The organism is Mesorhizobium sp. M0030, assembly GCF_040323695.1.
Lineage (GTDB): Bacteria > Pseudomonadota > Alphaproteobacteria > Rhizobiales > Rhizobiaceae > Mesorhizobium.
On record NZ_JAMYVE010000013.1, the window covers coordinates 164,700 to 215,919 of the forward strand.

Annotated in this window: 42 protein-coding genes (1 of these 42 running past the window's edge); 33 read left to right on the forward strand and 9 right to left on the reverse strand. The window is 62.3% G+C overall.

Going from position 1 to position 51,220, the window contains the following annotated elements; all coding sequences use genetic code 11:
* From ppdK to NKJ80_RS24385, 3 genes are all read left to right on the forward strand, one after another.
* Positions 1-986, forward strand: partial view of a pyruvate, phosphate dikinase gene (ppdK, locus tag NKJ80_RS24375; RefSeq protein WP_023749717.1) — the end only. The gene continues 1,720 nt to the left of window position 1, outside the view; the window shows 986 of its 2,706 coding nt (coding positions 1,721-2,706); its start codon lies beyond the left edge, outside the window; its stop codon occupies positions 984-986.
* A gap of 174 nt (positions 987-1,160) precedes the next feature.
* On the forward strand, positions 1,161-2,261 hold the full coding sequence (locus NKJ80_RS24380; protein WP_023735565.1) for a glycosyltransferase family 9 protein: 1,101 nt from the start codon (positions 1,161-1,163) through the stop codon (positions 2,259-2,261).
* Positions 2,262-2,350: 89 nt separating this feature from the next.
* Positions 2,351-3,127 (forward strand): polysaccharide deacetylase family protein, encoded by a 777-nt coding sequence (locus tag NKJ80_RS24385; RefSeq protein WP_050590348.1) that lies wholly within the window; start codon positions 2,351-2,353, stop codon positions 3,125-3,127.
* A 165-nt stretch (positions 3,128-3,292) separates the two neighbouring features.
* Here the strand turns inward: NKJ80_RS24385 and NKJ80_RS24390 are convergent, their stop codons facing one another.
* Together NKJ80_RS24390 and NKJ80_RS24395 are read right to left on the reverse strand one after the other, a co-directional pair.
* Entirely contained in the window at positions 3,293-3,682 is a 390-nt protein-coding gene (locus NKJ80_RS24390; RefSeq protein WP_023698131.1) for a DUF427 domain-containing protein, read from the reverse strand.
* Between the two features lie 160 nt (positions 3,683-3,842).
* Complete coding sequence (locus NKJ80_RS24395) at positions 3,843-4,202, reverse strand: hypothetical protein (RefSeq protein WP_352498455.1); 360 nt, start codon at positions 4,200-4,202, stop codon at positions 3,843-3,845.
* A gap of 298 nt (positions 4,203-4,500) precedes the next feature.
* On the opposite strand from NKJ80_RS24395, the gene NKJ80_RS24400 reads away from it, so the two are divergent.
* Both NKJ80_RS24400 and NKJ80_RS24405 read left to right on the forward strand, forming a co-directional pair.
* The gene (locus NKJ80_RS24400) at positions 4,501-6,129 is read left to right on the forward strand and encodes a fatty-acid--CoA ligase (protein ID WP_023749714.1); all 1,629 of its coding nucleotides are present in this window, start codon (positions 4,501-4,503) and stop codon (positions 6,127-6,129) included.
* Positions 6,130-6,251: 122 nt separating this feature from the next.
* Positions 6,252-7,034, forward strand: a complete 783-nt coding sequence (locus NKJ80_RS24405; protein WP_023684603.1) for a DUF1499 domain-containing protein — start codon at positions 6,252-6,254, stop codon at positions 7,032-7,034.
* Positions 7,035-7,038: 4 nt separating this feature from the next.
* Here the strand turns inward: NKJ80_RS24405 and NKJ80_RS24410 are convergent, their stop codons facing one another.
* On the reverse strand, positions 7,039-7,947 hold the full coding sequence (locus NKJ80_RS24410; protein ID WP_023752792.1) for an MBL fold metallo-hydrolase: 909 nt from the start codon (positions 7,945-7,947) through the stop codon (positions 7,039-7,041).
* A 117-nt stretch (positions 7,948-8,064) separates the two neighbouring features.
* Here NKJ80_RS24410 and NKJ80_RS24415 point away from each other — a divergent pair, with 117 nt between their 5' ends.
* The 14 genes from NKJ80_RS24415 to NKJ80_RS24480 all read left to right on the forward strand — a co-directional run bounded on the left by NKJ80_RS24415 (position 8,065) and on the right by NKJ80_RS24480 (position 22,267).
* Positions 8,065-8,658 (forward strand): biotin transporter BioY, encoded by a 594-nt coding sequence (locus NKJ80_RS24415; RefSeq protein WP_023684601.1) that lies wholly within the window; start codon positions 8,065-8,067, stop codon positions 8,656-8,658.
* 273 nt (positions 8,659-8,931) lie between these two features.
* A complete protein-coding gene (gene rfbA / locus NKJ80_RS24420; RefSeq protein WP_023698135.1) occupies positions 8,932-9,813 on the forward strand; it encodes a glucose-1-phosphate thymidylyltransferase RfbA in 882 nt (293 codons plus the stop codon).
* A 1-nt stretch (position 9,814) separates the two neighbouring features.
* Entirely contained in the window at positions 9,815-10,369 is a 555-nt protein-coding gene (rfbC, locus tag NKJ80_RS24425; protein WP_023687179.1) for a dTDP-4-dehydrorhamnose 3,5-epimerase, read from the forward strand.
* Between the two features lie 25 nt (positions 10,370-10,394).
* A complete protein-coding gene (gene rfbB / locus NKJ80_RS24430) occupies positions 10,395-11,489 on the forward strand; it encodes a dTDP-glucose 4,6-dehydratase (protein WP_023670704.1) in 1,095 nt (364 codons plus the stop codon).
* Complete coding sequence (gene rfbD, locus NKJ80_RS24435) at positions 11,486-12,415, forward strand: dTDP-4-dehydrorhamnose reductase (protein ID WP_352498443.1); 930 nt, start codon at positions 11,486-11,488, stop codon at positions 12,413-12,415. The genes rfbB and rfbD overlap by 4 nt, the downstream gene beginning before the upstream one ends.
* Positions 12,416-12,539: 124 nt before the next feature.
* A complete protein-coding gene (locus NKJ80_RS24440; RefSeq protein ID WP_352498456.1) occupies positions 12,540-13,274 on the forward strand; it encodes an ABC transporter permease in 735 nt (244 codons plus the stop codon).
* Between the two features lie 36 nt (positions 13,275-13,310).
* Complete coding sequence (locus tag NKJ80_RS24445) at positions 13,311-14,036, forward strand: ABC transporter ATP-binding protein (protein WP_023687183.1); 726 nt, start codon at positions 13,311-13,313, stop codon at positions 14,034-14,036.
* On the forward strand, positions 14,036-15,505 hold the full coding sequence (locus NKJ80_RS24450; protein ID WP_023698140.1) for a rhamnosyltransferase WsaF family glycosyltransferase: 1,470 nt from the start codon (positions 14,036-14,038) through the stop codon (positions 15,503-15,505). The genes NKJ80_RS24445 and NKJ80_RS24450 overlap by 1 nt, the downstream gene beginning before the upstream one ends.
* Positions 15,506-15,636: 131 nt before the next feature.
* Positions 15,637-16,242, forward strand: coding sequence for a sulfotransferase (locus NKJ80_RS24455; RefSeq protein ID WP_023713233.1), 606 nt, complete (start codon positions 15,637-15,639; stop codon positions 16,240-16,242).
* A gap of 83 nt (positions 16,243-16,325) precedes the next feature.
* Entirely contained in the window at positions 16,326-17,105 is a 780-nt protein-coding gene (locus NKJ80_RS24460) for a sulfotransferase family protein (RefSeq protein WP_198025517.1), read from the forward strand.
* Positions 17,105-18,472 carry a sulfatase gene (locus NKJ80_RS24465; protein ID WP_023687187.1) on the forward strand — a complete coding sequence of 456 codons (1,368 nt, stop codon included), beginning with the start codon at positions 17,105-17,107 and terminating at the stop codon, positions 18,470-18,472. The genes NKJ80_RS24460 and NKJ80_RS24465 overlap by 1 nt, the downstream gene beginning before the upstream one ends.
* Positions 18,473-18,650: 178 nt before the next feature.
* Positions 18,651-20,639 (forward strand): nucleoside-diphosphate sugar epimerase/dehydratase, encoded by a 1,989-nt coding sequence (locus NKJ80_RS24470; protein WP_031197112.1) that lies wholly within the window; start codon positions 18,651-18,653, stop codon positions 20,637-20,639.
* A gap of 138 nt (positions 20,640-20,777) precedes the next feature.
* Entirely contained in the window at positions 20,778-21,710 is a 933-nt protein-coding gene (locus NKJ80_RS24475; protein WP_023732070.1) for a glycosyltransferase family 2 protein, read from the forward strand.
* A gap of 17 nt (positions 21,711-21,727) precedes the next feature.
* Entirely contained in the window at positions 21,728-22,267 is a 540-nt protein-coding gene (locus NKJ80_RS24480; RefSeq protein WP_352498444.1) for a sugar transferase, read from the forward strand.
* Here the strand turns inward: NKJ80_RS24480 and NKJ80_RS24485 are convergent.
* Positions 22,255-23,190, reverse strand: coding sequence for an NAD-dependent epimerase/dehydratase family protein (locus NKJ80_RS24485; RefSeq protein WP_352498445.1), 936 nt, complete (start codon positions 23,188-23,190; stop codon positions 22,255-22,257). The two genes, NKJ80_RS24480 and NKJ80_RS24485, sit on opposite strands and share 13 nt — an antisense overlap.
* The gene (locus tag NKJ80_RS24490; protein ID WP_352498446.1) at positions 23,187-24,479 is read right to left on the reverse strand and encodes an O-antigen ligase family protein; all 1,293 of its coding nucleotides are present in this window, start codon (positions 24,477-24,479) and stop codon (positions 23,187-23,189) included. The genes NKJ80_RS24485 and NKJ80_RS24490 overlap by 4 nt, the downstream gene beginning before the upstream one ends.
* Positions 24,480-24,893: 414 nt before the next feature.
* On the opposite strand from NKJ80_RS24490, the gene cysD reads away from it, so the two are divergent.
* Genes cysD through cysQ form a run of 3 tightly spaced genes read left to right on the forward strand, consistent with a single transcriptional unit; the run spans position 24,894 to position 28,538 of the window.
* Positions 24,894-25,799 (forward strand): sulfate adenylyltransferase subunit CysD, encoded by a 906-nt coding sequence (gene cysD / locus NKJ80_RS24495; protein ID WP_352498447.1) that lies wholly within the window; start codon positions 24,894-24,896, stop codon positions 25,797-25,799.
* Between the two features lie 2 nt (positions 25,800-25,801).
* Complete coding sequence (gene cysN / locus NKJ80_RS24500; RefSeq protein WP_023670718.1) at positions 25,802-27,739, forward strand: sulfate adenylyltransferase subunit CysN; 1,938 nt, start codon at positions 25,802-25,804, stop codon at positions 27,737-27,739.
* Between the two features lie 10 nt (positions 27,740-27,749).
* Positions 27,750-28,538 (forward strand): 3'(2'),5'-bisphosphate nucleotidase CysQ, encoded by a 789-nt coding sequence (gene cysQ / locus NKJ80_RS24505; RefSeq protein WP_031196090.1) that lies wholly within the window; start codon positions 27,750-27,752, stop codon positions 28,536-28,538.
* 1 nt (position 28,539) lies between these two features.
* Here the strand turns inward: cysQ and NKJ80_RS24510 are convergent, their stop codons facing one another.
* The 4 genes from NKJ80_RS24510 to NKJ80_RS24525 form a co-directional block, all read right to left on the reverse strand.
* The gene (locus NKJ80_RS24510; RefSeq protein ID WP_023684583.1) at positions 28,540-29,682 is read right to left on the reverse strand and encodes a DegT/DnrJ/EryC1/StrS family aminotransferase; all 1,143 of its coding nucleotides are present in this window, start codon (positions 29,680-29,682) and stop codon (positions 28,540-28,542) included.
* Between the two features lie 298 nt (positions 29,683-29,980).
* The gene (locus tag NKJ80_RS24515; RefSeq protein WP_023684582.1) at positions 29,981-30,904 is read right to left on the reverse strand and encodes a carbohydrate kinase family protein; all 924 of its coding nucleotides are present in this window, start codon (positions 30,902-30,904) and stop codon (positions 29,981-29,983) included.
* Entirely contained in the window at positions 30,901-31,347 is a 447-nt protein-coding gene (locus NKJ80_RS24520; RefSeq protein WP_352498448.1) for an RbsD/FucU family protein, read from the reverse strand. Before NKJ80_RS24520 ends, NKJ80_RS24515 begins: the two co-directional genes overlap by 4 nt.
* Positions 31,348-32,574: an ROK family transcriptional regulator gene (locus tag NKJ80_RS24525; protein WP_023702241.1), complete on the reverse strand. Its 1,227-nt coding sequence runs from the start codon at positions 32,572-32,574 to the stop codon at positions 31,348-31,350.
* Between the two features lie 264 nt (positions 32,575-32,838).
* On the opposite strand from NKJ80_RS24525, the gene NKJ80_RS24530 reads away from it, so the two are divergent.
* From NKJ80_RS24530 to NKJ80_RS24580, 11 genes are all read left to right on the forward strand, one after another.
* Positions 32,839-33,816 (forward strand): sugar ABC transporter substrate-binding protein, encoded by a 978-nt coding sequence (locus tag NKJ80_RS24530; RefSeq protein ID WP_502902224.1) that lies wholly within the window; start codon positions 32,839-32,841, stop codon positions 33,814-33,816.
* A gap of 150 nt (positions 33,817-33,966) precedes the next feature.
* Positions 33,967-35,028 carry an ABC transporter permease gene (locus tag NKJ80_RS24535; RefSeq protein ID WP_023670725.1) on the forward strand — a complete coding sequence of 354 codons (1,062 nt, stop codon included), beginning with the start codon at positions 33,967-33,969 and terminating at the stop codon, positions 35,026-35,028.
* Positions 35,025-35,807: an ATP-binding cassette domain-containing protein gene (locus tag NKJ80_RS24540; RefSeq protein ID WP_023670726.1), complete on the forward strand. Its 783-nt coding sequence runs from the start codon at positions 35,025-35,027 to the stop codon at positions 35,805-35,807. Before NKJ80_RS24535 ends, NKJ80_RS24540 begins: the two co-directional genes overlap by 4 nt.
* Before the next feature lie 140 nt (positions 35,808-35,947).
* Positions 35,948-38,410, forward strand: coding sequence for a glycogen/starch/alpha-glucan phosphorylase (locus NKJ80_RS24545; RefSeq protein ID WP_352498449.1), 2,463 nt, complete (start codon positions 35,948-35,950; stop codon positions 38,408-38,410).
* Positions 38,411-38,481: 71 nt separating this feature from the next.
* A complete protein-coding gene (gene glgB, locus NKJ80_RS24550; RefSeq protein ID WP_023735557.1) occupies positions 38,482-40,695 on the forward strand; it encodes a 1,4-alpha-glucan branching protein GlgB in 2,214 nt (737 codons plus the stop codon).
* A gap of 84 nt (positions 40,696-40,779) precedes the next feature.
* Positions 40,780-42,045: a glucose-1-phosphate adenylyltransferase gene (gene glgC / locus NKJ80_RS24555; RefSeq protein WP_023670729.1), complete on the forward strand. Its 1,266-nt coding sequence runs from the start codon at positions 40,780-40,782 to the stop codon at positions 42,043-42,045.
* 19 nt (positions 42,046-42,064) lie between these two features.
* On the forward strand, positions 42,065-43,510 hold the full coding sequence (gene glgA / locus NKJ80_RS24560) for a glycogen synthase GlgA (protein WP_352498450.1): 1,446 nt from the start codon (positions 42,065-42,067) through the stop codon (positions 43,508-43,510).
* Positions 43,511-43,513: 3 nt separating this feature from the next.
* On the forward strand, positions 43,514-45,142 hold the full coding sequence (locus tag NKJ80_RS24565; protein WP_352498451.1) for an alpha-D-glucose phosphate-specific phosphoglucomutase: 1,629 nt from the start codon (positions 43,514-43,516) through the stop codon (positions 45,140-45,142).
* 157 nt (positions 45,143-45,299) lie between these two features.
* Positions 45,300-47,300: a glycogen debranching protein GlgX gene (glgX, locus tag NKJ80_RS24570; protein WP_352498452.1), complete on the forward strand. Its 2,001-nt coding sequence runs from the start codon at positions 45,300-45,302 to the stop codon at positions 47,298-47,300.
* On the forward strand, positions 47,300-48,949 hold the full coding sequence (gene bglA / locus NKJ80_RS24575; RefSeq protein ID WP_352498453.1) for a beta-galactosidase BglA: 1,650 nt from the start codon (positions 47,300-47,302) through the stop codon (positions 48,947-48,949). The genes glgX and bglA overlap by 1 nt, the downstream gene beginning before the upstream one ends.
* Before the next feature lie 449 nt (positions 48,950-49,398).
* Complete coding sequence (locus tag NKJ80_RS24580) at positions 49,399-50,991, forward strand: peptide ABC transporter substrate-binding protein (protein WP_023670734.1); 1,593 nt, start codon at positions 49,399-49,401, stop codon at positions 50,989-50,991.
* Positions 50,992-51,220: the final 229 nt, after the last annotated feature.

The window sequence follows — 51,220 nt, forward strand, 5'->3', positions numbered from 1 at the left end:
GCACCGAGCACATGTTCTTCGACGGCGAGCGTATCGTCGCCATGCGCGAGATGATCCTGGCCGATACCGAGAAGGACCGCCGCACCGCGCTTGCCAAGCTGTTGCCGATGCAGCGCTCGGATTTCCTCGAACTGTTCGAGATCATGGCCGGCCTGCCGGTGACGATCCGGCTGCTCGATCCGCCGCTGCACGAATTCCTGCCCAAGACGGAAGCGGAGGTGGAGGAGGTCGCCGCCGCCATGAACGTCTCGCCCGACAAGCTCAGGCAGCGCACAGAAGCCCTGCACGAGTTCAACCCGATGCTCGGCCATCGCGGCTGCCGTCTCGCCGTCTCCTATCCCGAGATTGCCGAGATGCAGGCGCGCGCCATTTTCGAGGCAGCCGTCGAGGCCGGCAAGAAGGCCGGCGCGCTGGTCGTTCCCGAGATCATGGTGCCGCTGGTCGGCCTGGTGAAGGAGCTCGACTACGTCAAGGCGCGCATCGATGCGGTCGCCAAGGCTGTCATGGACGAGACCGGCGTCAAGATCGACTATCTCACCGGCACGATGATCGAGCTTCCGCGCGCGGCGATCCGCGCCCACGTCATCGCTGCTACGGCCGAGTTCTTCTCCTTCGGCACCAACGATCTCACCCAGACCACTTTCGGCATCTCGCGCGACGATGCGGCGTCCTTCCTCGAGACCTATCGGCAGAAAGGCATCATCGAGCAGGACCCGTTCGTCTCGCTCGACATCGAGGGCGTCGGCGAACTGGTGCGCATGGCTGCGCAAAAGGGCAGGGCGACACGGCCCGACATCAAGCTCGGCATATGCGGTGAACATGGCGGCGATCCCGCCTCGATCCGCTTCTGCGAAGAGGTCGGCCTCGACTATGTCTCGTGCTCTCCCTACCGCGTGCCGATCGCAAGATTGGCCGCAGCCCAAGCCGCAGTGCAGATTGCCAAAACAGCAGTGCCGCGCCCCAAAAAGAGCGCCGCGGCATCCTGATTTCGACACAGTCCTTTCGGTATCGATGAAGCGGCCACCCCTGGGTGGCCGTTTGGCGCTAAGCTTACGATTTTGTAAGCAAATTCACGCTGATGTGCGCGCCCCAACACGCAATCCCGACATCGTTTCTTCCCAATTTCACGGCCCCCCAACCCGCCCGGTGCCGAGAAAAAGATGTTACAGATTTCGCCCAGACCCTTCCGCTCGATCCTGATTATCCAGACCAAGTTCATCGGCGATATTGTTCTGTCCTCCACGCTCGCCAAGAACCTGCAGCTCGAATATCCCGGTGTCAGGATCGTCTTTCTCTGCGAGGCGCGCCTCGCCAGTTTCGTCACCGCGCACGGCATCGCCGCCGAGGTCGTCAGCTTCCGCCGCGCCGCCATGCGCGGCACCCCGCTGGAGCGTGGGCGCGAGCTCTATTCTATGATCAGCAAGCTGCGCCAATTCCGTTTCGACCTGACCATCGACCTCACCGATTCAAAGACATCGCGGCTCATCGTCAGGTTCCTCAACGCCAGCACCCGCATCGGCTACAATCCTCCGGAAAGGCCGCTGCGCTGGCATGAGCGCCAGCCCGCCAATGTCTTTGCCGAGCCGTTCGGTTTTGGCGAACGTCACTATCTCTACCGCTACCTTTCGCCGCTCGAGCCGCTCGGCGTCGGCCTGCGCGTGCGGGTGCCGTCGATTCGGCCATTGCCGATGGAGACGGCGAGGGCCCAGGCATTGCTGGACAAACACCATTTGCGGCCAAACGGCTTTATCGCGGTGCATGCCGGCGCAAGTTTTCACGGCCGGCGCTGGCCGCATGAACGCTTTGCCGCCGTGATCGACACGATTTCGCGCGAAACCGGACTGGATTTCGTACTCGTCGGCGGCCCTGACGAGCGCAAGCCGGCCGAGCAGATCCTCGCCAGTGCCGCGTCGATCGTCAACCTCGTCGGCGCGCTGTCGCTGGAAACGCTGCTGGCGGTGTTGCAGCAGGCGCGGCTGTTTGTCGGCAATGAGAGCGGCCCCATGCACATGGCAGCAGCGGCCGGAACGCCGGTTGTCGGCCTGTTCGGCCTGACCAGCCCGGCCGTCTGGGGACCGGTCGGCGTGCCCAGCCTCGCCTTGCAGCCATCCATGCCGTGCAATTGCGTGGCGGGCAGCCTGTGCAATCCGCTCGATCCCAGCAAGGCCTGCTGCGTCTGGCGCCTTGAGGTCGAACCGGTCGTCGCGGCCGTGCGCGAAGTCCTCTCACGGACGCATGTGGAACTGGAACACGCCGTCTGACGGTGCGCGGCGGTCACATTGTCGGGATATCAGCTTTCTCACGGCCACTATCCCAATTTCCGCCTTGTTGCGGGTCCTGGGATGCGGCTATGACAGCGCCGATTCTCAGACAAGACAGGCATCCCTTGCAAAAGCTGTTTTGCGCCTTGGCGCTATCTATCCTGGCCGTGTCCTCGGCCCAGGCCGCGCCGCTTGTCGAGCCGACGCTGCATCTGAAGGCTGAGGATGGTGGCAGTGGCAATGTCGGCCGCGTCGCGCTTACGCTCGACGCCTGCGGCGGCCAGACCGATACGAGGATCCTGTCGGCGCTGGTGGAGAACCGGATTCCGGCGACGATCTTCGTCACCGGCATCTGGCTGAAGCGCAACGCCGCCGTCGTCGAGATCATGCGCGCGCATCCGGACCTGTTCGAACTGGAAAACCATGGCGGCCATCACATCCCGGCCGTCGACACGCCGCGCAAGATCTATGGCATCCGCAGCGCCGGCAGCCCGGAAGCGGTGCGGGCCGAAGTCGAATCGGGCGCCGCCGCTCTCGCTGGCACCGGCGAGCCGGCGCCGAAATGGTTTCGCGGCGCGACCGCCGAATACAGTCCGTCGGCCATCGCCATGATCCGCAGGCTCGGCTTCAAGATCGCCGGCTTTTCGATCAACGGCGATGGCGGCTCGTTGCTTGGTGCAAAAGAAACCGCCCGGCGCATCGCCGCCGCCAAGGATGGCGATGTCATCATCGCCCACATCAACCAGCCGACCCACGCCGCCGGCGAGGGCGTCGTGCAAGGTCTGCTCGCGCTGAAGGCCAAGGGGCTGATGTTCGTGCGGCTGGATGACGCCGACGGTGTCGGCAACGACGGGACGACTGATTAGGATTGGGCGGCGGCAGGCAGTTTCATCGCCTTTGGACTAACGTCGCCGACGTTTGAGATTAGCCGAGGCCTCCAAACGTCGTCATCCCAGGATGAAACAGGAGCGAAGCTCCGTCGCGAAGACCCTGGGATGAAGAAGCGAGCAACGGCGGCTTGAGTCGCTTGCTCAGGCCGGTGCTGCTTCGATAGTGACCCTGTTGGGATAAAACGCGCCGTGGTCGCGAATCTCAGCCATTTCGTCGAAGGGCTGCTCATAGCCCCACATCGCGTCCTTGCCGGTCTCACCGGCCGGCAGCACGCTCCAGTAGCTGGCGTCGCCCTTGTAGGGGCAGTGGGTCGACAGGGTGGTTTTGCCGAGCTGGGTGAAGTCGATGTCTTCGAAGGGGATGTAGAATGCCTGGGGGTAGGGCGGTTCGGACAGAAGCTTCGCCCGCGTCGATGAGGCGATCACCGTATCGCCGGCACGCACGACCACGGTACCGCGATAGGGTTCGACGGTGATGACCTTGCCGGGATTGCTCTGAAAGCCGGGGGCGGGGTTGGCGATCTGGTCCATGCGGGGTTCTCCTTCTTCGATTGGGAGCACAGTCCGATTGAGAGCGTGCGGGATTGCTTCCCATATCTCTAAAATGTGTCTGGAGAACCCGTTGCGCAAGCCTTTGCCAGTAGGCCAGAGCTGGCCTTCCGATCACTAAAAACGATCCCGCGTGGAATGCTCAGGCTGCGGACTTGAACACGTCCATGAGGCCGGCATAGGCCGCGGCAATACCGGCTACCGGGTTGGTGCTTCTTGACGTCGTCTCGACCTTCAGTGGGCCGCCGCCTGTCGGCAAGGTGAGCAGCAGGAACTGGCGATTGCCGCCGTCGCCGATCGATGCGGCGGCGACATGCTGGCCTTCGCCTTCGTTCTGGACGCACATTTTGAACAGCAGCGTGCCGCCGACCGCCTCAAGGGCGCCGCCGACCACCTCGACAAATTCGTCTTCGGAGACCTTTTTGGCCTCCGGCACGAGATCGGCCAGACTTGCGGCAAGCGTGTCTTCAAGCTCTTTGTCGTCGAGTTGAATATCGTCCAACTGCACGTCTTGGGCCTCGCTGTCATCCAGCTGCCTGTCGTCGATCTGCCTGTAATCGATCTGCTTGCTGTCGATCTGCGTGTCCATGCGAACCTCTTTCAGTCGCCAATCCGCACCCCTACCCCGTTAACGAACCTTAACGTCGACGATGGCCGGATTGTGGCGGTTTTCTCCGCCTTTCGATCACTGCTTGCTTCAGCCGTTAACGGTTGGAGACGTGACGACTGGACAATCCGTCCGTTCGTCCCACAATGGAACAAAAGACGGGAAAAACGAGGAACCAAATGGGAGGAACCAGATGCTCGGACTGATGCAGGAATGGCCGCTGCTCTGCCACAAGCTGATCGACAATGCCGAGCGGCAGCACGGGACGCGCGAGATCGTCTCGCGCTCGATCGAAGGTCCTGTCGTTCGCACCACCTATACTGAAATTCATCGCCGCGCGCTCAAGGTCGCTCAACGGTTGGAGCGCGATGGCTTTGTGCTCGGCGACCGCATCGCGACCCTGGCCTGGAACACGGCGCGCCACATAGAGGCCTGGTACGGCATAATGGGCATCGGCGCCATCTACCATACGCTCAACCCGCGTTTGTTCCCCGAGCAGATCGTCTGGATCATGAACAATGCGCGGGATAGAGGGATCTTCGTCGACCTGACCTTCATGCCGCTGCTGGAAAAGATCGCCGGCGCGGTCAAATCGCTGAAAAAGGTGATCGTCCTGACCGACAAGGCGCATCTGCCTGAAACGACGCTGCCGAATGTGGTTGCCTATGAGGAATGGCTGAACGAGGCCGATGGCGACTTCGCCTGGAAGGTTTTCGGCGAAAACACCGCAGCCGGCATGTGCTACACCTCCGGGACGACGGGCGATCCCAAAGGCGTGCTCTACAGCCACCGCTCGAATGTGCTGCATGCCATGATCGCCGCCATGCCCGACGCCATGGGCCTCTCCGCGCGAGACACGATCCTCCCCGTTGTGCCGATGTTCCATGCCAATGCCTGGGGCCTTGGCCAGAGCGCCCCGATGATCGGCGCCAAGCTGGTCATGCCCGGTTGCAAGATGGACGGCGCCTCGATCTACGAACTGCTCGACACCGAGAAGGTGACCTTCAGCGCCGCCGTGCCGACCGTCTGGATGATGCTGCTGCAGCATCTGGAAGACACCGGCAAGAAGCTTCCCTATCTCAGCAAAGTCGTCATCGGCGGCTCGTCCTGCCCGCGCGCCATCATCAGGAAATTCCAGGACAATTACGGTGTCGAAGTCATCCATGCCTGGGGCATGACCGAAATGTCACCGCTCGGCACGCTGTGCACCATGAAGCCGCAGTATCAAGCGCTCGAGGGCGAGGACCGGCTCGATATCCAGGGCAAGCAGGGCTACCCGCCCTTCGGGGTCGAGATGAAGGTGACGGATGACGACGACAAGGAACTGCCTTGGGACGGCAAGACCTTCGGCCGGCTGAAGGTGCGCGGTCCAGCCGTCGCCAGCGCCTATTATGGCGGCGTCGGAGCCGAGCAGTTCGACAAGGACGGCTGGTTCGACACTGGCGATGTCGCCCATATCGATTCCGGCGGCTACATGCAGATCACCGATCGCGCCAAGGACGTCATCAAGTCGGGCGGCGAGTGGATATCGACCATCGACCTGGAGAACCTCGCCGTCGGCCATCCCGATGTCGCCGAGGCCGCGGCGATCGGCGTCCATCATTCGAAATGGGGCGAGCGGCCCTTGCTGGTCGTGGTCGCCAAGCCCGGCAAGGAGCCGAGCAAGGCCGATATACTGGCGTTCATGGACGGCAAGGTGCCGAAATGGTGGATACCCGACGACGTCGCTTTCATCAGCGAAATCCCGCACACCGCCACCGGCAAGATCCAGAAGATCACCTTGCGCAAGCAGTTCAGCGACTACCGCCTGCCGACGGATTGACCGGGACCGTGCGTTTCCTTGACCTTCAAGCTACCGGCCGCAAAAACGTTAGGGCAGGGGATGTTCAATTTGAGCATCCTTTGCTCTAAGCGTCTGTGCGGGTTGGGGCGGTGCTGAAGACAATGGAAATTGACGAGCGGCAGACATCGAAGGCGGCCGGCTGGTCGCGGCGCACGGGCGCTTTTGCCCTGGTCCTGCTGCTCACCGTGCTGGCCGGCCATCATTTCGAACTGGTGGAAACGCCGGCCTTCCTGTGGGTGCTGGCGATCGTCGCCCTGCTTGCCGCATTCGCTTTGCTGTTTGCCGGTCTCGCTCTGTCCAGGCTGTGGCATTTCGGTGACCGTGGCGGCCGCGACCTCTCGGTCGGCGCCCTGCTGGCGCTGCTGGTGCTGACGCCCTACGGCTTTGCCACCTATTTGGCGGCGACCACGCCGCCCCTGAGGGACATCACGACGGACCTCGACAATCCGCCAGTGCTCGACACCAGCGACCGCACCAAGGACATGAACGTGCTCGCGCTGCCAACGCCGGGCGAAGCGCGCCTGCAGGCCGACGCCTATCCGCTGGTCACCGGGCATAGCTACAATCTGCCTTTCGAAACCGTCGTCGACGCCGTTGAAACCGTGCTCGACCGCCGCGATTGGCAACTTACCGCGCCATACCCAGTGACCGACGGTCAAGACGAGGTGACGATATCGGCCGTGGCCCGGAGCTTCGTCGTCGGCCTGCCCGCCGACGTCGCCATCCGGGTCAGCAATGATGGCGACACCATCGTCGTCGACATGCGCTCGGCCTCCCGCTACGGCCGCTACGATCTCGGCGACAATGCCGCGCGCATCGTCGGGTTCCTCGCCGAACTCGACCAGGAGGTTGCGGGCCAGGTGGGTGCGGCTCCGGCCGAGTAGTTCTCTACCCCACCGGCACAAAGACGCCGTCGATGGCCGGGTCACCCTGGGTGGCAATCAGGCCGCGCGCCACCAGGTCTTCGAGATGGGCAAGCACCGACAGACCGGCAGCGCCATGCAGGCGTGGGTCGGTGTCCCGGTAGATCGCCTTGACCATGTCCGGGATCGTCCGGTCGCCGTCGCGGATCCGCTCGAGGATCGCCCGTTCGCGCATCTTGCGATGGGTCTTGAGCCCGCGCATGAAGCTGAGCGGCGCGGTCACCGGGCCGCCGTGGCCGGGCAGCAGCAGGCGGTCGTCGCGCGCGATCAGCCTGTCGAGCGAGGCCATGTAGTCGGCCATCGCTCCGTCCGGCGGCGCCACGATCGATGTCGCCCACGCCATCACATGATCGGCTGAAAACAGGATGCCGGTGCCTTCGAGCGCAAATGCCGCGTGATTGGCGGTGTGGCCCGGCGTCAGCACCGTCCGGATCGTCCAGCCATCGCCCTCGACCAGCGTATCGTCGGGCAAAGTGACATCCGGCACGAAACCGGTGTCGGCGCTGGCGTCGAGCGGATTGATCTCGGCGATCCGCAGCGGCCTTGCCGGGCGGTGCGGGCCTTCGGCCAGCACGGCGGCACCGGTGCGCGCTTTCAGCCGGGCGGCCAGGGGAGAATGGTCGCGATGCGTGTGACTGACGAAAACATGGCTCACCGGCCGGTTTGCGATCACCTTCAGCAACGTCTGGAAATGCGCTTCATCATCCGGACCCGGGTCGATCACCGCCAGTGTGTCGCGGCCGATAATGTAGCTGTTTGTGCCGTGAAAGGTGAATGGGCTGGGGTTTTTGGCGGTGACGCGCAAGACCTCGGGCGCGACGGTGACGCCCTGGCCATAGGCGGGATCGAAGCTGGTGTCGAATTTGAGCGCCATGGCGGTGTCGTTGAATCTCTGTTCAGGAAGACGGCAAAACTGATTGCCGCATAACACGGAAGCCAATATAGAAAAACGCAAGGCCGCGATCTGCGGCAATCCGGATTGGGGAAGACCATGGCACTTGCAACGACGATGCGCCCGCTTGTTTCTCTCGCTTTGCCCCAGGAGGGCGCGCAGCGCCTGGCAACCCAGCTTTTGCTGGCGATCGCCGGAACGCTGCTTTTGACCCTGTCGGCCAAGACGAAAGTCGTGCTCGGGCCGGTCGACATCTCGATGCAGACGCTGGCCGTCCTGCTGATCGCCACCGCATTTGGCCTGCGGCTTGGCGTCGCTACCCTGCTTCTCTACATGGCCGAAGGCGCCATGGGCTTCCCGGTCTTCCAGAGCACGCCTGAAAAGGGCATCGGCATCGCCTACATGATCGGCGGCACCGGCGGTTATCTCGCCGGCTTCGTCGTCATGGCGGCCATTGTCGGCTGGGCCGCCGACCGCGGCTGGGACCGCCACCCGATCAAGTTGTTCAACGCCATGCTGGTCGCCGAAATCGTCATGATGGCCATGGGCTTTGCCTGGCTGGCCACCCTCATCGGCGCGGAAAAGGCGTGGCAGTTCGGCGTTTTGCCGTTCGTCCTCGGCGACCTGATCAAGGTTGCGCTCGCCGCCAGCCTGGTGCCGGCGGTATGGTCGCTGCTGCCCAAGCAGCCCTGAAACCGGACAAATGAATGAGCCGGCGGGCCCAGGGCCGGCCGGCTTTTTGTTGTCACGCGTCCGCCAGCCGATGGCGGGACGCCGGTTTGCCAAATCGCCGCATCTATTGCAGCGTCAGCTTGTGCCTGGTCGGTCAAATCGCCGCGAGGCGGCAGATGCAGAGCAATTCTGGCGCCGATCCACGGCCGAGATTGAATTGACAAGCCATTGCGCGAAACCTAAGCACGGGCAACTTGATTTCGAGGCGGGGGCCGGCAATTCAAGGAGAGCTTGTTGAAGGGAATAATCCTTGCAGGAGGCAGCGGGACGCGTCTGTATCCCCTTACATTAGCGATCTCTAAACAGATTCTGCCGATATACGACAAGCCGATGATTTTTTATCCGCTGAGCGTCTTGATGCTCGCCGGTATCCGCCAGATTTTGATCATTTCGACACCTCGCGACTTGCCGGTGTTTCGGGAGTTGCTGGGCGACGGTTCGGAATTCGGGGTCGAATTCTCCTATGCCGAGCAGGCGCAGCCCAACGGGCTTGCCGAGGCCTTCATCATCGGCCGCGACTTCATCGGCAAGGATAATGTGTCGATGATTCTCGGCGACAACATCTATTTCGGCGAGGGCCTGTCGCAGCTCTGCCGCACTGCTGCGCAGCGCCAAAGCGGCGCGTCGGTGTTCGCCTACCATGTCGAGGACCCGCAGCGCTACGGCGTGGTGTCGTTCGACAAGCTCAGCGGCACGGCTTTGACGATCGAGGAGAAGCCGCGGGAGCCGAAGTCCAACTGGGCGGTCACCGGCCTCTATTTCTACGACAATGAGGTCGTCGACATCGCGTCGACGATCAAGCCCTCGGCGCGTGGCGAACTCGAGATCACGGCGGTCAACAACGTCTATCTCGAGCGCGGGAAATTGCACGTGCATCAGCTCGGCCGCGGCTATGCCTGGCTCGACACCGGCACGCATGACAGCCTGCATGAAGCCTCTTCCTTCGTGCGCACGATCGAGCACCGCCAGGGGATCAAAGTCGCCTGTCCTGAAGAAATCGCTTTCGAGCAGGGCTGGCTGACCGCCGACAAGGTGCTTGAGCGCGCCACGCGCCTGGGCAAGAACGAATACGCCGCCTATCTGCGCCGGCGTGTCACCGAGCTGACGGAGACATAGGGTGCTGGAAGTCAGGCAGCTCGGTTTGGACGGCGTGCTGGAAATCGTGCCGAAGCGGCACGGCGATGCGCGCGGTTATTTCATCGAAACCTGGAATGCCGAGGCCTTTGCTGAGGCCGGCATCGATCTGCGTTTCGTCCAGGACAATCATTCCTATTCGGCTGCCGCAGGTGTCGTGCGGGGGCTTCACTATCAACTGCCTCCACGCGCGCAGGACAAGTTGCTGCGTGTGATCCGAGGCAAGATTCTCGACGTGGCGGTCGACATCCGCCGCAGCTCGAAAACCTTCGGCAAATGGGTCGCGCTCGAAATATCGGCCGAGAGAGGCAACCAGATCCTCGTGCCGAAGGGTTTCGCGCACGGTTTCGTCACGCTCGTGCCGGACACCGAGGTTCTGTATAAGGTCACCGACACCTATTCGCCGGCGCATGATCGATCGATCCGTTTCGACGATCCTGATATCGGCATCGATTGGCCGTCGCCGGCCGGCGCCTTCGAGCTCTCGGCCAAGGACCTCAAGGCGTCGGCGCTTGCTGAGGCCGAGGTGTTCGCATGACGCGCGACGATGTGAGGAGAGCGCCATGAATTTTCTGGTGACAGGCGGTGCCGGCTTCATCGGCTCGGCGGTGTGCCGGCATTTGTGCGCCAATCCCGCCTACCATGTGACCAATCTCGACAAGCTCACCTATGCCGGCAATCTGGCCTCGCTGCGCACCATCGAGAATGCACACAACTACAAATTTGCGCAGGCCGACATCTGTGACGAGCGGGCGGTTCTCGACATCCTCCACCGCGACGAGATCGACGTCGTCATGAACCTCGCCGCCGAAAGCCATGTCGACCGCTCGATCGACGGACCCGGCGCCTTCATCGAGACCAACATCGTCGGCACCTACCGGGTGCTGAATTCGGCGCTCGAATATTGGCGCGGCCTTGACGAGGACAGGAAGGCGCGCTTCCGCTTCCACCATGTCTCGACCGACGAGGTGTTCGGCGATCTGCCCTTCGATGGCGGCATGTTCGTGGAGGAGACGCCTTACGCGCCATCCTCGCCCTATTCCGCCTCCAAGGCCGCATCCGACCATCTGGTGCGGGCCTGGCACGAGACGTACGGCCTGCCGGTCGTGCTCTCCAACTGTTCGAACAATTACGGGCCTTATCACTTCCCCGAAAAGCTGATCCCGCTGGTCATCCTCAACGCGCTCGACGAAAAGCCGCTGCCGGTCTACGGCGCTGGCGCCAATGTGCGCGACTGGCTGTTCGTAGAGGATCACGCCCGTGCTCTGGAACTGGTCGCCACAAAGGGCCAGCCCGGCGAAAGTTACAATGTCGGCGGCAATTCCGAGCGTACCAACCTTGGCGTCGTCGAGACGATCTGCGGCCTGCTCGACATCAGGCGTCCGCGCAGCGGCGGCAGGAGCTACCGCGATTTGATCAGCTTCGTGACCGATCGGCCCGGCCACGACCGCCGCTATGCAATCGATGCCTCCAAGATCGGCCGGGATCTCGGTTGGGCGCCGGCGGAGAGTTTCGACAGCGGGCTTGCAAGGACCGTCGACTGGTTCCTCGACAACAAATGGTGGTGGGGACCGATCCGCGAGCAGCGCTACGCCGGCGAGCGGCTGGGGCAAGTCCGGTCGCGCGGCCAGGTTGAAGGCAGGAAGGGCGCGGCGTGAGGCTGGTTGTCACCGGACGCGACGGTCAGGTCGCTGCCAGCCTGCTGGAGGCCGGGCAGAGGCGCGATGGCATCGAGGTCGTCACCCTCGGCCGCCCAGTGCTCGATCTGGCGCGGCCCGATACGGTGTTCGACGCACTCGCGGCAGCGCGGCCGGATATCGTGGTGTCGGCTGCCGCCTACACCGCCGTCGACCAGGCCGAGGACGAGCCCGATCTTGCCTTCGCTGTGAACGCCGTCGGCGCCGGCAAGGTCGCCGAGGCGGCCGCGAAGCTTGGCGTGCCCGTAATCCATCTGTCGACCGACTACGTCTTCGATGGCACCAAGGACGGCGCCTATGTCGAGACCGACGCCACCGCACCGCTCGGCGTCTACGGCGCCTCCAAGCTTGCCGGCGAGCTGGCCGTGGCCGCCGTCAATCCGCGCCATCTGATCCTGCGCACCGCCTGGGTCTACAGCCCGTTCGGCAAGAATTTCGTGAAAACCATGCTGCGGCTGGCCGGCGACCGCGACGAGATCGCCGTGGTCGCCGACCAATGGGGAAATCCGACATCCGCACTTGATATTGCCGACGCGATCCTGCATGCGGCGGCGGTGTTGCGCGGCGACGACAGCTTCGACGGCTATGGGATCTACCATCTCGCCGGAGCCGGAGACGTCAACTGGAGCGGCTTTGCACGCCACATTCTGGAGGCAAGCCTGTCACATGGCGGGCCGTATGCTGCGGTACGGGATATTACGGCGCGCGACTACCCGACCAAAGCGCGTCGCCCGGCTAATTCGCGTCTTTCGACGCAAAAATTCACAGCCGCATTCGGATCGGAGGCACAGGGGTGGCAGCAATCGACAGGGCTTGTGGTGCGCCGCATCTTGCAAGCCCCGCCGGCAGCATGGAAAGACGTAGCGATTGTGTCTGTTAAGCGATGAAACAGCTTGTCGCTATCTTTATGTCGGCCGAGTCGCCATATCGCGGCGCCTTCATGCCTGTCGAGGAAATTACCAAGCCTGAGCAAGTTACACTGAAGGAAGTATCATAATGTCGGGTGTATCAATGGTTTGGCTTCGGCTCGCGCAGTTTGACATACGGCTTCGTTACCGAAATTCGACTTTCGGGCCTTTCTGGATTACGCTGAACACGGCAATATTTGCCCTTTCAGTTGGGCTTCTATATGCTGTGTTGTTTAAGCAGCCAATAAGGGAGTTCATACATCACTTGGCTACGAGTGTAGTCTTGTGGCAATTTCTGTCTGGAGCAATAATTGAAGGTTCGGAAACTTTAATTGGATCTCACGATCTTCTTCTAAATACGAAGATCTCGCCGGCCTCATGCATATTTCGTTGTGTCTCTAAGAACATAATAATATTGATGCACAATGTGCTAATTATATTTATAACTCTAATTATTGCCTATCCGAACTCCGGCTTGAACATACCAATGTTCATCGTCGGAACCGCGCTGTTGGCTGCCCATGCCGCCTGGATATCGACAATCGTAGCGATTGTTTCTGTGCGATACAGAGACGTTCCGCTGATCACCGCTGCCGTTATGCAGCTTCTGTTCATGCTTTCGCCGATTATCTGGACGGCAAAGGTTCTCCCTACCAGCTCTCCGTTTCTGGTCTACAATCCTGTCGCCTACATCATCAATGCAGCGCGAACTCCACTGATGAGCGACGGCACCGACTACATGAGCGTGCTCGTGTCCGCCATTATTGCCGGCGCGGGGAGCACCGCCGCCTATCTTCTCTATCGAAGGACGGAGCACCGAATTCCGTACTGGCTTTGAATTCTGACGCCGTCACACAATTATATTGGAAGCCCCATGTCACCGCCATCCATTCATCTGAGCGACGTCACCGTCCGAATTCCGGTCTGGTCCGCTCCGGCAAATCGTTCTCTCAAGCAAGCCGCGCTCCGTTTCACCACGGGCGGGCGTTTGCTGGCCGGTGACTCCGGCCGTTTCGAAGTCGCGGCTCTCGATGGCGTGTCGCTCGATCTTAAGCCCGGCACCCGGCTGGGGCTGAGCGGGCACAACGGTGCTGGCAAGACGACACTGTTGCGCGTCTTGGCAGGCATTCTCAAACCCACCAGCGGGACAGCTGTCATCAACGGGGACTCGGCCGTTCTGATAACGCCCTCCATGGGTTTATCTCCCGAACTCACGGGCCGAGAGTTCATCCGGCTTCAGAGCCTCATGACCGGTATCGCCCCCCGTGAAATCGAGCGCCAGACCGAATCGATCATCGAGTTCTCGGAACTGGGCGATTTCATAAATTTGCCGGTACGCACCTACTCGTCCGGCATGCAGACACGGCTGTCGTTTTCGGTTGTCACCGCATATCCGACCGATATCGTGCTTCTTGACGAAGGGCTGGGCACGGGCGACGCGTCATTTCAAAAGAAGGCCAGAGAGAGAATGGAGCATTGGCTCAACAATGCCGCCATCGTCGTGCTGGCATCGCATTCCGATGCCCTGATCCGGTCGATGTGCAGTTCCGCGGTGTTTCTCGAGAAAGGTCGCGTCGTGAGAGAGGAGACCTTTGGCTAATGCGTCGTCAGCTGACTGCAACGCTCGCCGGCGCCGGCGCCAGAATCTTCGGGCACCAGGATTTGAAACAATCCTACCATAAGGTCTTCGACCCCGACGTTCCCCTGCAAAGCTATAGGGGCAGGCTTGCCTATTGGTGCATGTCGGCGGCGCACCGCCTTGGCTTCCTCTCCGACCTGCAACTTTCCTACCTGTCGCAGCTGCCGCTCGTCCCGGCGGTCGCTCCGCCAAACCATGTCTATGATCACGAGTTCTTGAACCTGCGGCTGAATCGAATCTACGACATGCCGGACGTCGAGATAGACGAGCGCCGGCCGCAGACGATCAATGTCCTGGTTCCTGCTTTCGACTTCAAATCGATCTCGGCCGGGTTCTTCGGCGTCTTCCAGATGGCGCTGTTCTTGCGCAAGACGGGTATCAATGTTCGCCTCGTCCTATTTGATAATTTCTATTTCAATATCGCCGACTTCAGAGAAAAGGTTTTGAAATACCCCGGTATGGAGGGTGTCTTCGACGAACTCGAAGTCGAGTATATCGGCGAGAGGCGGAAACCGCTTGCTATATCGCGCTTCGACTATGCCGTGGCGACCGTTTGGTATTCAGCCTATTTTGCAGAGAAGATTACAGCGCGCACAGAGAGCAAGAAGTTTATATACCTGATACAGGACTATGAGGCTGTATTTTATCCAGCAAATAGTCTATATGCCGTTGCAGATCGTACATACGCGATGGACTACGACGCGATATTTTCAAGCGAAAGCCTTATGCAGTTCTTCATTTCGAATGATGTCGGCGGCATAAGGTCTCGCGGCATGTCGCATACGTTTTTCAACAACGCCTGCTCGTCCAATCTCCTGCCCAAGGACATGTTCATCCAACGCAATCTTGCAAAGAAAAAGAAGACGATCGTCTTCTATTCTCGGCCGGTGGTGGATCGGAATATGTTCGAACTTACAGCGTTAGCTCTTACGACGGCCTTCAGGCGGGGCATTTTCGACCCCGAGGAATGGGATTGCGTGGGCATGGGCTTGGGAGAAGGTGTTGTCGAGTTGCAGCCCGGGGTTCGATCGGTTTCGTTGCCAAGGATGGACCTCAGCAAATACATCGAGGAGGTCTCGGGTTTTGATATCTGTCTCACGCTGATGGCTTCTCCGCATCCGAGCATGATCCCGATGGATCTGGCCGGATCCGGCTGTGTCGTTGTGACAAATACCTTCAAGACAAAAACTGATGATTATTTGAAGGGCCTCAGCGGAAATATCATCCCGGCTGCTTCGGAATTGAATGAAATCGTTTCAGCTTTGGAGCTGGCAAAGTCGAGGAGCGGGGACCTGGAGCAGAGGTACAGATTTGCCAAGGCAATGAAGTATCCGCGGGATTGGGACCAGTCGCTCACTGCCAAACATCTGAATTTCTTCAAGCGTCGCCTGCAGGTTCGCGCGGAAAAAGCAGCAACCGGCAAACAATAACCGTCGTGAATTTTTTCGATTGCCGGCGCCGCGGTCGGGGCGACTGCAACAAGGAGCGTAAGACGGTGGCGATGGCTACATCACACAAGGCGGTCAGACTCGCTTTGCCGCGGGGGCCACGAACCCTGATAGTGGTCGGATGTGGCCGGGGCGGCACAAGCCTCGTCGCCGGTGCGGCCATAATCCTGGGCGTGCCCATGGGATCGTCACCCGATTCCATCATCCATGAGGATATGGAGCTCGTTTATGCGGCCCAGGGTCGGGACATCGATGGCCGCCTGATCGATGGTTCGGCAGATAATGGCTTGAAGAAGCTGGAAGAGATCATCGAGGCGAGAAATGATGCCAATGATCTATGGGGTTGGAAAGATCCGTCTGCCGATCTTTACCTCGGGGCGATAGCGGAGGTCGTGAGGAACCCGTTCATCGTGTTCGTCAACCGCGACATGGCTGCGGTCGCCCAGTCCGAAGTCAAGCAGATGCAGTCCTCGATCGAGCAAGCCTATGACCTGGCGCTGATCAGGTACAGCAGATATTGGGAATTGCTGCAGCGATTGCAGTGGCCGACGCTCCTTGTCAGCTATGAGCGTTCGCTGTTGAACCCGGAGTCACTGTTGTGCGAGATCGCAGATTTTATTGGACTTGAGCCCCCCAGCGAAAGACAGCGCGGTTTCATCAAGCAGTTCGCTTCCGGGCGGGATTATCAGCAACTGGACTTGGCAAACGCCGCTGTCTAGGCTTGATGGCTTGCCGGGCACATTCGTCGGGGGGCGAGAGACAGTGGTGACAAGGACGTAACCTTGGCATGGGGACGCATGCATTGGACCAGCCTGTGTTGGGTTTCATCGTTGGTGGGGTGCAGAAGTCCGGCACGACCAGCCTGTTCGGCTATCTCAGGCAACACCCACAGCTGGCGACGCCGTCCGTCAAGGAGATGCATTTCTTTGACGACGAGACGCAGAACTGGACGGAGCCGGACTATCGCAAGTTGGGAAGCTTTTTTTCCGACGATGCTGGGAGAGGCATCGGATTTGACGTGACCCCGATCTATCTCTTCTGGCCGCCATCGCTGGAACGGATAAAGCGATACAATCCCGCAATGAAGCTTGTCTTCATCTTTCGCGATCCGATCGAGCGAGCGTGGTCGCAATGGCGTATGGAGACCGGTAACCGGTCGGAGTATCTGCCTTTTCACCTGGCGATCCGGCAAGGCCGCTGGCGACTAAAGGGGTTGGATCAGACCGATCCGGCATGGCGTGTGTATAGCTATGTCGAACGGGGCTTTTACGCACGCCAACTACGCCGGCTATTTGCCTTGTTCCCAAGGGAGAACGTTCTGCTCCTGCGTTCACTGGATTTGTTGAGGGATCACCAACCTACGCTGGATGCCGTTGCCGGGTTCCTTTCCATCCAACCGTTTCTCCCCCTTGCTCCGCGAACAGATCAGCTTGGGAGACGATGTGAGAACGAGCTTCGACCTGAGGACGTAACCTATTTGCGCGAGATTTTTTACGATGACACCGTCGAATTCTCCCGGCTTTCGGGGCTGTCGGTTTCCGACTGGCCGACTATTGATTCGGGCTTGGCGGTAGAAGGCTGATGGAGCGACCCAACATCCTCTTCATCGTGGCTGACGACCTCAATTCCTGGATTGCGCCGTTGGGCCGCCATCCGGACGTCAAGACGCCTGCAATCGACCGACTCGCATCGCGTGGAACGACGTTTCTGCGCGCCTACTGCACGGCGCCCTATTGCAATGCCAGCCGGATGTCCGTGTTTACCGGATGCCTGCCGACGACAACGGGTGTCTATCAGAACGAGCCATTCTGGGAGGCGCCGCTGCGCAGGGTCACACTGCTCGAGCGCCTGCGCGAGGCCGGGTATTTCTGCATGGGTGCGGGGAAAGTGTTCCATGGCAGTTTCGACTACGCCGATGCAGGGCGCAACAGGACGCCGTCGGCAAGATGGAGCGACATCGAGAACCGCCCAGCCTTGTGGGACGAATTCCATACGACCGCCGCCGAGCCGATGCCGTTGCATCGGCCGCTCAACCGCATGTTTGATTTTGATGATTTCCCGAACGTAGCGTCGATGAATCATCACTTCGATTGGGGCGCCATCGAATCCGCTCGCGAGCCGGAGATGCCCGATTTCAAGACCGCGGACGCGGTTTGCGCCTTCCTGCAAAAACCGCACGAGCAGCCGTTCTTTTGCGCGACGGGTTTCTACAAGCCGCATTTGCCCTGGTACGTACCGCAACGATTCCTTGATCTTTATCCTCTCGACAAGGTCAGCCTGCCCTTTGTCAAGAATGACGACCTTGACGACGTTCCCGCCATCGCAAAGGCTTGGGCTCTGTCGCCGCCTGACCACGAAACCGTCCTGAAACACGGGCAATGGCGCAACGCCGTCCAAGGCTATCTCGGGGCCATTTCCTACTGCGACAGTCAGATTGGACGTGTGCTTGACGCCCTGGATGCTTCGCCCGCCGCCGACAATACGATCGTGGTCCTTTGGGGAGACAACGGGTTCCACCTGGGCGAAAAGCTGCACTGGCGGAAATTCGTGCTGTGGGAGGAAGCAACGCGAGTGCCCTTCATTCTGGTGCCGCCACGAGGTATGGCGACATCGGCTCGCGTCGACCAGCCGGTCAGTCTGGTCGACTTGTTTCCTACGCTTCTTGATCTTTGCGGGTTCGAGCCACCAGCGGACATAGACGGCCGTTCACTCATGCCTTTGGCGCGGGGCGGCAAAATGGAAGACCATTGTGCGATCATGACATGGTTGCGCGGCAATCATTCTGTGCGGTCAAGCCGCTGGCGCTACACGCGCTACTCCGACTTGTCGGAAGAACTCTATGATTTGAGCGCCGACCCTTATGAGTGGAACAATCTGGCCGGCGACGCCCGCTTTGAGCAAATGCGCATGGATCTCGGTGCGCGCCTCCCGCCCGATCGCCTGGATTGAAGGCCAGCCAAGGGAATTTCCAAAAAAATATCTGGCGATCACTACAACTCCACGCTATGCGATACAAAGCGGCGGGGCTGGGGATTGGCACTCTAAACAGGTGATCGGTGACGGGTTTCCGTCGCTCTTGCACCACGTTAGTGTCCATGTCCTTGCGCCTGGAGTTCAGTACTACCCAATGACATCCTATGTAGAGGTCGTGTCCGGACTTCGGCCGAAGATGCGGCGCGCCATTATAATGATCCAGGATCTGGTCATGGTCCTGGTCGCGGTGGCGCTGAGTCTGGGGCTTTCTCAGTCGAGACTTTCATTCGACGCGCTCTCCACGGCCGGCCTGGCGTGCTGGGCAAGTATTGTTTTTCTCAGCCATATGCTGTTTCGCTATTGCGGCCTCTACAACACCGTGTGGCGTTTCGCCTCCACGCCGGACTTCTTCAACATCCTGAAGAGCTGCGCCATCCTGACCGTCACGCTCTATGTCGTCTCGCTGGCGGTTCGATCGTTTCAGCCGGTGACCGGCCTCAACGAGCGCCAGTTCATCGTCTTTTTCCTCGTCTCCTTCACCATCATATCGGCGCCTCGGCTCTATTACCGGTTCCTGCGCGACGGGGCGAGCTGGCGAATCCTGAGCCGCAACGCAAACAATGCGGCGATCAAACAAGCGCTGTTCGTCGGCAGGCTTGGCGAAGCAGACGTCATCATCCGCTTCACACGCACGGCCGAGCCGGCCGAATATTCCATCGCCGGCATCATGGCCATCGAGAACGGCGCGCCGTTGGGCACGCAGATCCAGGGCGTTCCGGTGGTAGCCGTGCGGCCCCGCCTGGTCGAGGTCCTCGAAGAATATGCAAGAGGCACCAAAAGCCTCGACATGCTGATTTTCGGCAATGGCACCGAACGCGAGATCGAGGAATATTCGGAACTGGTCCGTGTCGCCCGTCACAGCGGTATCGCCGTCGTCCAATTCTCCGGCGTTTCGGAGCTCGGCCAAGGCGGAAAGCTGGTACTCGACGCTGTCGAGATGGAAACCATCCTGCGCCGCCCCACAGTTGCTTCCGATATTGAGCGGATCGGCGGCTTTATCGGTGGCAAGCGCGTCCTGGTCACCGGCGGCGCCGGCTCAATCGGTCGCATCCTGGTCAAGCGGTCGCTGGAACTTGGCGCCGAGGCGGTTCTGGTCGCCGATATCTCGGAGTTCGGTATTTTCCAGCTCGACCAGCAGGTTGACGAAAAGGACCATGTCCGGCTCAAGAGCCGCATCGTCGATGTCACAGACCGGCGCCAGATCACCCGCGTCGTCAGCGATTTCAAGCCCGACATCATCTTCCATGCCGCCGCGCTCAAACATGTGCCGCTGCTCGAGGAAAATTGGGAATCGGCGATCCAGACCAACATTTTGGGCACCCTCGTCTGCGCCGAGGTTGCCGCCAAATGCGGGGTGCCGCAGTTCCTGCTGATTTCCAGCGATAAGGCGGTCGATCCGACCTCGGTGCTCGGTATGACGAAACGCGCCGCCGAGCAGATCGTCTCTTCGCTGCACGAAACGCACGCCACCGGGGCCAGCGGCCGTCGCTCCGGCACCAAGTTCATCGCCGTGCGGTTCGGCAATGTCTTCGGCTCCAATGGCTCGGTCGCCACCATCTTCCAGGCGCAGATCGAGGCCGGCGGTCCGGTCACCATCACCGATCGCCGCATGACCCGCTACTTCATGACGGTGGCCGAAGCCGTCGACCTCGTCATCATGTCGGCGGCCGACGCCGAGCGGCGCCAGGGCAAGGACGACTACGCCATCTACATGCTCGACATGGGCAAGCCGGTGCCGATCCTCGAAGTCGCTGAAACCATGATCCGCATGGCCGGCAAAAGCCCCTACACCGACATTCCGATCCGTTTCACCGGGATCAGGCCGGGCGAGAAGCTTCACGAAGTGCTGCATGGCGGCAATGAGGAGATCGTCGCGCTGGATATCCCCAAGATCTTCGGCCTCAGGACCGATGTCGTGGGATGGCCCAAGGTCCAGGCGGCGCTGACATTGCTGCAGGCGGCCATGCGCGATCAGGACAAGGCCTCGGCGCTCGCCGTCATGGCCGGCCTCTATCAGGCGGAAGAGCCTCCAAGTGAGGCACGCCGGGAAACCGTTGCGAAAACAGTCGGGCAAGCTGGTTAGAGCAATTCCAAGAAAAGTGTGGAGCGGTTTTCCGTCCGGGATTGCGTCAAAACAAAGAGCCTGTCCTGATCGACCGGGATTGGCTATTGAAACCGATCCGATGGCCGTTCCCAGGCGTTTGCAGATGATTTTGAACCAGTGAGCAGACAAGATCAGCGCGTGGCCGTGCTGCTGGGCACGAAAGATGGCGCGGCTTTCCTTGACGAGCAGCTCGCGTCGCTGGCTGCGCAATCGCATCCTGTTGTCGACCTCTGGGTTTCCGACGACGGTTCGACAGACGGCACTTCGGCCATTATCGGCGCCTGGCAGAGCCGCTGGTCCAAGGGCCGGTTGACCCTGTCGAATGGTCCTCGCCAAGGCTTTGCCGCCAATTTCCGCGCGATGATCATCGATCCGCGCATCGAGGCCGACTACTACGCCTTCTGCGACCAGGACGACATCTGGGAGCCGGACAGGCTGGAGAGCGCCATTGCCTGGATGCAAGGGCACGACGCCGGAACGCCGCTGCTGTTTTGCTCCAGAACCGCGACCATGTCCGAAACCGGAGCAGCGCAAGGGTATTCGCCGCTGTTCCAGCATCCACCCGCATTTCGCAATGCGCTTGTGCAAAGCATTGCCGGCGGCAACACGATGATGATCAACCGCGCCGCGCGAAAGTTGCTGGCAAAGGCATCGGCAAGGACCGAGTTCGTCAGCCATGACTGGTGGACCTATCTGATCGTCACGGCTGCCGGCGGCATTGTCCGCTATGACCCGCGACCGCTGGTGCGCTACCGCCAGCATGAGGCAAACCTGGTCGGCGCCAACGTGTCGTGGAAGGCGAGGCTGTCGCGGCTGGGGCGCCTCTTCAGGGGCGAGTTCGCCGTCTGGACCGATCACAATCTGAGCGGCCTGGCCGTCAATCGCGACATCCTCACGAGGGATGCCGCCGCCTGTCTCGGCCTGTTCATCAGGGCGCGAAAGGGCGGTATCTTGCGACGCCTGCGCCTTCTCAGGAAAAGCGGCGTCTACCGGCAGACGCTGGCTGGGACGCTTGGGCTCTATGTGGCCTTCATCTGGCGGCGGATCTAGAGCATGCTGAGATGGCCATGAGGGGACCCAAGCGAGCTTTCGATCTCGTCGCGGCGGCGGTTCTGTTGCCGCTGACCTCGCCCGTCACCCTGCTTGCCATACTGGCAATCAGGCTGTCGTCGCCCGGACCGGCACTCCTCTCCCAAACTCGCGTCGGCCAGCACGGGGTGCTGTTTCGCTGCCACAAGTTGAGGACGATGGTTGTGGGAACGCCATCTCTGCCCTCGCATCAGGCGCCGGCAAACTCCGTCACCGCCGCCGGTAAGGTGCTGCGAAAATTCAAGATCGACGAGCTGCCGCAGCTCTGGAACGTGCTGAAGGGCGAGATGAGCCTGGTTGGGCCGCGTCCATGCCTGCCCACGCAAACCGAATTGATCGAACGCCGCAGGCAATTGGGTGTGCTTGCCGCACTTCCGGGCATTACCGGGCTGGCACAGATGAAAGGCATCGACATGTCGGATCCGAAACTCTGCGCCGAAACCGATGCCGAATATCTCAGGGGAGCCTCGATCGGACTCGACGTCAAAATCCTGCTTGGCACAATCTACCGGACCTGACGGGCCTGTCGTGCAAGTTCCTCAATCCGGCCGAGCGTGTCGGTTTCCGGCATCCAGCCTTCCGAGATCAGCAGTGACGGGTCGCAAATCTGTGTCGCCATGGAAGCGTCGTACGCTGCTTTTCTGCCAAGCAGTGTGGCGAACAGCCTGAATGGCCAGGCCGGCACAGGAACGAGCCGGGTCGGAACGTCGTATCCGTGCCTGAATGCAGTCAAGATTTCGAACATCGCAACGGGGGAAGCATCGCCCAGGACATAGGTCGGGCGCGGTGGCGTGGGACGAGTCAAAAGATGCGCCACGGCGCCAGCCACCGCGTCGCGCGATATCAGCGAACGAACTGCGGTGAAAGCGCCTAAGGGCAATGGTAAGGCAATGGCGGCAGCCCGCATCATTCCACGCAGGTTTCCCTTCATGCCTTCGCCATAGACCGGCGGCAGGCGCAGCGCCGTGGCATCGGAGGGCCTGGACGCATAGGCTTCCAGTGTCCTGATCTCTCCTTCGCGTTTCGAGCGCCCATAGGCGCATTGCGGGGCAGGGGGCGTCGCCTCGCTGATCGTTCCGCTGAAACCGGGACCGGCCACTGCCCGGATCGACGACAGATAGATGAAGCGCCCGCTTGTCCGCGAGGCGGCCGCGCGCGCCAGCTGGGCGGTCAGTGTCGCGTTGGCGGCCATGAAGTCGGCTTCGCTCGCCTTGCGGTCATTGTTGAGCGCCGCACAGTGGATGACATGGGTGACATCTCGCATCAGCGCCTGGAATGCCTGGGCCGGCGCGTCGAATTCCGGCAACAAAACCGCATCGCTCACGGGATCGAGCCGTTCCGGGTGGCGCGATGCCATGCGCACCCCGAACCCGGCTTCGCGCAGCTGGTTGACGACCTGCCTGCCGATGAAACCCGTCGCGCCTGTGACCAGCACTTTCACGGCCGGCTTGCCTGGGGCGCCGGGGCCGGTGCCTGTTGTTCCGGCAGCATTTGTTGCCGGCCCGATGCAAGATATGTCCCGGACACCAGGAACACCATCAGTGTGGCATCGAGGATGTCGTGGCCGACCAGGATGCCGGTCAGGCCGCCGATGAGGTAGGTGATCGCAGTGACGACAATCATCGTGGCGCCGAACCGCTCGATCGCGTCCGTGCTGGTGCGCAGCACGATGGCCGCGTTTCTCGCGGCAACGAAGAACACAGCCGCGAGCGTTACGGCTCCAAGCAGCCCGGCCTCCACCAATGCAGTCAGGAAGCCATTGTGAAAATGGCTGAAGCCCGTGGACGGCATGTGGAACTGATTGTGGAATCCATCCTTTATCAGCTCACGGCTTGCAGCAATGCCGTGACCGAAAATCGGCATGTCGTGGAAGGCGCTCAGCCCAATCTGCCAAAGTGCTGCGCGCAAGCCGAGCGCGGTCGTGTGGTCGCCCTTCGTGGCGAGCGCATTCCAGTCGCTGAACAGGAAGGCCGCGCGCTCGGAAATGATGGGGAGACCAATGACCGCGATGACAATGCCGATCGCGCCCGCAATCAGCGAAAGCCGAATGGCGTTTCTGTTGTTGAGCTTGCGACGGTTGATCAGCAGGACCGCGATGCCGGCCACCAGCATCGCCAGCCAGATGATCCGCGACCCCGAATAGACAATGGCGACCGCGCCGGCCAGTGTCGCGCAGGCCAGCAACGCCCTGTTCTTTTCGACACCCGATAAGGCGCCTGCCAGGCACATCATCATGCTGAGGCAGGCGACGGTCGCGAACACGATCGGATTGCCGGCGCCGCCTTCGGCCCGTATGCCCAGCCCGTGATATTGCACGACCGCCAGCAGCACGGCGCCAAAACAGGCGGCGGCGCTCGCCAGCACGACGATGCGCGTCAGCGTGGTTTTCTCGGTGATGCTCCAGGTCGCGTATGAGACCGGGAAAAACAGGAAGGTGATCAGCCCTGCCAGATGCGGCGCATCCCTGGCGATCGAATTGTTGACGATGGAGGCGAGCACGCTGGCTGCGCAATAGGCATAGATGGCCACCGTCATCGCTGTCATCGGCCGGTCGATGTTGAAACGCCGTCTTTTCAGCGCAAGCAGAAGCACCGACCACAGGCCGCCGCCATTGAACAAAAAGCTGACCGCCGATCCCAGTACCGGCGGGAAAAAGAAGCACAAAATGGAGAAGGTGACGTTGATCCGTGACGGCGAAACGTGCTGCTTGATGGCGGAGATCGGGGTCAATGCTCTGGTTCACAATGCGCTGGGTCGCGTGGCGACGGACAATGTTTGGCGGCGGCATTTGCGGCATGCCGCCCGGCGCAGGTTCAGGAGCCGGTATAGCGGCTGGGTGCGGTTTTCGAAAGTGCGACGAGGTCGGGCCGGCGTTTCTTTCGGTCTAGGCAAGATTTTTCACGGCCTTTGAAGGCTATCGCTCCGTCGGGCAGGAATTTCCGGATTCTGGGCTTTTCATGGAAAATTCGTTGCCGATCGGTGTGGCCGCCGGCCTTTCCAGCGTTGTTATATCAGGTGGCGATCTGCTAGAACGCCGGCACGAACCGATAGTGTCCAGCAGTGAAGCTTGAACCGGGCGGCTGAAAAGGACGCCCGATCCATCTGATGCAAGGTCTGGATTGCACGAGAGAACGCTCACAGTCCATGAACATCGCGCTTACGCATCTGCAGCGGCTCGAGGCCGAATCCATCCACATCTTCCGTGAGGTTGCCGCCTCCTTCTCCAAGCCGGTGATGCTCTATTCCGTCGGCAAGGATTCCTCCGTGCTGATGCATCTGGCGATGAAGGCCTTCTATCCGGCCAAGCCGCCTTTCCCCTTCCTGCATGTCGACACCACGTGGAAGTTCCGCGAGATGATCGCCTTTCGCGACCAGATGGCGCAGAAGCTCGGCTTCGACCTGCTGGTACACGTCAATGAAGACGGCGTGCGCGACGGTATCAACCCCTTTGACCATGGCTCGAACACCCACACCCATGTGATGAAGACGGTGGCGTTGCGCCAGGCGCTCGACAAATACGGCTTTGACGCTGCCTTCGGCGGGGCGCGGCGCGACGAGGAGAAGTCGCGCGCCAAGGAGCGCATCTTTTCCTTCCGCAACGCCCAGCATGTTTGGGACCCGAAGAACCAGCGGCCGGAGATGTGGAAGATTTTCAACACCCGCATCGCGCCGGGCGAATCGATCCGCGTGTTTCCGCTGTCGAATTGGACCGAGCTCGATATCTGGCAGTACATTCTGCAGGAAAACATCCCGATCGTGCCGCTCTATTTCGCCAAGGAGCGGCCGGTGGTCGAACGCGACGGCATGCTGATCATGAAGGATGACGATCGCATGCAATTGCGCCCCGGTGAGACGGTGGAGAACCGCCTGGTGCGTTTCCGCACGCTTGGCTGTTATCCGCTGACCGGCGCCATCGAATCCGACGCCGACACGCTCGAAGCCATCGTCGGCGAGATGCTGACGGCGCGCACCTCCGAGCGTCAGGGCCGCCTCATCGACCGCGATGAAGCCGGCTCGATGGAAAAGAAGAAGCGCGAGGGATATTTCTGAGCATGCGCCATATCCTGGCCAAGAGCCTCGCTCCCACCGACGGCGTGCGCGAATACATGGCGGCGCAGGAGAAGAAGTCGCTGCTGCGCTTCCTCACCTGCGGCTCGGTCGACGACGGCAAGTCGACGCTGATCGGCCGTCTTCTGTCCGACACAAAGCAGATCTTCGAGGACCAGCTCGCCGCACTCGAGCGCGATTCCCGCAAGCACGGCACCACTGGCGACGACATCGACTTCGCGCTTCTGGTCGACGGCCTCGAGGCCGAGCGCGAGCAAGGCATCACGATCGACGTCGCCTACCGCTTCTTCGCCACGCCCAAGCGCAAGTTCATCGTCGCCGACACCCCCGGCCATGAACAGTACACCCGCAACATGGCGACCGGCGCATCGACTGCCGATCTCGCCATCGTGCTGATCGATGCGCGCCAGGGTGTGCTGCGCCAGACCCGGCGCCACTCGATCATCGCTTCGCTGCTCGGCATCCGCCATATCGTGCTTGCCGTCAACAAGATCGACCTCGTCGATTTCGACCAGGCGGTGTTCGACCGTATCGTCGAGGATTACCGGCAGTTCTCGCACGAGCTCGGCTTCCAGACGATCGTGCCGATCCCGATGTCGGCCCGCTATGGCGACAATGTCACCAGCCGCTCCGGCAAGACGGCGTGGTATTCCGGCCCGTCGCTGATCGAGCATCTCGAAACCATATCGGTCGACGAGGCCGCTGTCGAACTGCCGTTCCGGTTTCCGGTGCAGTATGTCAACCGGCCCAATCTCGACTTCCGCGGCTTTGCCGGCACCATCGCGTCCGGCTCCGTCGCGCAGGGCGACGAGGTGGTGGTCGCCAAATCCGGCAAGGCCTCGCGGGTCAAGCGCATCGTCGCGCAAGGCGGCGATCTTGCCCAGGCGGTGGCCGGCCAGGCCATCACCCTTGTGCTCGATGACGAGGTCGAGGTCTCCAGAGGCAACATGCTGGTGTCGCCGGCGGCACGGCCGCAGGTCGCCGACCAGTTCGCCGCCAACATCGTCTGGTTCGACGAGGCAGCGCTGCTGCCGGGACGCTCCTATATACTGCGCACCGAGACCGACCAGACCAGCGCCACCGTCACCGACCTGAAATACCGCGTCAACGTCAACGACTTCGCTCGCGAGGCGGCGAAGTCGCTCGAGATGAACGAAGTCGGCATCTGCAATATCTCGACCCGGGCGCCGATCGCCTTCGACACCTTCGCCGACAACCGCGATACCGGCGCCTTCATCCTGATCGACCGCATCACCAATGCCACGGTCGGCGCCGGCATGATCCTGCATTCCTTGCGCCGCGCCGAAAACATCCATTGGCAGTCGCTCGATGTCGGCAAGCGCGGCCGCTCCGACCTCAAGAGCCAGCGCCCCGCCGTATTCTGGTTCACCGGTCTTTCCGGCTCGGGCAAGTCGACCATCGCCAATCTGCTTGAGAAGAAGCTGTTCGCTTCGGGGCGTCACACCTACATTCTCGACGGCGACAATGTCCGCCACGGCCTCAACCGCGATCTCGGCTTCACCGACGCCGATCGGGTCGAAAACATCCGCCGTGTCGCCGAAGTGGCAAAGCTGATGGCCGATGCCGGGCTGATCGTCATCGTCTCCTTCATTTCCCCCTTCAGCGCCGAGCGGCGCATGGCCAGGGAGCTGATGGCCGACGGCGAGTTCGTCGAAGTGTTCGTCGATACGCCGTTCGAGGAATGCGCCCGACGCGACCCGAAAGGCCTTTACGCACGGGCGCTGAATGGCGAGATCAAGAACTTCACCGGCGTCGATTCCCCGTATGAAGCTCCCGAAAATCCCGAAATCCATCTCAAGACACTCGGCAAGACGGCCGAGGAGATGGTAGAGGCTCTGGAACACTGGCTGAATGAGCGCGACATTGCCGAAGACCAATATGACAGCGGCGGCGGCATCTGACGACGAAGTGATGCTCGACGTGTTCGAGCGCCTGGCGCTCGAAGCCGGACGCGAGGTGATGCGGGTCTTCAAGGCCGGCTGCGCGGTCGACAGCAAGTCGGACTCCTCGCCGGTCACGGAAGCCGACCGCGAGAGCGAGACGATCATCCTCGCCGGCCTGCGTGCGGCCTATCCCGATATTCCCTGCGTGGCCGAGGAAGAGGTCGCCGAAGGCATTGTGCCGCCCGATCTGGATGGCGCCTTCTTCCTGATCGATCCGCTCGATGGAACGAAGGAATTCGTCAACCGCCGGACCGATTTCACCGTCAACATCGCGCTTGTCCGGCACGGCGTGCCGGAGATCGGCGTCGTCTTCGCACCGTGCAGCGGGCGGTTCTTCTCTGGACGGCCGGGCTGGGCCGAAGCAATCGAGGTCGATGGCGACTTCCGTATCGTCGGCCGCCGGCGGATTTCGGTTAGGAGGGCGGTCACGCCGCTGGCGGTCGTTGCCAGCCGCTCGCACAACACCCCGGAGACCGAAGCCTTCATCAAGGATCTCGGCGCCGCCGAGATCGTCTCGGTCGGCTCATCGCTGAAATTCTGCCTGCTCGCCGCAGCCGAAGCCGACATCTATCCGCGCTTCGGCCGCACCATGGAATGGGACACGGCGGCCGGCGACGCCGTACTGCGCGCCGCCGGCGGCATGACGCGCACGCTGGACGGCGAGCCGCTCACCTATGGCAAGCGCAAACAGAGCGACGACGAGGATTTCGCCAACCCGCATTTTATTGCGAGCGGGAAGGCGGCGGACGCGGCGTAACTTACGCCGCCGCTACATGCGCCGAGTTCGAGCCAATGTAGTTGCGGATCGTCTCGATGATGCGGTCCTGGTCGGCTTCGCTGAGATAGGGATGCATCGGCAGGCACAGGATGCGCTTCGGCAGTTCCTCCGAAACCGCAAGCCCGGTCGGCGTGCGCGGATAGTCGCGATAGGCGACCTGCTCGTGCAGCGGCTTCACATAATAGATCACCGAAGGGATGCCCTTTTCGCCGAGATGCGCCCTCAACCCGTCGCGCTTCGGCGTCTCGATGGCGTATTGCGCCCAGGCCGAGCGGCCACCGCCCAGATTGCGTGACGCCTTGACGATGTCGCCGAGACCTTCGGCGTAGCGCTTGGCCACCACCTGGCGGGCGACCATCTCGTCTTCGAGGATGGCGAGTTTCTCGATCAGGATCGCCGCCTGGATGGTGTCGAGGCGTGAATTGATGCCGACGCGGACATTGTCATACTGCGTCCCGCCCTTACCGTGGAACGCAAACGAGCGCAGCTGGTCGGCCAGCGCGTCGTCATTGGTGAACATCGCGCCGCCATCGCCGTAGCAGCCCAGCGGCTTGGCCGGATAAAAGCTGGTCGAGCCGACATGGCCGAAGGCGCCGCACATTGTGCCGTCGGCCGAACCGCCGATCGACTGCGCCGCATCCTCGATCACCAGCAGCCCTTCGCGCCTGGCAATCGCCATGATCGCCTCGTAGTTGGCGGCAAGCCCAAACAAGTCGACGGGAATGATCGCCTTCGGCTTCAGCCGGCCTTCCTTCTTGATCATGGCGATCGCCGCCTCGAGGCTGGCGATGTCGATGTTGTAGGTCTCGGCCTCGACATCGACGAACACTGGTTCGGCCTTGGCAAGCGCCACCACTTCCGCCGTCGCGGCAAAGGTGAAGCTCGGCACGAACACCGCGTCGCCGGGGCCGATACCGGCGGCAAACAGCGGCAACAGCAGCGCGTCGGTGCCGTTGGCGCAGGCCACGACATGCTTGGTGCCGATATAGGCTGCGAGCTTGTTTTCGAATTCGGTGACTTGCGGTCCGAGGATATAGCGGCCTTCCTCGACGACATTGTCGATCGCGGCCTTCAGCCGGTCGCGGATACGTTCGCGCTGCGCGCCAAGATCGATGAACTGCATGTCGGCCTCAAAAACGGTGTGGTGCGGGCTGCCCCGGGGACAATGACACGCACAGAAACAACAACTTAACCGGGCCGCTGGTACCAGAGTTGGGCCGGTCTAGAAAGCCGGACCGGCCGCGGGACGGGTTGTCTAGGTGTCGCAGCCTGTTACTTCAGGCTTTCCCTGCATTGCCGCAAGATGCCGGAAATCCGGGCTTCGCCGCCTATTAATCCGGCTAATTCAGTGCGTCTTTCCGGCTCGCGGAAACATAAAGTGATCGGCTGCTTGCAGCGGCTGGCGGCGGACTAAGCGTGGATCAGGCGATTTCGTGCCGCCAGGGCGGGTTGGCGCCGGCCCGCGACACGGTCACCGCCGCCGCTTTGGCGCCGAGCGCCAGCGCCTGACGGATGGCGTCCTCCGAAAGGCCGCCGATCCCGGCCTTGGTGAGCAGGCCTTGCTCGTGCAGCGAGGCCAGAATGCCGGCATTGAAAGTGTCGCCGGCGCCGACCGTGTCGACCACCTCCACCTTATGCGGCATCACCGTGACCTTGTGTTCCCTGCTGTAGCCGACGGCACCTTCGCTGCCGTGGGTAACGACGATCAGCTTCGGGCCGCGATCCAGCCAGTTGCGGATGACGTCCTCATGCGAGCCGGCCTCGCCGAACCAGTGCAGATCCTCATCCGATAGCTTCACGATGTCGGCCATCGCCATCATCGAGCGGATGCGCCGGAGGTGCTTGGCTTTGTCGGGGATGAAGTTCGGCCGGATGTTGGGGTCGAGCATCATGACGCGGCGTTCGTGCTCGCGTTTCATGAATTCTTCGTAGGCAGCACCCGCCGGGTCCGAAATCAGGCTGATGGCGCCAAACAGCATGGCTTCGATCTCGGCGCCCAGTTTCGGCAGATCCTCTGTCGTCAGCATGCGCCCGGCGGTGTTTTCGTCGTAGAAAGTGTAGGTCGCCTGGCCGTTGGTGAGCCGCACGAAGGCGAGCGTGGTCGGGCGAGGGGAGGTGTGCGCATAGGTGGAGCTGACCTTGCTTGCGCCGAGCGCCTCGCGGAACTGGCCGCCGAACAGATCCGACGACAGGCCGGAAAAGAAGCCGGCGGGCGCGCCGAGGCGGCCAAGCGCGATCGCCGTGTTGAACACCGCGCCGCCGACATAGGGCGCAAAGGCCGGCTCGCCCTGTGTCGTGGTGCGCGGCAGCATGTCGATCAGGGCTTCGCCGCAGCAGAGGATCATGATTTCTTGTTCTCCGGCGGATAGATCACGCCCTTGCGGATGATGATGTTGGCATAGAGCCGGGGTTCGCTGGTGGCGACGATCGCATATGCCGACCGGACGCGTGCATAGAAGTCGGCGCCCGCCAGCGCAACCACCTTGCGGCTCGGCGCGCGCCTGGTGCAGATCGCCTCGATCTCGAGGTGGACCGGATCTGCAACCGAGGGATCGCCTTTGACCGAGGCACGAAACAGCGCTTCCGGCACGAAATCATCCACCGGCAGAACGCTCAAAATGGCGTCAAGCACCGGTATGAGGTGAAGACCGTCGGCGCGGATCAGCCGGTTTGCCTGCTCCTCCGCTGGGTAGTTGCCGTCGACAAGCGCGATCTCGTCGCCATGGCCCATGGCGCGCAATGTCGCCAGAAGCTCCGGACCGAGCAGCGACGGAATACCGATCAGCATTCAGATGCTCCTGGAAATCGTGGTCGAACCGATGAGGAAGCGTTCGGACAGCGGCAGGCTGGCGCCGCCCAGCGCGCGGGCATGGATGCCGACGGTGCCTTCGCGCACCACCGGAAGCTTCAGCCCTTCGCCATCGATCGTACCGATCGCCTGCCTGATCGCATCGACGAGCCGGCGCCGGACAGCGAGCGGCATCCAGCCGTCGATCACCGCGGCCTCGAAATCGATCACCGAGGACGCCGATACGATGGCATAGGCCAGCGCCTGAGCGGCATTGGCGATCCAGTCGTCGAGCTCGTGACCGATCTCGCCCCAATCCTCAGGCGACGTCCACAGATGCGAAGCCTCGACGCCGCGTGCGTTAAGCGCCTTTTCCAGCATGGCGATCGAGGCGACGTCGATGAGCTGCGTCGGCTTGCCGTCCGGCCCCGGCACCGGCATAGAACCCAGCGCCCCGGCATTTCCGGTTGGCCCGCCGAACAGCCGGCCGTTGAGCACGATGCCGCCGCCGGCAAAGGCGCCGATATAGAAATAGACGAAGTCGCGCGCCCCGCCGGTCTGGCCGAACACCAGTTCGGCGCCGCAGGCGGAGGTGGCGTCATTCTGCAGATAGACCGGGAATTCGCACTGCGCCTGGATGTCGGCACGGATGTCGCGATGGCGCCATTCGTCCATGATGTCGCGCGGCGCGCCGGCGGTGTCGGCCCAGTTCCACAGTTCGAACGGCATGGCGATGCCGAGCCCGGCAATGCGCTTGTCCTGCGCAGGTGTCAGTTCGGCGCGCATCGTCTTCATGCCTTCGGTGACGAACTCAACCGTCTCGCGCGGCGCCGGATAGCGGTAGGAGTGCTGCAGCATGGAACGCACAGTTCCGAGGAAATCGATCAGCACCAGTTCGGCGCTGCGGCGGCCGATCTTGAGGCCGATGAAGAAGGCGCCTTCGGGGTTCAGCGCCATCGGGATGGAGGGCTGGCCGATCTTGCCGCGCAACGGCGCCTGGCGCAGCAGCAGGCTGTCTTCCTCCAGTTCGCGCATGATGACCGAGACGGTCTGCGCTGAAAGCCCGGTCATGCGCGCAATGTCTGATTTGGCCAAGCTGCCGTGCTGGCGAACCAACGACAGCACCAGCCGCTCATTGTGGTCGCGCATGCCGCTCTGGTTGGTGCCACGGTGGAGACGGCTGGCGGCCGCCTCGGGCGAACCGTGCCTCGCAATGCCGGTCTCCACCCTTGTTCCTTCCCTTGGTTTATTCTTACTGCTTTTGCGGCAGAATGAGTGAACCGCGCAAAGCTGTCAATAATAAATAAGAGTGATTTAATTATTGACAGGCGGCTCCCGCTGGTGTCATTTGAGGGCGCGTCCACACTGGGAGAACTTCAGTGGATGCGCTCGAGATGCCGGTTGGCGGCATCCGCATGGTTCCATGGGAGGAAGATCGTGACCAAAGCTTTATTGAAGTCCACCGTGTTCGCCGCGGCGGGCCTCGGCCTGATGGCGTTTGCTTCGACAGCATCGGCCGCCGGCGTCGGCGCCTGCCTGATCACCAAGACCGACACCAACCCCTTCTTCGTCAAGATGAAGGAGGGCGCGACCGCCAAGGCCAAGGAACTTGGCGTCGACCTCAAGACCTATGCCGGCAAGATCGACGGCGATAGCGAGAGCCAGGTGGCGGCGATCGAAAGCTGCATCGCCGACGGCGCCAAGGGCATCCTGATCACTGCGTCCGACACCAAGGGCATTGTGCCGACGGTGAAGAAGGCGCGTGACGCCGGCCTGCTGGTGATCGCGCTCGATACCCCGCTGGACCCGATCGATGCCGCCGACGCGACCTTCGCGACGGACAATCTGGAAGCCGGCAAGCTGATCGGCGCCTGGGCAGCCGCGACCCTCGGCGACAAGGCCAAGGACGCCAAGATCGGTTTCCTCGACCTGACCCCCTCACAGCCGACCGTGGATGTGCTGCGCGACCAGGGCTTCATGATGGGCTTCGGCATCGACGTGAAGGATCCCAACAAGATCGGCGATGAGGACGATGCCCGCATCGTCGGCCACGACGTCACCAACGGCAATGAAGAAGGCGGCCGCAAGGCGATGGAAAACCTTCTGCAGAAGGACAACTCCATCACCGTCATCCACACCATCAACGAGCCCGCCGCTGTCGGCGCCTACCAGGCGCTCAAGGCGGTCGGTCTCGAAAGCCAGGTGCTGATCGTCTCGGTCGATGGCGGCTGCCCCGGCGTGAAGTCGGTGACCGAAGGCGTCATTGGCGCCACCTCGCAGCAATACCCGCTGCAGATGGCGGCACTCGGCATCGAGGCGATCGCCGCCTTCGCCAAGGACGGCGCCAAGCCGAAGCCGACCGAAGGCAAGAACTTCTTCGACACCGGCGTCAACCTCGTCACCGACAAGCCGGCCAAAGGCGTGAAGTCGATCGACACCAAGGAAGGCCTCGCCAAGTGCTGGGGCTGATGGCTGTCTGACAGCCAGCGACAAGCTGACGGCCGGGGGCTTGATCCCCGGCCGCTTCGGGTGGACGATGCGTCACGCGAATAATCCCGGCAGCAGACCGGACAGGCGCGAGCGGGTCTCGGCATGGAGCTGAAGCCCAGGGGAGGAAACATGGCTCAAGCACAGGAATTCGAGAAGGTTCTCTCGAGCAGCGACACAAGCGTTGCCGCCTTTGACGAGCACAAATCGGCCGTCAAGCGCATCCAGCATTTCCTGCACTCCACGCCGGCGGCGGTGCCGCTGATTGTGCTGGTCCTGTCGATCGTAATTTTCGGCATCGCCATTGGCGGGCGTTTCTTCTCATCCTATACGCTGACGCTGATCCTGCAGCAGATCGCCATCGTCGGCATCCTCGGTGCCGCGCAGACACTGGTCATCCTGACCGCCGGCATCGACCTGTCGATCGGCGTGATCATGGTGATTTCAGCCGTGATCATGGGCAATTGCGCGGTCAGCTACGGCATGCCGGCCGTGCTCGCAGTGCCCATCGGGCTTGCCGCCGGCGCAGCCTGCGGCCTGCTCAACGGTTTGCTGGTCGCCTACATGAAGCTGCCGCCGTTCATCGTCACGCTCGGCACCTGGAACATCGTCATGGCGACGAACTTCATCTATTCGGCCAACGAGACGATCCGCGATACCGATGTCGACGCCCAGGCGCCGCTGCTGCATCTCTTTGCCCTGAGTTTCAAGATCGGCACGGCGGTGCTGACACTGGGCGTCATCGCCACGGTCGTGCTCGTTTTGATCCTCTGGTACGTGCTCAATCACACCGCCTGGGGCCGCCATGTCTACGCCGTTGGCGATGATCAGGAGGCGGCGAAGCTGTCTGGTATCCAGACCAAGAAAGTGTTGATGACGGTCTACACCCTTGCCGGGTTGATCGCCGCTTTCGCTGCCTGGGTTTCCATCGGCCGCAACGGCTCGATCTCGCCGTCAGCGGCCGTCACCGACTACAACCTGCAGGCGATAACCGCGACGGTGATCGGCGGCATTTCACTGTTCGGCGGGCGCGGCTCAATTCTGGGCACCCTTTTCGGCGCGATGATCGTCGGCGTCGTCTCGATGGGCCTCAACATGCTGGGCGCCGATCCACAATGGAAGGTGCTGCTCACCGGTGTGCTGATCATCGGCGCCGTGGCGATCGACCAATGGATCAGAAAGGTTTCGGCATGACCGTGGAACCCATCCTCACCGCGCGCGGCCTGATCAAGCGCTATGGCCGTGTCACCGCCCTCGACAATGCCGACTTCGACCTCTACCCCGGCGAAATCCTGGCCGTCATCGGAGACAATGGCGCCGGCAAATCATCGCTGATCAAGGCGATTTCCGGCGCCGCCGTGCCCGACGAAGGCGAGATCCGACTCGAAGGCAAAGCTGTCGCTTTTAAATCGCCCATGGAGGCGCGCGAGGCGGGCATCGAGACGGTCTACCAAAACCTGGCTTTGTCGCCGGCCCTGTCGATCGCCGACAACATGTTCCTCGGCCGCGAGATCCGCAAACCCGGCTTCCTCGGCGACTGGCTTCGCATGCTGGACCGGCCGGCAATGGAAAAGCGCGCCCGCGACAAGCTGACCGAGCTTGGCCTGATGACCATCCAGAACATCAGCCAGGCGGTGGAAACGCTGTCGGGCGGCCAGCGTCAGGGCGTGGCGGTGGCGCGCGCCGCCGCTTTCGGCAGCCGCGTGGTGATCATGGACGAGCCGACCGCGGCACTCGGCGTCAAGGAGAGCCGCCGCGTGCTGGAACTGATCCTCGATGTCAAGAAAAGAGGCCTGCCGATCGTGCTGATCTCGCACAACATGCCGCATGTCTTCGAAGTGGCCGACCGTATCCATATCCATCGGCTGGGACGTCGCCTCTGCGTCATCGATCCCAAGCAATATACCATGTCCGACGCCGTCGCCTTCATGACGGGAGCGAAGGTTCCGCCGGAGGCTGCACTCGCTGCCTGATCCGCTCGACGGATAAATTGCCGCAGGGGAACTGGCGGCATGCTGGTCTAAATCGATTGAACGTATGTTGCGATGCACTAGGATAGGCTGGGACTGAGAGCGAAAGCCGGTATGATCGCAGCACGATCACGAGAGGCAGTATGACGCGAACAATGACAGCCAAAGCCCCCGATCTCGAAATACCCGATCCCAAGACGCTGGCCGACGAAGTCTTGCTGGCTCTCAAATACCGGGTCGGCAAAGGCACGTCCGTTGCTACGCAATATGATTGGCTGACCGCCTCGATCAAGGTCGTGCGCGACCGCATCGTCGATCACTGGATGCAGGCGACGCAGGAGGCCTACGCCCAGCAGGAAAAGCGCGTCTATTACCTGTCGCTCGAATTCCTCATCGGCCGGCTTATGCGCGATGCCTTCTCCAATCTCGGCCTGATGGACAATATGCGAGAAGCGCTCAAGTCGCTGGGCGTCGACCTCGACCTCATCGCCGGGCTCGAACCGGATGCAGCGCTCGGCAATGGCGGTCTCGGCCGGCTCGCCGCCTGCTTCATGGAAAGCATGGCGACCGTCGACATTCCCGCGCATGGCTACGGCATTCGCTACGCCAACGGCATGTTCCGCCAGGAGATCCATGACGGCTGGCAGGTCGAACTGCCCGAAACCTGGCTCGACCACGGCAACCCCTGGGAGTTCGAGCGCCGCGAACGCGCCTTCGAAGTCGGCTTCGGCGGCTCGGTGGAATCGATTACTTCCAAGGATGGCCGGCTCGAACGTCACGTCTGGAAGCCGACCGAGCATGTCCAGGCCGTCGCCTACGACACCCCGGTGGTCGGCTGGCGCGCCAACCGCGTCAACACGCTGCGGCTTTGGTCCGGCATGCCGGTCGATCCGATCCTGCTCGACAAGTTCAACGCCGGCGACCACATCGGCGCGCTGGCCGAAAGCAACAAGGCCGATGCCTTGTCGCGCGTGCTTTACCCCGCCGATTCCCACAAGGCCGGCCAGGAACTGCGGCTGCGGCAGGAATATTTCTTCTCCACCGCGTCGCTGCAGGACATCGTCCAGCGCCATCTCAGCCAGTATGGCGATCTCGCCTCGCTCCCCGACAAGGCGGCGATCCACCTCAACGACACCCATCCGGCGATCGCCGTGCCCGAGCTGATGCGCCTGCTGATGGACGTCCACGGCATGGATTTCGACCAGGCCTGGGACATCACCAAGCGCACCTTCGGCTACACCAACCACACGCTGCTGCCAGAGGCGCTGGAAAGCTGGCCGGTGCCGCTGTTCGAACGGCTTTTGCCGCGCCACATGCAGATCGTCTACGCCATCAATGCGCAGGTTTTGCTTGAGGCCCGCGCCACCAACCAGTTCTCAAACGAGCAGATCAGCCGCATCTCGCTGATCCAGGAAAATGGCGACCGCCGCGTGCGCATGGGTAACCTGGCCTTTGTCGGCTCGCACTCGATCAATGGCGTGTCGGCGTTGCACACCGAGCTGATGAAGGAGACGGTGTTTGCCGATCTCCACAAGCTCTATCCCGGCCGCATCAACAACAAGACCAACGGCATCACGCCACGGCGCTGGCTGATCCAGTGCAATCCAGGCCTCACCGCGCTCGCCCGCGCGGCGATCGGGGACCGTTTCCTCGACGACATCGACGCCATCAAGGGGCTCGAAGCCTTTGCCGGTGACGCCGCCTTCCGCGACAAGTTCGCCGCCGTCAAGCGCTCCAACAAGATCAAGCTCGCCAATCTGGTCGCCGACCGGCTCGGCATCAAGCTCGACCCGTCGGCGCTGTTCGACATCCAGGTCAAGCGCATCCACGAATACAAGCGCCAGCTGCTCAACATCCTGGAAGCGATCGCGCTCTACGACCAGATCCGCTCGCATCCCGAGCAGGACTGGATGCCGCGCGTCAAATTCTTCGGCGGCAAGGCGGCGCCCAGCTACCACAATGCCAAGCTGATCATCAAACTGGCCAACGACGTCGCCAAGGTCATCAACAGCGACCCGTCGGTGCGCGGGCTGCTGAAAGTGGTGTTCGTGCCGAACTACAATGTCAGCCTGGCCGAGGTGATGATGCCGGCCGCCGACCTGTCCGAGCAGATTTCGACTGCCGGCATGGAGGCGTCGGGCACCGGCAACATGAAGTTCGCGCTGAACGGCGCCTTGACCATCGGCACGCTCGACGGCGCCAATGTCGAGATCAAGGAATGCGTCGGCGACGACAACATCTTCATCTTCGGCCTGAGCACGGCGGAAGTCGCCGAGCGGCGCAGCAATGGCTACAACCCGCGCGCCGTGATCGAGGGCTCCCCTGAATTGGCGCAGGCTGTTGCCGCAGTATCGTCGGGCGTGTTCTCGCCCGACCAGCCGGATCGCTACCGCGAGCTGGTCGACGGTCTTTACAACAGCGACTGGTTCATGGTGGCGGCGGATTTCGACGCCTATGCCGCCGCCCAGCGCGATGTCGACGCCGTCTGGCGCAACAGCCCCGATTGGTACGCGCGCGCTATCCGCAACGTTGCCCGCGTCGGCTGGTTCTCTTCCGATCGCACGATCCGCCAATATGCGAAAGAAATCTGGAACGTGCCCGCCTGATATGATTGCATGAGGCCACGAGCAACGGGTCTTGTGCACAAGAACTGGTTCCCAGGGAGGGACACCGCCTGATGAAGAAACCGCGCGCGACCGCGACGACGAGCGGGTCGGACGGGCTGGCGTCAGCCGGCGATGTCGCCGCAATTGTTGCAGGCACGCATGGCGATCCTTTTGCAATCCTGGGCGTGCATGATGCCGGCAAGAGCCTGGTTGCCCGCTGCTTCGTCCCCAATGCCGAGTTCGTCACCGCATACACGCTGGCCGGCAAGAACGCCGGCGAACTCACGCGGCGCGACGACGCCGGTTTCTTCGAAGGCAGACTGTCGATCAAGAAGCGCCAGCCGCTGCGGTATCACGCCAAAAATGCCGGCGGCGACTGGTGGCTGACCGATCCCTATTCCTTCGGCCCGGTACTCGGCCCGATGGATGATTATTACATCGCCCAAGGGTCGCATCTCAGGCTGTTCGACAAGCTCGGCGCCCATCTCCTCGACCATGAAGGCGCGTCGGGCGTCCATTTCGCGGTCTGGGCGCCCAATGCAAGGCGCGTCTCCGTGGTCGGCGACTTCAACGAATGGGACGGCCGCCGCCATACGATGCGCGACCGCCGCGACACCGGCATCTGGGAGCTGTTCATTCCCGATATCGGCGCCGGCCACCCCTATAAATACGAGATCATTGCCCCGGACGGCGTGCGCCTGCCGCTCAAGGCCGATCCGTTCGCCTTCAAGTCGGAATTGCGCCCGGCCACAGCCTCAGTGACGGCGGTGCCGCCGGCGCATGAATGGGGCGACGAGGCGCATCGCAATTACTGGCGAAAGGCCGATCCCCGGCGCGAAGCCATATCGATCTACGAGGTCCATGCCGGTTCGTGGCAGCAGCACGATGATGGCAGCTTCCTGTCATGGGACGAACTCGCCAACCAGCTGATCCCCTATGCTGTCGAGACCGGCTTCACCCACATCGAGTTCCTGCCGATCTCCGAACATCCCTATGACCCGTCATGGGGTTATCAGACAACCGGACTTTATGCCCCCTCGGCGCGCTTCGGCGACCCCGACGGCTTCGCCCGTTTCGTCGACGGTGCGCACCGCGCCGGCGTCGGCGTCATCCTCGACTGGGTGCCGGCGCATTTCCCGGTCGACGCGCATGGCCTGGCCAATTTCGACGGCACAGCACTTTATGAGCATGCCGACCCGCGCAAGGGTTTTCATCCCGACTGGAACACCGCGATCTACAATTTCGGCCGCCGCGAGGTGGTGTCGTTCCTGGTCAACAATGCGCTGTTCTGGGCCGAGAAATACCATGTCGACGGTTTGCGCGTGGATGCAGTGGCCTCGATGCTCTACCTCGATTATTCGCGCAAGGCCGGCGAATGGATCCCCAACGAGAAGGGCGGCCGCGAAAACCTCGAAGCGGTGTCCTTCCTGCAGAAGATGAACAAGGAGGTCTACGGCCACCATCCCGGCGTGATGACCATCGCCGAGGAATCGACCTCATGGCCGAAGGTCTCGGCGCCGGTGCATGAAGGCGGGCTGGGCTTCGGCTTCAAATGGAACATGGGCTTCATGCACGACACGCTGGAGTATTTCGCCAAGGAGCCGATCTTCCGCAAGCACCACCACAACGACCTGACGTTCGGATTGACCTACGCTTTCTCCGAGAATTTCGTGCTGCCGCTGTCCCATGACGAGGTCGTGCACGGCAAGGGCACGCTGCTCGGCAAGATGGCCGGCGACGACTGGCAGAAGTTCGCGACTTTGCGCGCCTTTTACGCCTTCATGTGGGGGTATCCCGGCAAGAAGCTGTTGTTCATGGGCCAGGAATTCGCCCAGCGCCGCGAGTGGAGCGAGGCGCGCGCGCTCGACTGGAACCTGCTCGACTTCCACCCGCATCGCGGCGTCTGGCAGACGGTGCGCGACCTCAACTATCTCTATCGCTCGCGCCCAGCGCTGCATGCACGCGACTGCGAGCCGGACGGCTTCTCCTGGCTGATCGTCGACGACAAGGAAAATTCGGTCTTCGCCTGGCTGCGCAGCGCGCCCGGCGGCAACCCGATCGCCGTCATTTCCAACTTCACGCCAGTGCCGCGCGACAATTATCGCGTGCCATTGCCCAAGGTCGGCAAATGGCGCGAAATCATCAACACCGACGCTTCGGACTACGGTGGTTCGGGCAAGGGCAATGGCGGTGTGGTCGAAGCCAGGGCGGAAGGAGGAGGCATTTCGGCAACGATGCTTTTGCCGCCGCTGTCGACGATCATGCTTGAACTCGTTGCGGACTAGGTCCGTCAACTCGTTTCGGATTAGGTCCGTCGACTCGTTGCGGACCGGGCGATGCTCCAGACTGGTAATTTGGGAGGGTAAAAAATGGCAGACTTGAAGAGAACCCAGCCGCTGGCGCGCGATGCCATGGCCTATGTGCTGGCCGGCGGCCGCGGCAGCCGGCTCAAGGAATTGACCGACCGCCGCGCCAAGCCGGCTGTCTATTTCGGCGGCAAGACGCGCATCATCGATTTCGCGCTGTCCAATGCGCTGAATTCCGGCATTCGCCGCCTCGGTGTCGCCACCCAGTACAAGGCGCATTCGCTGATCCGCCACCTGCAGCGCGGCTGGAACTTCCTGCGCCCGGAGCGAAACGAAAGCTTCGACATCCTCCCGGCCTCCCAGCGTGTCTCGGAAACCCAGTGGTATGAAGGCACCGCCGACGCCGTCTACCAGAACATCGACATCATCGAGGCCTATGGGCCCGAATACATGGTCATCCTGGCCGGCGACCATATCTACAAGATGGACTACGAGTTGATGCTGCGCCAGCACGTCGATGCCAATGCCGACGTCACCGTCGGTTGCCTCGAAGTGCCGCGCATGGAAGCGACCGGCTTCGGTGTCATGCATGTCGACGGCAAGGACAACATCATCGCCTTCGTCGAAAAGCCCGCCGACCCGCCCGGCATTCCCGACAAGCCGGAATTCGCGCTGGCCTCCATGGGCATCTATGTCTTCAAGACCAAGTTCCTGATGGAACAGCTGCGCCGCGATGCGGCCGAGCCAGGCTCCAGCCGCGACTTCGGCAAGGACATCATCCCCTACATCGTCCAGCACGGTAAGGCGATCGCGCATCGCTTCGCCAAATCCTGCGTGCGCTCGACGGCCGAGAACGAGGCCTATTGGCGCGATGTCGGCACGGTCGACGCCTACTGGGAAGCCAATATCGACCTGACCGACATTACCCCCGAACTCGACCTCTACGACCGTGACTGGCCGATCTGGACCTATGCCGAATTGAAGCCGCCGGCAAAGTTCGTGCATGACGAGGATGGCCGGCGCGGTTCGGCCGTGTCCTCGCTGGTCTCAGGCGATTGCATCGTCTCGGGTGCTTCGCTGAAGCGCAGCCTGATCTTCACCGGCGCACGCATCAACTCCTATTCGACGCTGGAAGAGGTCGTCATGCTGCCCGACGTTCATGTCGGCCGGAACGCAAAGTTGAAGCGCGTCGTCATCGACCACGGTGTAAGGATACCGGAAGGGCTGGTGGTTGGCGAAGACCCTGTTCTCGACGCCAAGCGTTTCCGGGTTTCGGAAAAGGGCATCTGCCTGGTCACGCAGGACATGATCGACAAGCTGAAGCTGTAAGACGGGATACCATAGACGCATGCAGGTTCTGTCGGTCACGCCCGAAATATTCCCGCTGGTCAAGACCGGCGGACTTGCCGATGTGACCGGCGCATTGCCGATCGCGCTGGCCGCCAAGGGCGTGACCATGCGCACGCTCATCCCTGGCTTTCCCCAGGTGATGGACGCCTTCAAGAAAAAGAAAGCCGTCTACCAATATCCGCTGCTGCAGGGCGGCAAGGCTTCGGTCCATGCCGTCAAGATCGCCGGGCTCGACCTGTTCGTGCTCGACGCGCCGCATCTCTACGACCGTCCGGGCGGCCCCTACGGCAATGCGGCGGGCGCCGATTGGCCCGACAATTGGCGGCGTTTTGCTGCGCTGAGCCAGGTCGGTGGCGATATCGCCGGCGGCGCCATTTCCGGCTACCAGCCGGATCTCGTCCACGCCCATGACTGGCAGTCGGCGATGACGCTGGCCTATATGCGCTACGGCAAGGCGGTCGGCGTGCCGTCGCTGATCACGGTTCACAACCTTGCCTTCCAGGGTCAGTTCGGCGCCGGCATTTTTGGCGAGCTCGGCTTGCCGGCCGCGGCGATGGCGCTCGACGGCGTAGAATATTATGGCGGCGTCGGCTTCCTCAAGGCCGGCCTGCAGGCGGCCTGGGCGATCACCACGGTGAGCCCCACCTATGCCCAGGAAATCCGCTCGCCGGAATTCGGCATGGGCCTCGACGGCCTGATCAACATGCGCTCTTCCGACCTCTACGGCATCGTCAACGGCATCGACACCGACATCTGGAACCCGGAGACCGACAAGCATCTGGTGTCGGCCTACTCCGCCGCGACGCTCAAGGCTCGGCTTCCCAACCGGGCGGTTGTCGAGGACCGCTTCAGCCTCGAGCGCGACGACAGTCCGATCGTCTGCGTCGTCAGCCGGCTGACCTGGCAGAAGGGCATGGACATACTGGCGGCTGTGGTCGACGGCGTCGTCGCCACCGGCGCGCGGCTGGCGATCCTCGGCTCAGGCGACGCCGGCCTGGAAGGCGCGCTGCTGGCTGCCACCGCCCGCCATCGCGGCCGTGTCGGCGTCGTCGTCGGCTATGACGAGGGGCTTTCCCACACCATGCAGGGCGGCTGCGACGCCATCGTCATCCCGTCGCGCTTCGAGCCTTGCGGGCTGACCCAGCTTTACGGCCTACGCTATGGCTGCGTGCCGGTCGTCGCCCGCACCGGCGGCCTTGCCGACACCATCATCGACGCCAATGAAGCAGCGATCTCGGCCGGTGTCGCCACCGGCTTCCAGTTCGCGCCCAATAGTGGCGGCGCCATGCTGCACGCCATCCGCCGGCTGGTCGATGCGCATTCGAGCCCGGCCGTCTGGGAACAGATCCAGCGCCAGGGCATGAAGGCCGATGTCTCCTGGGACAAGAGCGCCGACAAATACGTTGAACTCTACCGCCTGCTGCTTTCGAAAAGGGTTGCCTGAAGCATGATCCGGACCGTCGCCACCAAACCCTATCTCGACCAGAAACCCGGCACGTCCGGCCTGCGCAAGAAGGTGCCTGTCTTTCAGCAGGAGCACTATGCCGAGAACTTCATCCAGTCGATCTTCGACGCGCTGGAGGGCTTTGAGGGCAAGACGCTGGTGATCGGCGGCGACGGCCGCTTCTACAACCGCGAGGTCATCCAGAAGGCCATCGCCATGGCGGCGGCCAACGGCTTCGGCAAGGTGATGGTCGGGCAGGGCGGCATATTGTCGACGCCGGCGGCGTCGCATGTCATCCGCAAATACAAGACCTTCGGCGGCATCATCCTGTCGGCCAGTCACAATCCGGGCGGCCCGCACGAGGATTTCGGCATCAAGTACAATGCCGGCAATGGCGGCCCGGCGCCGGAAAAGCTGACCGACGCGATCTTCGAAAAGACCAAGACGATTTCGAGCTTTCGGACGGCCGGCATCGACCAGATCGACATCGACAAGATCGGCACGGTGACCGCCGGCGGCATGGCGGTCGAGATTATCGACCCGGTCACCGACTATGCCGAATTGATGGAGAGCCTGTTCGACTTCGACGCCATCCGCGCCAATTTCAAATACGGCTTCCGCATGCGCTTCGACGCCATGCATGCGGTCACCGGCCCGTATGCCAAGGAAATTCTCGAGCGCCGGCTCGGCGCGGAGAATGGCACCTGCCGCAACTACAAGCCGCTGCCGGATTTTGGCGGCCATCACCCGGATCCGAACCTGGTCCACGCCAAGCATCTCTATGACGAGATGATGGGACCGGATGCGCCCGATTTCGGGGCGGCTTCCGACGGCGACGGTGACCGCAATCTCATCATCGGCAAGGGCATTTTCGTCACCCCGTCGGATTCGGTGGCCATGCTTGCCGCCAATGCGCAGTTGGCGCCCGGCTACAAGGACGGCCTCAAAGGCATCGCCCGCTCGATGCCGACCAGCGGCGCGGCCGACCGCGTCGCCGAAAAGCTCGGCATCGGCATCTACGAAACGCCGACCGGTTGGAAGTTCTTCGGCAATCTGCTCGATGCCGGCATGGCAACGATCTGCGGCGAGGAAAGCGCCGGCACGGGCTCGAACCATGTCCGTGAAAAGGACGGGCTGTGGGCGGTGCTGTTGTGGCTGAACATCCTGGCCGTGCGCGGCGAAAGCTGCAAGGACGTCGTCACCGAACATTGGGCGACCTACGGCCGCAATTACTATTCACGTCATGACTATGAGGAGGTCGAAACCGAGCGCGCCAACGCCTTGGTCGACGAGTTGCGCGCCAAGCTCGCTTCGCTGCCCGGCACCAGCGTGCGCGGACTGAAGATCGCCAATGCTGACGACTTCGCCTATCACGATCCCGTCGACGGTTCGGTGAGCAAGAACCAGGGCATCCGCATCCTGTTCGAAGGCGGCTCGCGTGTCGTGTTTCGTTTGTCCGGCACCGGCACGTCGGGTGCTACGCTGCGCGTCTACATCGAGCGCTACGAGCCGGACAGAGCGCGGCATGATCTCGACACGCAAGAGGCGCTCGCTGACCTGATCGCGGCTGCCGATGATATCGCCGGGATCAAGAGCCACACCGGGCGCAACAAGCCGAGCGTGATTACTTGAGGGTGGTGACGTCTTTACCCTCCCCCTTGTGGGGAGGGTCGATCCGCGCAGCGGATCGGGTTGGGGGTGCTCGTAAAGCGCTTTCCCCGCGCCGACCCCCACCCCGCTCACTTGGTTCGCGACCCTCCCCACAAGGGGGAGGGTGGAGGATGCGCCGATGACCCAACTCGGCGCAAAGGTCACTCCCGAAGGCATCCGTTTTGCCGCCTGGTCGTCCTCGGCGCGGCGGCTCTGGGTGTCGATCTTCGACGACACCGGCGCCCGCGAAATCGACCGGCTCGAACTCCAGCCGGAAAGCGAAGGCGTCCATGCGCTGTTCGTCGCCGGCCTTGCCGCGGGTACGCGCTACGGCTTTCGCGCCGACGGCGAATATGCGCCGGAGCGCGGGCTGTGGTTCGATCCCGACAAGCTGCTCACCGATCCCTACGCCGTCGAGATCGACCGGCCCTACCAGCATCATTGGCGGCTTGCCGCCCGGCGCAACGAAGGCGCCGACACCGCGCCACTGATGCCGAAGACCATCGCGCGGGCTCAACCGAAGCCGCTGCCGGCCAAGCCGCCTTTGTTCCAGCCAGGCGGCCTGATCTACGAACTCAACGTCCGCTCCTTCACCAGGCTGCATCCGGACGTACCGGAAGCGCAGCGCGGCACCATTGCAGCCCTTGCCCATCCGGCTATCGTCGAACATCTCAAGAAGATCGGCGTCTCCGCCGTTGAGCTAATGCCCGTGACGGCATGGGTCGATGAGCGCCATTTGCCGCCGCTGGGCCTCAGCAATGCCTGGGGCTACAACCCAGTCACCTTCATGGCGCTCGACCCGCGCCTGGCGCCCGGCGGCATCGCCGAGTTGCGCGATACTGTGGGGGTGCTGCGCAGGGCTGGCATTGGCACCATCCTCGATCTCGTCTTCAATCATACCGGCGAAAGTGACCGGCTCGGGCCGACGCTGTCGCTGCGCGGCCTCGACAATCAAGCCTACTACCGCAGCGAGCCGGACGGCAGGTTGGCCAACGACACCGGCACCGGCAACACGGTCGCCTGCGATCATCCGGTCGTTCGCGGCATGGTGCTCGACACGCTGCGCCATTTCGTCCGCCATGCCGGCGTCGACGGTTTCCGCTTCGACCTGGCGCCGGTCCTCGGTCGCGTCGATGGCGCATTCGATCCGGCAGCCCCGTTGCTCGAAACCATCGCAACCGATCCCATCCTTGCCGACAGGGTGCTGATCGCCGAGCCCTGGGACATCGGCCCGAATGGCTATCAGCTCGGCAATTTCCGGCCGCCTTACCTCGAATGGAACGACCGCTACCGCGACGACGTCAGGCGCTTCTGGCGCGGCGATGCCGGCACGGTCGGTGCGCTGGCGACAAGGCTCGCCGGCTCCTCCGATGTGTTCGGCAGGGAGGGCCAATCCGCCAGCCGCACGGTCAACTTCATCGCCGCGCACGATGGCATGACGCTGGCCGATATCGTCGCTTATGAAGCCAAGCACAACCAAGCCAATGGCGAGAAGAACCGCGACGGCCACAATGAGAACCTGTCCTGGAACAACGGCGTCGAGGGCGAAACCTCGGACAAGGCGATTGCCGAGGCCCGTTCCCATGATCGCTTCGCGCTGCTCGCCACTCTGTTTGCCTCGCGCGGCACCATCATGCTGACGGCGGGCGATGAATTCGGCCGCACGCAAGGGGGCAACAACAACGCCTATGCGCAGGACAACGCCATCACCTGGCTCGACTGGGCCGGGCGCGACGTCGGGCTGGAAGCCCATGTGTCCGCGCTCGCAGCTCTGCGCGGCGCGGTGCGGGCGCTTTCCGATACGCGCTTCCTGACCGGAGAGCCGCCGGCCGGTTCTGAAACGCCCGACGTCGCCTGGCTGACCGAGACCGGCGCGCCGCTCAGCGAAGCCGACTGGAACGATGGCTCCCGCCATCGCCTCGTCATGCTGCTCGGCGATGGCGGGGAAGGCCGCCTGGCTGTGATCGTCAATGGCGATCGCCGTCAATGCGTCTTCACGCTGCCCGCGCGGCAAGGGTTTGAATGGCAGCCGGCTGTTGAAGCGCAAGCGGTCGACCTCGCGTGGCCGCTGCCCGGCCGCAGTGTCAGTTTCATGATCGAGCGCCGGACCGCAAAGGCCCGCGCCAGGAAGGGTCCGTGATGGCCGACGACAATGCCCAGCCGGGACCCGAACAGAGCGCCGACTGGTGGCGCGGCTGCGTCATCTACCAGATCTATCCTCGCTCCTTCCAGGACACCACCGGCGACGGCAGCGGCGACCTCTCAGGCATCACCTCACGGCTGGCGCACGTCGCCTCGCTCGGCGTCGACGCCGTCTGGCTGTCGCCCTTCTTCCAATCGCCAATGGCCGATATGGGCTACGACGTCTCCGACTATCAGGCGGTCGATCCGATGTTCGGCACGCTCGACGACTTTGACGCGCTGGTTGCCGAGGCGCACAGGCTCGGCCTGAAGGTGATCATCGATCAGGTGTTGTCGCACTCCTCCGACAAGCACGAATGGTTTGTAGAGAGCCGTGCCAGCAAGGATAATCCCAAGGCTGACTGGTATGTCTGGGCCGACACCAGGCCGGACGGCAGCGCGCCCAACAACTGGCTGTCGGTCTTCGGCGGCCCGGCCTGGGAGTGGGACGCGACCCGCCGGCAATACTACATGCACAATTTCCTCGCCTCGCAGCCGGACCTCAACTTCCACAATCCTGAGGTTCAAGACGCGTTGTTGCAGACGGTGCGGTTCTGGCTCGAGCGCGGCGTCGACGGCTTCCGCCTGGATACGGTCAACTACTATGTCCACGACCGCTGGCTGCGCAGCAATCCGCCGCTGGCGTCGAGCGTCGCCGGCACCAATGGCGAAACCAACACCTATCTCTTCCAGGAGCATCTGTTCGACAAGACGCAACCGGAAAACCTCGGTTTCCTCAGGCGCTTCCGCGCTTTGCTCGACGAATATGACGGCCGCGCCAGTGTCGGCGAGGTCGGCGACGAAGGCCGTTCGCTGCAGACGCTGGCCGCCTACACATCCGGCGGCGACAAGCTCAACATGTGCTACACCTTCGCCCTGCTCGGTCAGCAATTCTCAGCCGCCCATGTGCGCGGCTGCGTCGAGGCCTTCGAGGCAGCTGTCGCCGACGGCTGGGTCTGCTGGGCGTTCTCCAACCACGATGTCGTGCGCCATGTCAGCCGCTGGACGCGGCCGGGCGGCGATCCAGATGCGGTGGCGACATTCGCTATCGCTTTGCTCTCCTGCCTGCGGGGCTCGATCTGTCTCTACCAAGGCGAAGAGCTTGGGCTGGAGGAGGCGGAACTGACCTTCGAGGATCTGCGCGATCCCGTCGGCATCCGTTTCTGGCCGGGGGTAAAGGGCAGGGACGGCTGCCGCACACCGATGGTCTGGGAAATCGGCGCCGACAATGCCGGTTTTTCCTCGGGAAAACCCTGGCTGCCGGTGCCGGAAAGCCACCGCGCTCGGGCGGTCGATATCCAGAACGCCGACGACAAGTCCGTGCTCGCCGGCTACCGGACGATGCTCGCCTTGCGCAAGGCGCATCTGGCGCTGGTCAAGGGCCCGATCCGCTTTCTCGATACCGACGGCGATGTCCTTGCCTTCATCCGGCAGGGCGAGGACGAGATATTGCTCTGCGTCTTCAATTTCGCCGACAAGCCGGCCGACTGGCGGCTGCCGCCGGATCTCCAGCCTGTCGAGGCGATCGCTCTGGGTGGCGGTGCCGTCCTGCAAGAGGAGGGGCTGTTGCTGCCGGCCCTGGGCTGGTTTGTCGGCAAGGTTGGCTGATCTTTCAGGGACGCCGTCCGGCTTCAAAAAAGATCGAGTCCGCATGCAACCGTGCCGAGTGATCCGCGCAACGTCACCGGCGCCACGTTTTTCATTTTCGGGCTTCTTAGGTACTTTCGTTGAGCTTCGCCACGAACTGCATTCCTGGAATGTTTCCAGATGGTTGCGCTAATGACAACTGCTGAGGGCAAAATGCAAAATTGCAGGACAACCGCAAGCTGCACCCAATTGAACCTGGTAATATAGATTAGCTATGGCTGGTTTAGGGTGAGGATGCTCACTTAGCGTCAAGCAAGACTCGGTTGAAATAATATTTCCGTCTGTCTAGTCTCCTGCCACCAGCTGCCGGAACGGGAACCGGCGGCGCGCTCGAAGGGGCCAGAAATCGGTTCCGGGGCGTCAACACTCGTAAGGCGCAGCCGATGGGCAGCGCCACAGGGAGAGACTTCATGCTGAAAAATATGCTGAAGGCGACGCTTGTCGCCGCGACCATGACCTTTGCCGCAGGCACGTTCCTGACGCCGGCCCTTGCCGAGACCGTCTATAACAGAGGCAGCGCCGCCGAAGCGGAGACGGTCGATCCGCACAAGACCTCGACCGTCTACGAAGCCGATATCATACGCGACCTGTTCCAGGGACTGGTCATGCACGATCAGAAGACGAACCTCATCCCGGGCGCCGCCGAAAGCTGGACGGTATCGGATGACGGCACCGTCTACACCTTCAAGCTGCGCAAGGACGGCTTGTGGTCGGATGGCAGCCCGGTGACGGCTGACGATTTCGTCTATTCCTTCCGTAGGCTGGAGGATCCAGCGACCGCCGCCGAATACGCTTCCATGCTCTATCCCGTGAAGAACGCCGAGGAAGTCAACACCAAGAAAGGCAAGCCCGAGGACATGGGCGTCAAGGCGATCGACGCCAACACCCTGGAAGTGACGCTGAAGGCGCCGACGCCATACTTCCTGGAGATGCTGACCCACCAGGCTACCTACCCGGTCAACAAGGCCTCGATCGACAAGCTCGGCGCCGACTGGATCAAGGCGGGCAATCTCGTTTCGAACGGCGCCTATACATTGGCCGAGTGGATTCCCAACGACCACATGAAGCTGGTCAAGAATCCGAAATTCTGGGATGCCGCGACCGTCAAGATGGACGTCGTCAACTACATCCCGACCGAAGACCGCTCTTCGGCGATGAAGCGCTTCGAGGCAGGCGAACTCGACAGCTACGGCGACCTGCCGACCGAACAGCTCGCTGACCTCAAGACCAAGTTCGGCGATCAGGTCCGCGTCGGACCGTATCTCGGCACCTATTATTACGCGATCAAGACCGACAAGGCGCCCTGGGACAATGTCGAGCTGCGCAACGCCATCTCGATGGCTATCGACCGCGACTTCCTGGCCGAAAAGGTCTGGCAGAATTCCATGCTGCCTGGCTATTCGATGGTGCCTCCGGGCATCGCCGGCTACACGCCGGCAATGGCCAAATACGCCGACATGCCGCAGATCGACCGCGAGGACGCCGCCAAGAAGATCCTTGAGAAACTCGGCTATACGCCCGAGCATCCGCTGAAGATGGAGATCCGCTACAACACCTCGGAAAACCACAAGAACACCGCGGTTGCCATCCAGGAACAGTTGAAGCCGCTTGGCGTCGAGATCACGCTGCTCAACACCGATACCAAGACCCACTATTCCTTCCTCGAGCAGAAGGGCAACTACGACGTGGCGCGTGCCGCCTGGATCGCCGACTACAAGGATCCCGAGACCTTCCTCGGCATCACCCGCAAGGCCAGCGGCAACAACTATTCGAACTACGTCAGCCCGGCATATGAGGCGGCCATGGACAAGGCCGCGGCTGCCGGCGGCAAGCCGGAAGAGCGCATGAAGGACCTCACTGAGGCCGAGCGCATCCTTGTCGATGACGTCGGCAACATTCCGCTTCTCTACTACAGCTTCCACGATATCGTTTCCTCGAAGCTGCATGGCTTCGATGACAATGTGATGGACATCCATCCGTCCCGCTTCGTCTCCAAGGACTGATAATCATCCTTGACTGGACCGCCGCGCCCCCCATGGGGGCGGGGGGGGGGGGGGGGGGAGCCCCCCGGGGGGGGGGGGGGGGGGGGGGGGGGGGGGGGGGGGGCGGTGGGGGGGGGGGGGGGGGGGGGGGGGGGGGTCGGGGGGGGGGGGGGGGGGGTGGGGGGGGGGGGCGGGGGCGGGCGGGGGGGGCGGCGGGGGGGGGGGGGGGGGGGGGGGGGGGGGGCGCGGG

Excerpts from the sequence above, each read along its gene's own strand:
- NKJ80_RS24380 (WP_023735565.1), top strand. The coding sequence starts at position 1,161 with ATGTTACAGATTTCGCCCAGACCCTTCCGCTCGATCCTGATTATCCAG.
- NKJ80_RS24385 (WP_050590348.1), top strand. The coding sequence starts at position 2,351 with ATGACAGCGCCGATTCTCAGACAAGACAGGCATCCCTTGCAAAAGCTG.
- NKJ80_RS24390 (WP_023698131.1), bottom strand. The coding sequence starts at position 3,682 with ATGGACCAGATCGCCAACCCCGCCCCCGGCTTTCAGAGCAATCCCGGC.
- NKJ80_RS24400 (WP_023749714.1), top strand. The coding sequence starts at position 4,501 with ATGCTCGGACTGATGCAGGAATGGCCGCTGCTCTGCCACAAGCTGATC.
- NKJ80_RS24405 (WP_023684603.1), top strand. The coding sequence starts at position 6,252 with ATGGAAATTGACGAGCGGCAGACATCGAAGGCGGCCGGCTGGTCGCGG.
- NKJ80_RS24410 (WP_023752792.1), bottom strand. The coding sequence starts at position 7,947 with ATGGCGCTCAAATTCGACACCAGCTTCGATCCCGCCTATGGCCAGGGC.
- NKJ80_RS24415 (WP_023684601.1), top strand. The coding sequence starts at position 8,065 with ATGGCACTTGCAACGACGATGCGCCCGCTTGTTTCTCTCGCTTTGCCC.
- rfbB (WP_023670704.1), top strand. The coding sequence starts at position 10,395 with ATGAATTTTCTGGTGACAGGCGGTGCCGGCTTCATCGGCTCGGCGGTG.
- NKJ80_RS24440 (WP_352498456.1), top strand. The coding sequence starts at position 12,540 with ATGGTTTGGCTTCGGCTCGCGCAGTTTGACATACGGCTTCGTTACCGA.
- NKJ80_RS24445 (WP_023687183.1), top strand. The coding sequence starts at position 13,311 with ATGTCACCGCCATCCATTCATCTGAGCGACGTCACCGTCCGAATTCCG.
- NKJ80_RS24450 (WP_023698140.1), top strand. The coding sequence starts at position 14,036 with ATGCGTCGTCAGCTGACTGCAACGCTCGCCGGCGCCGGCGCCAGAATC.
- NKJ80_RS24465 (WP_023687187.1), top strand. The coding sequence starts at position 17,105 with ATGGAGCGACCCAACATCCTCTTCATCGTGGCTGACGACCTCAATTCC.
- NKJ80_RS24470 (WP_031197112.1), top strand. The coding sequence starts at position 18,651 with ATGACATCCTATGTAGAGGTCGTGTCCGGACTTCGGCCGAAGATGCGG.
- NKJ80_RS24480 (WP_352498444.1), top strand. The coding sequence starts at position 21,728 with ATGAGGGGACCCAAGCGAGCTTTCGATCTCGTCGCGGCGGCGGTTCTG.
- cysD (WP_352498447.1), top strand. The coding sequence starts at position 24,894 with ATGAACATCGCGCTTACGCATCTGCAGCGGCTCGAGGCCGAATCCATC.
- cysN (WP_023670718.1), top strand. The coding sequence starts at position 25,802 with ATGCGCCATATCCTGGCCAAGAGCCTCGCTCCCACCGACGGCGTGCGC.
- cysQ (WP_031196090.1), top strand. The coding sequence starts at position 27,750 with ATGCTCGACGTGTTCGAGCGCCTGGCGCTCGAAGCCGGACGCGAGGTG.
- NKJ80_RS24510 (WP_023684583.1), bottom strand. The coding sequence starts at position 29,682 with ATGCAGTTCATCGATCTTGGCGCGCAGCGCGAACGTATCCGCGACCGG.
- NKJ80_RS24515 (WP_023684582.1), bottom strand. The coding sequence starts at position 30,904 with ATGATCCTCTGCTGCGGCGAAGCCCTGATCGACATGCTGCCGCGCACC.
- NKJ80_RS24520 (WP_352498448.1), bottom strand. The coding sequence starts at position 31,347 with ATGCTGATCGGTATTCCGTCGCTGCTCGGTCCGGAGCTTCTGGCGACA.
- NKJ80_RS24530 (WP_502902224.1), top strand. The coding sequence starts at position 32,839 with ATGGCGTTTGCTTCGACAGCATCGGCCGCCGGCGTCGGCGCCTGCCTG.
- NKJ80_RS24535 (WP_023670725.1), top strand. The coding sequence starts at position 33,967 with ATGGCTCAAGCACAGGAATTCGAGAAGGTTCTCTCGAGCAGCGACACA.
- NKJ80_RS24540 (WP_023670726.1), top strand. The coding sequence starts at position 35,025 with ATGACCGTGGAACCCATCCTCACCGCGCGCGGCCTGATCAAGCGCTAT.
- NKJ80_RS24545 (WP_352498449.1), top strand. The coding sequence starts at position 35,948 with ATGACGCGAACAATGACAGCCAAAGCCCCCGATCTCGAAATACCCGAT.
- glgB (WP_023735557.1), top strand. The coding sequence starts at position 38,482 with ATGAAGAAACCGCGCGCGACCGCGACGACGAGCGGGTCGGACGGGCTG.
- glgC (WP_023670729.1), top strand. The coding sequence starts at position 40,780 with ATGGCAGACTTGAAGAGAACCCAGCCGCTGGCGCGCGATGCCATGGCC.
- glgA (WP_352498450.1), top strand. The coding sequence starts at position 42,065 with ATGCAGGTTCTGTCGGTCACGCCCGAAATATTCCCGCTGGTCAAGACC.
- NKJ80_RS24565 (WP_352498451.1), top strand. The coding sequence starts at position 43,514 with ATGATCCGGACCGTCGCCACCAAACCCTATCTCGACCAGAAACCCGGC.
- glgX (WP_352498452.1), top strand. The coding sequence starts at position 45,300 with ATGACCCAACTCGGCGCAAAGGTCACTCCCGAAGGCATCCGTTTTGCC.
- bglA (WP_352498453.1), top strand. The coding sequence starts at position 47,300 with ATGGCCGACGACAATGCCCAGCCGGGACCCGAACAGAGCGCCGACTGG.
- NKJ80_RS24580 (WP_023670734.1), top strand. The coding sequence starts at position 49,399 with ATGCTGAAAAATATGCTGAAGGCGACGCTTGTCGCCGCGACCATGACC.